General features: G+C 73.3%; 32 protein-coding genes. 19 read left to right on the top strand and 13 right to left on the bottom strand.

Annotated elements, in window-relative coordinates:
* Window positions 1–240: 240 nt before the first annotated feature.
* From ACFVGO_RS19155 to ACFVGO_RS19140, 4 genes are all read right to left on the bottom strand, one after another.
* Window positions 241–1,140 carry a Gfo/Idh/MocA family oxidoreductase gene (locus ACFVGO_RS19155; RefSeq protein ID WP_359901043.1) on the bottom strand — a complete coding sequence of 300 codons (900 nt, stop codon included), beginning with the start codon at window positions 1,138–1,140 and terminating at the stop codon, window positions 241–243.
* 248 nt (window positions 1,141–1,388) lie between these two features.
* On the bottom strand, window positions 1,389–2,060 hold the full coding sequence (locus ACFVGO_RS19150) for an O-methyltransferase (protein ID WP_359901040.1): 672 nt from the start codon (window positions 2,058–2,060) through the stop codon (window positions 1,389–1,391).
* A gap of 159 nt (window positions 2,061–2,219) precedes the next feature.
* Window positions 2,220–2,885, bottom strand: coding sequence for a DedA family protein (locus ACFVGO_RS19145; protein ID WP_380544087.1), 666 nt, complete (start codon window positions 2,883–2,885; stop codon window positions 2,220–2,222).
* A gap of 208 nt (window positions 2,886–3,093) precedes the next feature.
* On the bottom strand, window positions 3,094–3,900 hold the full coding sequence (locus tag ACFVGO_RS19140; protein WP_380633017.1) for a class I SAM-dependent methyltransferase: 807 nt from the start codon (window positions 3,898–3,900) through the stop codon (window positions 3,094–3,096).
* 478 nt (window positions 3,901–4,378) lie between these two features.
* Here ACFVGO_RS19140 and ACFVGO_RS19135 point away from each other — a divergent pair, with 478 nt between their 5' ends.
* The 13 genes from ACFVGO_RS19135 (at window position 4,379) to ACFVGO_RS19075 (ending at window position 33,436) form a co-directional block, all read left to right on the top strand.
* Window positions 4,379–6,190 carry a glycoside hydrolase family 15 protein gene (locus tag ACFVGO_RS19135; RefSeq protein ID WP_380633015.1) on the top strand — a complete coding sequence of 604 codons (1,812 nt, stop codon included), beginning with the start codon at window positions 4,379–4,381 and terminating at the stop codon, window positions 6,188–6,190.
* On the top strand, window positions 6,187–6,651 hold the full coding sequence (locus ACFVGO_RS19130) for a HEAT repeat domain-containing protein (protein ID WP_380633013.1): 465 nt from the start codon (window positions 6,187–6,189) through the stop codon (window positions 6,649–6,651). Before ACFVGO_RS19135 ends, ACFVGO_RS19130 begins: the two co-directional genes overlap by 4 nt.
* A 271-nt stretch (window positions 6,652–6,922) precedes the next feature.
* Window positions 6,923–8,008: a response regulator gene (locus ACFVGO_RS19125; RefSeq protein WP_359901025.1), complete on the top strand. Its 1,086-nt coding sequence runs from the start codon at window positions 6,923–6,925 to the stop codon at window positions 8,006–8,008.
* 341 nt (window positions 8,009–8,349) lie between these two features.
* On the top strand, window positions 8,350–8,586 hold the full coding sequence (locus ACFVGO_RS19120; protein ID WP_359901022.1) for a DUF5988 family protein: 237 nt from the start codon (window positions 8,350–8,352) through the stop codon (window positions 8,584–8,586).
* 134 nt (window positions 8,587–8,720) lie between these two features.
* Window positions 8,721–21,941, top strand: a complete 13,221-nt coding sequence (locus ACFVGO_RS19115; protein ID WP_380633010.1) for a type I polyketide synthase — start codon at window positions 8,721–8,723, stop codon at window positions 21,939–21,941.
* Complete coding sequence (locus ACFVGO_RS19110; protein WP_380633008.1) at window positions 21,938–24,247, top strand: zinc-binding dehydrogenase; 2,310 nt, start codon at window positions 21,938–21,940, stop codon at window positions 24,245–24,247. Before ACFVGO_RS19115 ends, ACFVGO_RS19110 begins: the two co-directional genes overlap by 4 nt.
* Before the next feature lie 123 nt (window positions 24,248–24,370).
* Window positions 24,371–27,241: a type I polyketide synthase gene (locus tag ACFVGO_RS19105; protein WP_380633006.1), complete on the top strand. Its 2,871-nt coding sequence runs from the start codon at window positions 24,371–24,373 to the stop codon at window positions 27,239–27,241.
* Window positions 27,242–27,246: 5 nt separating this feature from the next.
* A complete protein-coding gene (locus ACFVGO_RS19100) occupies window positions 27,247–28,365 on the top strand; it encodes a phosphopantetheine-binding protein (protein WP_380633004.1) in 1,119 nt (372 codons plus the stop codon).
* 30 nt (window positions 28,366–28,395) lie between these two features.
* Window positions 28,396–28,839: a nuclear transport factor 2 family protein gene (locus ACFVGO_RS19095; RefSeq protein WP_380633002.1), complete on the top strand. Its 444-nt coding sequence runs from the start codon at window positions 28,396–28,398 to the stop codon at window positions 28,837–28,839.
* Window positions 28,836–29,381: a heme NO-binding domain-containing protein gene (locus tag ACFVGO_RS19090; RefSeq protein WP_359901007.1), complete on the top strand. Its 546-nt coding sequence runs from the start codon at window positions 28,836–28,838 to the stop codon at window positions 29,379–29,381. Before ACFVGO_RS19095 ends, ACFVGO_RS19090 begins: the two co-directional genes overlap by 4 nt.
* 34 nt (window positions 29,382–29,415) lie before the next feature.
* Window positions 29,416–32,019 carry a response regulator gene (locus tag ACFVGO_RS19085; protein ID WP_380633000.1) on the top strand — a complete coding sequence of 868 codons (2,604 nt, stop codon included), beginning with the start codon at window positions 29,416–29,418 and terminating at the stop codon, window positions 32,017–32,019.
* A 558-nt stretch (window positions 32,020–32,577) separates the two neighbouring features.
* Window positions 32,578–32,784 (top strand): cold-shock protein, encoded by a 207-nt coding sequence (locus tag ACFVGO_RS19080; protein ID WP_380633041.1) that lies wholly within the window; start codon window positions 32,578–32,580, stop codon window positions 32,782–32,784.
* Between the two features lie 70 nt (window positions 32,785–32,854).
* The gene (locus ACFVGO_RS19075) at window positions 32,855–33,436 is read left to right on the top strand and encodes a hypothetical protein (RefSeq protein ID WP_380632998.1); all 582 of its coding nucleotides are present in this window, start codon (window positions 32,855–32,857) and stop codon (window positions 33,434–33,436) included.
* Window positions 33,437–33,561: 125 nt separating this feature from the next.
* Here the strand turns inward: ACFVGO_RS19075 and ACFVGO_RS19070 are convergent, their stop codons facing one another.
* Window positions 33,562–34,044: an SRPBCC family protein gene (locus ACFVGO_RS19070; RefSeq protein ID WP_359900998.1), complete on the bottom strand. Its 483-nt coding sequence runs from the start codon at window positions 34,042–34,044 to the stop codon at window positions 33,562–33,564.
* Window positions 34,045–34,109: 65 nt separating this feature from the next.
* On the opposite strand from ACFVGO_RS19070, the gene ACFVGO_RS19065 reads away from it, so the two are divergent.
* From ACFVGO_RS19065 to ACFVGO_RS19050, 4 genes are all read left to right on the top strand, one after another.
* Window positions 34,110–34,763 carry a TetR/AcrR family transcriptional regulator gene (locus tag ACFVGO_RS19065; RefSeq protein WP_380632995.1) on the top strand — a complete coding sequence of 218 codons (654 nt, stop codon included), beginning with the start codon at window positions 34,110–34,112 and terminating at the stop codon, window positions 34,761–34,763.
* Window positions 34,764–34,848: 85 nt separating this feature from the next.
* Window positions 34,849–35,523, top strand: a complete 675-nt coding sequence (locus ACFVGO_RS19060) for a hypothetical protein (protein WP_380632993.1) — start codon at window positions 34,849–34,851, stop codon at window positions 35,521–35,523.
* 68 nt (window positions 35,524–35,591) lie between these two features.
* Entirely contained in the window at window positions 35,592–36,821 is a 1,230-nt protein-coding gene (locus ACFVGO_RS19055; protein ID WP_359901060.1) for a hypothetical protein, read from the top strand.
* The gene (locus ACFVGO_RS19050) at window positions 36,805–37,575 is read left to right on the top strand and encodes a hypothetical protein (protein ID WP_359900990.1); all 771 of its coding nucleotides are present in this window, start codon (window positions 36,805–36,807) and stop codon (window positions 37,573–37,575) included. Before ACFVGO_RS19055 ends, ACFVGO_RS19050 begins: the two co-directional genes overlap by 17 nt.
* 27 nt (window positions 37,576–37,602) lie before the next feature.
* Here the strand turns inward: ACFVGO_RS19050 and ACFVGO_RS19045 are convergent, their stop codons facing one another.
* The 4 genes from ACFVGO_RS19045 to ACFVGO_RS19030 form a co-directional block, all read right to left on the bottom strand.
* Window positions 37,603–38,151, bottom strand: coding sequence for a hypothetical protein (locus tag ACFVGO_RS19045; protein ID WP_380632991.1), 549 nt, complete (start codon window positions 38,149–38,151; stop codon window positions 37,603–37,605).
* 94 nt (window positions 38,152–38,245) lie between these two features.
* On the bottom strand, window positions 38,246–39,040 hold the full coding sequence (locus ACFVGO_RS19040) for a fused MFS/spermidine synthase (protein WP_359901057.1): 795 nt from the start codon (window positions 39,038–39,040) through the stop codon (window positions 38,246–38,248).
* A 98-nt stretch (window positions 39,041–39,138) separates the two neighbouring features.
* Window positions 39,139–40,110 (bottom strand): alpha/beta hydrolase, encoded by a 972-nt coding sequence (locus tag ACFVGO_RS19035; protein WP_380632989.1) that lies wholly within the window; start codon window positions 40,108–40,110, stop codon window positions 39,139–39,141.
* Between the two features lie 18 nt (window positions 40,111–40,128).
* Window positions 40,129–42,441 (bottom strand): tetratricopeptide repeat protein, encoded by a 2,313-nt coding sequence (locus ACFVGO_RS19030; protein ID WP_380632987.1) that lies wholly within the window; start codon window positions 42,439–42,441, stop codon window positions 40,129–40,131.
* A gap of 109 nt (window positions 42,442–42,550) precedes the next feature.
* On the opposite strand from ACFVGO_RS19030, the gene ACFVGO_RS19025 reads away from it, so the two are divergent.
* Window positions 42,551–43,954 carry a selenium-binding protein SBP56-related protein gene (locus ACFVGO_RS19025; RefSeq protein ID WP_380632985.1) on the top strand — a complete coding sequence of 468 codons (1,404 nt, stop codon included), beginning with the start codon at window positions 42,551–42,553 and terminating at the stop codon, window positions 43,952–43,954.
* A gap of 49 nt (window positions 43,955–44,003) precedes the next feature.
* On the opposite strand, the gene ACFVGO_RS19020 is transcribed toward ACFVGO_RS19025, so the two are convergent.
* From ACFVGO_RS19020 to ACFVGO_RS19005, 4 genes are all read right to left on the bottom strand, one after another.
* The gene (locus ACFVGO_RS19020; protein ID WP_380632983.1) at window positions 44,004–45,245 is read right to left on the bottom strand and encodes a globin domain-containing protein; all 1,242 of its coding nucleotides are present in this window, start codon (window positions 45,243–45,245) and stop codon (window positions 44,004–44,006) included.
* 344 nt (window positions 45,246–45,589) lie between these two features.
* Window positions 45,590–46,120 carry a DUF6114 domain-containing protein gene (locus ACFVGO_RS19015; RefSeq protein WP_380352297.1) on the bottom strand — a complete coding sequence of 177 codons (531 nt, stop codon included), beginning with the start codon at window positions 46,118–46,120 and terminating at the stop codon, window positions 45,590–45,592.
* 2 nt (window positions 46,121–46,122) lie between these two features.
* A complete protein-coding gene (locus ACFVGO_RS19010; RefSeq protein WP_359900974.1) occupies window positions 46,123–46,779 on the bottom strand; it encodes a DUF6230 family protein in 657 nt (218 codons plus the stop codon).
* Between the two features lie 189 nt (window positions 46,780–46,968).
* The gene (locus tag ACFVGO_RS19005) at window positions 46,969–47,697 is read right to left on the bottom strand and encodes a TetR/AcrR family transcriptional regulator (RefSeq protein WP_359900973.1); all 729 of its coding nucleotides are present in this window, start codon (window positions 47,695–47,697) and stop codon (window positions 46,969–46,971) included.
* Window positions 47,698–48,283: 586 nt separating this feature from the next.
* Between ACFVGO_RS19005 and ACFVGO_RS19000 the strand changes: the two genes are divergently transcribed.
* The gene (locus ACFVGO_RS19000; protein ID WP_359900971.1) at window positions 48,284–48,952 is read left to right on the top strand and encodes a Tat pathway signal sequence domain protein; all 669 of its coding nucleotides are present in this window, start codon (window positions 48,284–48,286) and stop codon (window positions 48,950–48,952) included.
* The last annotated feature ends 101 nt before the right edge of the window (window positions 48,953–49,053 follow it).

Below are 49,053 nucleotides of genomic sequence, written 5' to 3'. Positions count from 1 at the left end.
TCACGGACGGGGCACGGATGGCCCCCCCCCGGAACACAAACCACCCTCTGCCAGGGGGCACCTTCCGCGACCCCGCTCTGTTTGGCATCGGAGGGAGGGCGCCGGGGGGGGCACCCACGTCCCCCCCCCGGCGCCCTTTCGAACCATCGGTCCGTACCCGACGTCCGTCCGAACCGCCGGGCCCTACCCGGCGTCCTTCCGAACCGCCGGTCCCCGCCCGGGCCCGGCCGCGTCGACCGCTCAGACCTCCACCGGGCCGCCGCTCGCCAGCGAACGCTCGGCGCCGACCAGGATCTCCACCACCCGCAGCCCGAAGTCCGCCCCGCAGGGGTGCGGCTCGCCGGAGGCGGCCGAGGCCCGCAGCGCGTCCAGCGCCCGGTGCAGCGCCGCGACCGGGCCCTCGCCGCGCGGGGGCAGCTGCACCACGCCGTGCTCACCGCGCAGCTCCATGCCCGTCCCGCCCGCCGCGAGCGGCGCGGTCAGGCTGAGCGCGAGCGTGCTGGACGCGCCGCCGGCGTGCCGCACCACCAGGTGCACGGTGTCCAGCGGGCCGGCCGCCGCCGTCACCTGGGTCGCGTCGCCCAGCACCGGCAGCAGCACGGACAGCGCGTGCGGGCCGACGTCCCACAGCGCGCCCTTCTCCACCCGCCACGGCGAGGCCGCGTACGGGCTGGTGCTGCCGGGCGCGAACACCGAGCCGAGCCAGTCCGAGCGGCCGGTGAACCAGCCGCCCAGCTCCGCCTGCCGCTCGATCCACGGGATCTGCTCGCCGCCGAAGCGCACGGTGAAGAAGACCACCGAGGCGACCTTGTGCTCGCGCACCGCCTCGGCCACGGCCCGGGCGTCCGGCACGGTCAGCGCGACCGGCTTGTCCAGCAGCAGGTGGCAGCCGGCCTCGGCGGCCCGTACCGCGAGACCCGCCTGCACGGTCGGGGGCAGCGCGATGGAGACCGCGTCCACTTCGGCCAGCAGCCGGTCGAGGTCCGCGTACCCGGGCACGCCGTGGGCGGCGCCCAGTGCCTCGGCCGCCTCCGGTCGGCGGCCCCAGACGCCGGTGAACTCCAGCCCGGGGTGCTCGGCCAGGACGGGCGCGTGCACCCGCTCCGCCCAGGGGCCGGTTCCCAGCAGTCCGATCCGCACGATGTCTCCGTTCTCCGGTCAGCGCGGGTGAGCGCGCGTGGTACAGGTGGGTGTGAGTGGTACAGGTGGGTGTGAGTGGTACAGGTGGGTGTGAGTGGTACAGGTGGGCGCGAACGGGCGCCGGTGGTACGGGTGGGCCCGCGGACGCCCTGGCGGCGCGGGTCTCGGCCCTGGACTTTCGGCCCCGGACGTTCGGCCCCGGACGTTCAGCGCTGGACGTTCGGCCCCGGACTTTCAGCCCTGGATTTTCAGCCCTGGACGCGGGCCAGGGTGAAGCCGTCGTAGCCCTTGCTGCCGACCGTCTGCACCGAGGTCGCGGTGACGCTCGGCTCGGCCGCGATCAGGTCGTGCAGCGCCCGGGTGCCGACCACCGCCGGGTCGGTGCCGGCCGGGTCGGCGACCGCGCCGCCGCGCACCACGTTGTCGACGATGATCAGCGAGCCCGGTCGGGTCAGTTGGAGCGCCCGGCGGAAGTACTCCGGGTTGCTCGGCTTGTCGGCGTCGATGAAGACCAGGTCGAAGGGGTCCGCGCCCTGCTCCACCAGTTCGGCCAGCGAGTCCGCGGCCCGGCCCACCCGCACCTCGGCGACCCCGGCCAGCCCGGCGGCCGCCAGGTTCCCCCGGGCGACCTCGGCGTGCCGGGGGTCGAGCTCCAGGGTGATCAGGGTGCCGTCCGCGGGCAGCGCCCGGGCCAGCCAGATGGCGCTGTAGCCGCCGAGCGTGCCGACCTCCAGGATCCGCTTCGCGCCCAGGGTCAGCGCCAGCAGGTGCAGCAGCTTGCCCTGGTTGGGGGCCACCGCGATGTTCGGCAGTCCGGCCGCGCGGGCGGCGGCCGTGGCCTGCTCCAGCACCGGGTCGTGTCCGACCAGCCGCTCGGAGAAGTAGGCGTCCACGGCGTCCCAGGTCGGCTGCGAAGACATCGGGCCCTCCGGAGTGCAAGATCGGCAGTACCCGACCGATGCTACTCCGAGGGCCCGAGGGCACCACGACGGTGGTGGTGGACGACCGGTCCGGGACCGGTCGGACGATCGACCGGGACCCTGCCGGGGGGCCGACCGGGGGGCCGGTCGGCGGGGTGGTCAGTCGGCGACCGGCTCCTTCGCCGCGGCGGCGGCCTTGGCCGCCTCCTCCGCCTCGATCCTGGCGTGCGTCTTGGCGGCGCGGCGCTTCATGATCCAGGCCGACAGCAGGCCGATCACCAGCGCCGCCCCCAGGCCCGCCCACGAGAACCGGGCCAGCCAGGGCTCGATGCTCTTGCCGACCTTGTAGACCAGCAGCGTCGTACCGCCGGCCCAGACCACGCCGCCCAGCACGTTGGCGATCAGGAACTTCCAGTACGGCATCTTCAGCGCGCCCGCGAGCGGACCGGCGAAGATGCGCAGCAGGGCGATGAAGCGGCCGAAGAAGACCGCCCACATGCCCCACTTCTGGAACGAGCGCTCGGCGGTGGCCAGGTGGGAGGGCCCGAAGTGCTTGGGGAACTTGCGTCCCAGCTTCTCGAAGAGCGGCTTGCCCCCCTTGCGCCCGATCGAGTAGCCGATCGAGTCGCCGATGATCGCGCCGGCGATCGCGCAGATGGCGACGCCCCACGGGCTCACCACACCCTTGACCGCCATGAGGGACGCCGTGACCAGGGCGATCTCGCCGGGCAGCGGAATGCCCAGCGACTCCAGCCCGATGATCAGACCGACAACGGCGTACACCGCCGTCGGCGGAATCCCCTCGATCCAGGCGTCGATGTGCAAGGCCAGTCCCTCCGTGGCAGGACGGGACCGGCCGCCCTCCCCCTGGAGCAGCGTGCCCGTCCCGGCAAATTCGTCCGATGGCGGCACCCAGGCCGCTCCCCCAGAGCGAGCCTAACGTGCCGGGCGGCCTGTCCCCCCGGCCGATCACCCGTGGTTACGACGTACGCCCCGACACCATGGTTCCAGGTTGACCAGCGTTTCTTCAAGATTAGGCAAAACGCAGCGCGACCACGGACGGACGCTGCTTGATCCGGCGCACGAGCGGCAGCAGGGTGCTCAGCGGCGGGCGCCCGCCCTCCGGGTACACCTCCCGCACGTCGACGACCCCCGGGTGCGCGGTGGCCAGCAGGCCGCACTCGTCCGCGTCCATCCCGAACGGCATCGGCGGCGCCTGGTAGTACCGGTCCCGCAGCTTGCCCTCGACGGCCCGCCGGCTGAACCAGCGCGGCACCGCGTCCAGCACCATGGCCCCGCCGGGGAAGCGCTCGGCGCAGGCCGCGATCAGGCCGCGGACCTCCTGCGGCCGCAGGTACATCAGCACCCCCTCGGCGCTGATCAGCACCCCGTTCGCCGGGTCCACCGCGTCCATCCAGCCCGGGTCGGTGGCCGAGTGGGCGACGATCCGGTGCCGCTCGTCCGGCGGCAGCAGCTGCCGACGCAGCGCGGCGGTCTCCGCCAGGTCCACCGACAGCCAGTTCGCCCGGCCGTTGTCGACCCGCCAGGCCTGGGTCTCCAGGCCGTCCCCGAGCCCGACCACGGTGCCGCGCGGGCAGCGGGTCAGGAAGTCGGACACCTCCCGGTCGAAGCAGGCCGCCCGCAGCGCCTGGAGCTGGCTCACCAAGGCGTTCTCCCCGAACCGCGTCGCGAACGGGTAGTCGATCCGGCCCACCAGCTCGACCGCCTTCGGGTCCGGCAGCACGGTGTCCGGCCGCCGCGCCTCCACCGCCCGGTGCCACAGCGTCCACAGCGCCGTCTCCGACACCTGTCCCAGCTCCGGCCGCACCCCGCCACTCATCGCTCGCTCCTTCGGACCTGGTCCCGTCGCGTCTCCGCCGTGGTCCCGCCGCGTTCCGGCCGGTGTTCCGGCCGCGTTCCCGTCATGGGCATGAACCCGCCGATTCTGACACCCCGTCCGTCCCTCCCGTCCCGTCGACGCGCCGACGCAACGGCGCAACGGACCGGGACGGGACGGTCGAGGCCCGGGTACGGTCCGCCTCCGTGCTCAACCTCGTCGGCCCGGGCGAACAGCCGGGAGCGGGCGCCGGAGCGACCGGCGGCGGCGCGGGCAGGGCGGGCGGTCCACGGCCGGGCTGGGCGGTCCGCGGGATCGCCCCGGGCAGCCACCGGCCCACCGTGGAGGCCGAGTTGTTCCACGCGGGGTACAGGCCGCGGAGCGGGCCCGGCCGCCGAAGAGGCGGCCGTACGGCTGGCAGCCGAGGTCCCGGCAGAGCATGATTGAATCATGTTCAGCTCGAAGCCAAACAGGAACCGGCATGAGCTACAAACCGATTGAGAGTTACGGGCTGATCGGGGACATGCACACGGCGGCCCTGGTCGGTACGGACGGTTCCATCGACTGGTGCTGCCTTCCCAGATTCGATTCACCGAGCGTGTTCGCCCGCCTGGTCGACGACCGGCGGGGAGGATATTTCAAAATATCGCCGACACTGCCGGGGCGTCGCCAGCAGATGTACATGCCCGACACCGCCGTCCTGATCACGCGTTTCCTGAGCACGGAAGGCGTGGGCGAATTGGTCGACTTCATGCCGGTCAAACGCTCGGATTCCGACGTGAAGTCTCATCAGATCGTCCGCATAGCCAAGGCGGTGCGCGGCAGCATTTCCTTCCGCCTCGATTGCCTGCCTGCCTTCGATTTCGCCCGAAAGGGACATGAAATCACCCAGGAGGGACGCGGAGCCGTTTTCCACGGCGGCGATTTCTCCATCGCCCTCACCAGCAGGTTCCCGCTCGCCACCGTGGACGACGGGGTCTGCGTCGAGTTCACCCTGCACGAGGGCGAGGAGGCCACCTTCCTCCTGCGCCAGGTGGAGGGCGCCGGCGGTGCGGGCGACCTGCTCGAAGCGCGGCTGACGGGGCAGGACCTCCTGCACCGCACCATCGACTACTGGAAGGCCTGGCTCGGCCAGTGCACCTACACCGGCCGGTGGCGGGAGATGGTGTGGCGCTCCGCCCTCACCTTGAAGCTCCTGACCCACGACCCGACCGGCGCGATCGTCGCGGCCCCGACCACCAGCATTCCCGAGGAGGTGGGAGGGGACCGGAACTGGGACTACCGCTTCACCTGGATACGGGACGCGGCCCTGACCCTCTCGGCGTTCATGCAACTCGGGTTCACCGAGGAGACCATCCGTTTCATGGGGTGGCTGGAGGAACGCGCGAAGGAGACCGGGGAGGGAAGTCCGCTGAAACTCATGTACCGGGTCGACGGGAGTTCCCGGCTCGACGAAATCGTCCTCGACCACCTTCAGGGATACCGGGATTCGCGGCCGGTGCGCATCGGGAACGGGGCGTCGCAGCAGCTCCAGCTGGACATCTACGGCGAGTTGCTCACGGCGATCGAGATCTTCGACGCACGCGTCTGCCACATCTCCTACGATCTGTGGCGGCACCTGGAACGCATGGCCGAGTGGGTCGCGTCCAACTGGCACCGGCCTGACGAAGGAATATGGGAGATCCGGGGCCGGAAGCAGCACTTCGTCCATTCGAAGCTGCAGTGCTGGGTGGCCCTGGACCGGACCTTGCGGATTTCCACGCGCCGCGGCTTCCCGCTGGACAGCGGTCGCATGACGGCCGCTCGCGACGAGATCTTCAGGACGATCATGCGGGAGGGCTACGACGCCGAACGCGGCACCTTCGTGCAGTGCTTCGGGGCGAGCGCCCTGGACGCCAGCATCCTCACCATGCCGATGGTCGGCTTCATTTCACCGAAGGACCCGAGAATGCTGGGCACCCTGAGCAGCATCGTGGAGGACCTCTCGTCGGACAGCCTGGTGTACCGGTACGAGGTGAGCACGGCCGCGGGTGACGGCCTTCAGGGGAACGAAGGGACGTTCAACATCTGCACGTTCTGGCTCGTCGAAGCGATGGCTCTCGCCGGCCAGGTCGAACAGGCGAGGTTCCTGTTCGAGAAGATGCTCACCCACGCCAATCACCTCGGCCTCTTCGCGGAGGAGACCTCGGAAACCGGAGAGGGCGCCGGCAACTATCCACAGGCACTCACCCACCTGAGCCTGATCAGCGCCGCCTGCACCCTCGACCGGGCCCTGGGCGGAGGCACGGTATGAACGGGGACGAGCGTTCGGGGAGCGGCGAGTACCTGGGCCGGCCGACCGCCTCCTGGGCGGCCCTCGCCCGGAGCGACGATCCGACCGAACGTCGGCTGGGCGCGTACGCGTTGGGAGAGACCGGTTCGGCCGACGCGGTGCCCCTGCTGGAGGCGGCACTGGGCGACCCGCTCAGCTTCGTCCGGGTGTGGGCGGCGGCGGCTCTCGCGCGGGCGGATCCCGAACGGGAGGAGGACGTCGTCCGCGCCCTTTCGGCGGAGAGCTCCGACCCCGCCGGCTTCGTTCGCAGCCTGGTGGCCTGGTCCCTGGGCCGCCTCGACTATCAGCGGGCGGACAGCTCGGCAGCCGTTCGGACCCTTCGGCTCCTGCTCGACGATCCGGATGCCAGCGTCCGCGCCGAGGCCGAGCTCGCCCTGCACCATCTCGTCCGAAGTGCCGGCCGAGCGGATTCGGCCGACTGACGGCCGTCCGTCCCCCTCGCCCCGGGAACACCGAACCGGCCCGAACCGGCCAGGCCCACCGGCTCTGGCTTTGCGGAGGATTTCCGCAACAATGGTGATGGCAGGTTCATTTCGCACGAAGACGAAACGGAACCGCCATCCGGCACCCGAGCCGCGCGGCGGATCGCAGGGCCTGCGATTCAGCGAAACGAGCACGGTGGCGGGCTATTGACCGGGCACTCGTACGCCCGGATCCTGCGGGGTGCCGAAATCCTTGCAGGGAGGCTTCGACATGAAATTTGACCAGCCATGCGTCCTGGTGGTGGACGACGATCCCGTCAACCGGATGCTCCTCACCAGGCTCGTCGAAATGGAAGGGTATCTGGCGATCACCGCGGAGGACGGCCAAGCGGCCTGCGACCTCCTGTCGACGAAAGACGTGGATGCCGTTCTGCTGGACATCGAAATGCCCGGGATGGACGGTTTCAGTGTGCTGGAGCACGTCCAGAAGGACGTCGCGACGCGCGATATTCCGGTCATCATGATTTCGGGGGTCGAAGACATGGACAGCATCGTCAAGGCGATCAGCCTCGGTGCGGCCGACTACATTCCGAAACCGGCCAACAAGGTCCTTCTCCGAGCGCGCATCGACGCGAGCCTCAACCGGAAGCGGCTGCACGACCTGGAGCAGGACCGGATCCGCGGGATGTTCGCCCGGTTCATCCCCCCGCCCATCGTCGACAAGGTCCTCCTGCAGGTCGACGAGGACCTCAGGCTGAAGGGGGAGAAGCGCACCGCGACGATCATGTTCGCCGACCTCCGCGGCTTCACCTCCTGGGCCGAGGACAGCGCTCCGGACCTGGTCATCAGCACCCTCAACCAGTACCTCGGCTCGATGAGCGACGTCATTCTCGACCACGGCGGAACCCTGGTGTCCTATCTGGGCGACGGGATCATGGCCGCCTTCGGGGCACCGATCGAGCAGGAGTTCCACGCCGACCTCGCCCTGGCGGCGGCCAGGACGATGGACCGGGACGCCCTGCCCGCCTTCAACGCGTGGCTGCGGCAGGAAGGACTGGGCACGGGGTTCCGCATCGGGATCGGCCTGAACAGCGGGCCGGTGATGTCCGGCACGGTCGGATCCGCCCGCCGCCTGGAGTACGCGGCGGTCGGCGACACCACGAACACGGCCTCGCGTCTCGAACAGATGACGAAGGATGCCTCGCACGCGATTCTGCTGTCCGGCGAGACCTACTCGATGCTGAGCAGCCCTCCGGACGACCTCGTCTTCGTCGGGGACCTGCCGCTCCGCGGGAAGCGGTCGACCGTCGGGGTCTGGGGCTGCCGCCGGAAAGAGGATTTCGGCCAGGACTCCTGAGGCACAGCGCCCCAGAACGGCCGCCGGATGACAGAAGGAGAACACCTCCCCCCCCTGGCCCGCCGCGAGCAACCCCGAATGATCGTGTATTTTTCATCCATAAAACTTTCCATCAACCCCGGGCCCGGAACTTCTTGCACCGACAGATCAGGCGTGCTGTACTTGTGACATATCGAGCAGTTTCCGAAGATTTGGTGCGTCAGCAGAACGCAAAATCATGACCGAGGGTATCCACCGAGCCCGACCGGGCCCGGGAAACCCGGTCGGAGAACCTGGAGCGATAACTCTTCGCAATCACTCGCCCTTGTCGGTCCAACATCCAGGGTGGCCACAGAATGTCCATGCGAATTCATGTCACAGATTCCGGCGGAGCCGAGCGCGACGTCGTCCTGGAAGGGCGGCCGGAGATCCTGCCCAACGCCTCGTCGGATCATTCGACGGCCATGTCCGGCGCCCAGGTGGTCGTGACCCGTTACGGGCAGCACCACCACTTCGAGCAGAACGGCGGAACCGAGTACGTCGACGGCCGGCTGCTGCCGGTGTTCAGCTGGACCTACAGCACGTCGATAGCCGAGTAGCACACCGACCGTCACACCGCGGCCGCGCGCCCGGGATCGACCCGTGCGGCATCCGTCGACCGCGGCACCCGTCGGCCCGATCCGGTGCGCCCCGGTGCGACCCGATGCGCCGCGGGTGGAGGAGCGTGATGTCCGTGGACGACAGAATCGCCGTCGTCGGGATGAGCTGCCGTTTCCCCTCGGCACCCGATGTCCGGTCCTACTGGTCCCTCCTGACCGTTGGCGCCAGTGCGATCTCCGCACCGCCCGACGATTCCCGGGCGCGGCTCCCGAACCGCCCCCGCTCCGGTGGATTCATCGAGAATCCGGCGGAGTTCGATGCCGACTTCTTCGGGATCTCGCCGAAGGAGGCGGCCGCGCTCGATCCGCAGCAGCGGCTGGCCCTCGAAGTGGCCTGGGAGAGCATCGAGGACGCCGGAATCCGGCCGTCCGCACTGAGCGGGCTCGACACCGGCGTCTACTTCGGGGCCATGCGCGACGACTACGCCGTGATCACACGGCGTCAGGGCGCGGGCGGCTACGGTCTGCACACCTTCGCGGGGCTCCAGCGCAGCATGATCGCCAACCGGGTGTCCTACGCGCTGCGGCTCGGCGGTCCGAGCATGACGGTGGACACCGGGCAGTCGTCGTCCCTGGTGGCCCTTCACCTGGCCTGCGAGTCCCTCCTGAACGGAGACTCCGAAGCCGCCCTGGCGGGCGGCGTCAGTCTGCTGCTCGATCAGGACGGGGCAGCGGGAGCCGGGCAGTTCGGCGCCCTCTCACCCGACGGCCGCTGCCGGCCGTTGGACAAGGATGCCAACGGCTTCGTGCCCGGCGAGGGCGCGGGGGTCGTCCTGCTCAAACCCCTGTCCGCGGCACTGGCGGACGGAGACCGGATCTACTGCGTCGTCCGGGGCAGCGGCGTCAACAACGACGGCGGCGGGCCGGGTCTGACGCACCCCAGCGTCGAGGCGCAGCAGGAGCTGCTGCGCCGGGTGAACGACCGCGCCGGGACCCTCGACTCGGTGCAGTTCGTGGAACTCCACGCCACCGGGACGCCGACCGGCGACGTGGTGGAGGCGAGGTCCGTGGGCGGCACGCTGGGCGCCGCCCACGACAGCGGACACCCGGTGGCGGTCGGCTCGGTCAAGGCCGCCATCGGTCACCTGGAGGCCGCGGCGGGGATCGCGGGCTTCATCAAGGCCGCTCTCTCGGTCTGGCACCGGGCGATCGTCCCGCAGCCGAACTACCGGGAGCCGTCCCGGCTCATCCGGCTGGGGGACCTGAACCTGCGGGTTCCGCTCGCCCTGGAGGACTGGTCGCCCCGGCGGGTGCCGCTGGTCGCCGCCGTCGACTCCTTCGGGCTCGGCGGCACCAACTGCCACGTGGTGGTGTCCGAGGCCCCGGGGACGGACGGAACGGAGCCGCGGGCGGACCGGGTGCGCTCGGAGCACGTCCATGTGCTGTCCGGGCGGACGCGGGAGGCCCTGCAGGCCCAGGCCCGCACGCTGCTCGGCCAGTTGACCTCGGCGGTCCGGGCCACCGAGGGCGTCGAGGCCACCGACGGCGTCAAGGGCGTCGAGGATCCGGCCCCGGCTGCTCCGGGCGCCCTGTGGGGCACGCCGCCGGAATCGCTCGACGTCGCGTACTCGCTGGCGACGACCCGGACCCACTTCGACTGGCGCGCGGCCGTCGTCGCCGATGGGCAGGACGCGCTGCGGGAGGGACTGTCCCACGTCGCCGCGGGGAGCCCCTCACCCCTCGTCCGCACCGGCGAGACGTGCGGTCGGCAGGGCGTCGCCTTCGTCTTCACGGGACAGGGCAGCCAGCGTCCCGCGATGGGCCGCGGACTGCACCGGCACCAGCCGGTGTTCGCGGCGGCCTTCGACGAGGTGGCCGCGGCGTTGGACGCTCACCTCCCCCGCCCGCTGGCGTCCGTGGTGTTCGCCGACCCGGGTGGCGACGAGGCGGCGCTGCTGGACGACACCGCCTACACCCAGCCGGCGCTCTTCGCGTTCGAGGTCGCGCTCCACCGGCTGCTGACCAGCTGGGGGATCCACCCGGACGTCCTGCTCGGCCACTCGATCGGGGAGCTGTCCGCGGCGTTCGTCGCGGGCGTGTTCTCCCTGCCGGACGCGGCGTTGCTGGTGGCGCAGCGCGGTCGGTTGATGAGCGCGCTCCCGGAGGGGGCGATGGCGGCGATCGAGGCCACCGAGGAGGAGATCGCCCCGCTGCTGGACGAGTGGAGCGGTCGGGTTTCGCTCGCCGCCGTGAACGGCCCCCGGGCCGTCGTCGTGTCGGGGGAGGCGAGCGGTGTGCGCGCGACGGCCGAGGCGTTCGGGCGCCGCGGAGCGCGCACCAGGATCCTCCGGGTGGCCAAGGGCTTCCACTCGCCCCAGGTCGACGAGGTGCTGGACGAGTTCGCGGAGGTCGTCGCGTCGATCCGGTTCCGGCCGCCGGAGGTGCCGGTGGTCTCCTCGCTGACCGGCGCCCCGGCGCGCGGGGAGGACCTGTGCACGGCCGGGTACTGGGTCGATCAACTGCGGGGAACCGTACGGTTCTGCGACGCCGTCCGCGCCGCCGCCCGGAGCGGGGCCGCCCACTTCCTGGAGCTCGGACCCGACGCCACCCTGACCACGATGGCGGGGCGCTGCCTGGAGGCGGAGGGAGCGGACCACCGCGGCACGATCGCGCTGCTCAGCGACACGGTCCCGGAACCGGCCGCGCTGTCGGGGGCGTTGGCGGACCTGTACGTCCACGGGGTCCCGGTCGACTGGTCCGCGGTCTTCGGGCGCCTGCCCGCACGGCGGATCGCGTTGCCGACGTACGCCTTCCAGCGCAGGGAGCACTGGCTGACGCCCGAGGGGGCCGCGGACGCCGCCGTTCCCGCGGAGACCGGCCGCCCGCCCGCCGCAGCACCGACCGCACCGACCGCACCGACCGAGCCTGCGGCCTCGCCCACGGACCCGACGCACCTGTCACCGGGCCTCGCCGCCCTCGCCGGCCCGGATCCCGAACGGGCCGTCCTGGACCTGCTCCTGAGCCGCACCGGCGCCCTGCTCGGCTACCCGGCCGGCGAACGGATCGATCCGCGCCGCTCGTTCGCGGACCTCGGGATGAACTCCCTCACCGCCGTGCAGCTTTCCGTGGAACTCGGTACGGCCGTCGGGCGGACGCTGCCGGACACCCTGACGTACGACCACCCGACCCCGCGCGCCGCGGCGACCGAGGTGGTCCGGCTGCTGGCCGCCGGGGACGGGCGGACCTCCCGGGCCGAGGATCCGTCCGCCGGTCTCCCGGAGCAGGGCCGTGATCCGGTGGCCGTCGTCGCGCTCGGCTGCCGGCTGCCCGGCGGCGTCGGGTCCCCGCAGGAGCTGTGGGGCCTGGTGCGCGAGGGCCGGGACGCCGTCGCGGACTTCCCCCGTGACCGGGGCTGGGACCTCGACGGGCTGTTCTCCGATGACCCCGACGCGTCCGGGAGGACGTACGTGCGCCAGGGCTGCTTCCTGTACGACGCCGCGCAGTTCGACGCCGGCCTGTTCGGCATCTCCCCGCGCGAGGCGCTGGCGATGGACCCCCAGCAGCGCCTGCTGCTGGAGACCGCCTGGGAGACGTTCGAGCGCGCCGGCATCCCCGCCGATTCGCTGCGGGGCAGCGACACCGGCGTGTTCATCGGTGCGACCGCCCAGGAGTACGGCCCGCGGATGCAGCAGGCGTCCGGCGAGGGCGCCGGCTACGCCCTGACCGGGACCACCACCAGCGTGGCCTCCGGTCGGCTGGCGTACGCCTTCGGTCTCCACGGGCCCGCGCTGACCGTCGACACCGCGTGCTCCTCCTCGCTCGCGGCCGTCCACCTGGCCTGCCGGTCGCTGCGCTCCGGCGAGTGCGGGCTGGCGCTGGCCGGTGGGGTGGCCGTGCTCTCCTCGCCGGGCATGTGGATCGAGTTCTCCCGCCAACGCGGGCTGGCGCCCGACGGCCGGTGCAAACCGTTCGCCGACGCGGCCGACGGCACGGCGTGGAGCGAGGGCGCGGCCCTGGTCCTGCTGGAACGGCTCTCCGACGCGCGCCGCCAGGGCCATCCGGTCCTGGGGGTCCTGCTCGGCAGCGCCGTCAACCAGGACGGTGCGAGCAGCGGTCTCAGTGCTCCCAGCGGGCCCGCGCAGGAGCGGGTCGTCCGGCGCGCGCTCGCGCAGGCGGGTGTGGGTCCCGCCTCCGTGGACGCGGTCGAGGCCCACGGCACCGGGACGACGCTCGGCGACCCGATCGAGGCCCAGGCGCTGGGCCGGGCCTACGGCGAGGGCCGGGACGCCGGCCGCCCCCTGCTGCTGGGCTCGCTCAAGTCGAACATCGGCCATGCGCAGGCCGCCGCCGGAGTCGCCGGTCTGGTGAAGATGGTGCTCGCGCTCCAGCACGAGGAGTTGCCCGCCAGCCTGCACATCGACGCGCCCTCGACCCGCGTCGACTGGGAGGCGGCGCGGGTGCGGCTGCTGACCGAGCGCGTCCGCTGGCCGCGGGGGCCGGTCCCCCGGCGGGCGGGCGTCTCCTCCTTCGGGATCAGCGGCACCAACGTCCACGTCGTCCTCGAAGAGGCTCCGGACGGCGTTCCGGCGGCACCCGACGACCGCTCCGACGACCACCGCCCCGACGGCCGCCCCGACAACGGCCCCGGCGACCGCCCTGGCGACCGCCCCGGCGCGAAGTGGGGCGCGTCCGCCCTCTCGTGGGCGCTCAGCGCCGCCGATCCGCGGGCGCTGCGCGCCCAGGCCGGGCGGCTGGCCGAGTTCCTGCGGGACGACCCGGGGGCGGACCCCCGGGACATCGGCTGGTCCCTGCTCACCACCCGGACCGCGCTCGACCACCGGGCGGCCGTGGTCGGCGACGACGTGCAGGCCCTGTCTGCGGCCCTGGACGCCCTGGCCCGCTCGGCCGACGCCGACGGCGCCGCCTCCCGGGAGGCCGTCGAGGCCGAGGCCCGGCCCGGTCACCGGACGGTCTTCGTCTTCCCCGGCCAGGGTTCGCAGTGGGCCGGCATGGCGCGCGGCCTGCTGGCCGCCTCGCCGGTGTTCCGCGCGCACGTCGACGCCTGCGACCGGGCCCTGTCCGCGCACTGCGACTGGTCGCTGCGGTCGGTGCTGGCACAGGAGCCGACGGCCCCGTCCCTGGAGCGCGACGACGTGGTGCAGCCCGCCCTGTTCACCGTCATGACCGGGCTCGCCGAGGTCTGGCGCGCGCACGGGGTGGCTCCGGACGCCGTGGTCGGGCACTCCCAGGGCGAGCTGGCCGCCGCCTGGGTGGCCGGTGCGCTGACCCTGGAGGACGCCGTCCTGGCCACCGTGACCCGGAGCCGGCTGGTCGGCACGCTGGCCACCGACGGGGCGATGGCCTCCCTGAGGCTGTCGGCCGCCGAGGTCGAGGAGCGGCTGCGGGACGGCTGTCCCGGCCTCGGCATCGCGGTGTACAACGGCCCCACGTCCACCGTGGTTTCCGGACCGCGCGACGAGCTGGAGCGCCTCCTCGCCCGGTGCGACGAGGAGGGCGTGCGCATCGCCCGGATCGCGGTCGACTACGCCTCGCACTGCGCCGACGTCGACGTCCTGCACGAGCCCCTGACCAGGGCCCTGGCCGCGATCGTCCCGCGGCCCGCGCGGATCCCGTTCTACTCGACCGTCACCGCGGACACGGACCCGGCCCGCCTGCTGGACGCCGCGTACTGGTTCACCAACCTGCGCAGCCCGGTCCGCTTCGAGTCCACCGTCCGGGCCCTGCTCGCCGCGGGGCACGACACCTTCGTCGAGATGAGTCCGCACCCCCTGCTGGCGGTCGGCGTCCAGGAGACCGCCGACAGCGCCGAGCCGCCGCCGGACGTCACCGTGCTCCCCTCGCTGCACCGGGACGCCGGGGAACCCGCCGACCTGCTGCTGGCCCTCGCACGGGCCTGGTGCCACGGCCTGCCGGTGGACTGGACGCCGGTGCTCGGCGGGGCCCGGCGGGTCGCGCTGCCCACCTACGCCTTCCAGCGGGAGCGCTACTGGCTGCCCGCCGTGCCGGAGGCCCCCGACGGCGCCCGGCCGGACGGGGACGGGGAGGAACGGTCGCTGTGGGAGGCCGTGGAGCGCCGGGACACCACCGCGGTGGCCGCCCTGCTGGGGCTGGCCGACGAGGCCCCGGTCCACGACGTCCTCCCGGCGCTCGCCGCCTGGCACGGCTCCCGGAACTCCCGGGCCCGCCTGGGCGATTCGTGCTTCACCGGCTCCTGGGTGCCGATGGCCGCCCAGCCCGCGTCGACCGCCCGGGGCGACTGGCTGCTGGTCACCCCGGGCCCGGACGCGGGGCCCTGGCCGCGGGCCCTGGCCACCGCCCTGGCCTCCGACGGCGCCGACGTCCGCACCGTGGTGCTGCCGCCGGGCACCGACCGCGCCGGGGCGGCCCGCCTGCTGGACGGCGGGGCGGACGCCCCGCGGCCGGGCACCGTCGTCTCGTTCCTCTCCCACCGGCCGCCCGAACAGTCGCGACCGAGCCGTCTGCTGGCCGACACCGCCGCCCTGCTCCAGGCCCTGGACGACCTGGGCGCGGAAGCCCCCGTGTGGTGCGCCACCCGCGAGGCCGTCCGCGTCGACGAGTGCGACCGCGTGGTCGACCCCGCCCAGGCGGCGCTCTGGGGGTTCGGCCGCGCCGCCGCCCAGGAGTATCCCGACCGCTGGGCCGGCCTGCTGGACCTCCCGCTCGGACCGGATCCGGAGAGCCTGCGCCGGGCCTGCGCCGTCCTGGCCGTGGCGGGCCCGGAGGACCAGGTCGCGGTCCGGTCCCGGGGCGGCTGCGTCTGGCGGCTGCGGCAGGCCGCACTCCCGCCGGGCCCCGGCTGGCAGCCCCGGGGAACGGTCCTCATCACCGGTGGGACGGGCTTCCTCGGCTCCCACGCGGCCCGGGCCCTGGCCGCCGCCGGCGCCCCGTACCTGCTGCTGCTCAGCCGGCACGGCGCGGACGCCGCGGGCGCGGGCGAGCTCACGGCCGAACTGACCGCCCTGGGAAGCCGGGTGAGCGTGACCGCCTGCGACGTCCGCGACCGGGACGCGCTCGCCGCCGTCCTCGACGCCGTCCCACCGGACGAGCCGTTGACGGGCGTCGTGCACACCTCGGGCGTGCTGTCGACCGCCATGATCGACCAACTGACGCAGGATCACCTGGAACAGGTGCTGGCCGTCAAGGCCCAGGGGGCGCAGCACCTGCACGACCTCACCGAAGGCCTCGACCTCGATGCCTTCGTCCTCTACTCCTCGGTCCTCGGCACCGTCGGCATGGGCGGCCACAGCGGGTACGGCGCGGCCAACGCGTACCTCGACGCGCTCGCCGAGGCCCGTCGGGCCCAGGGCCTGGCGGCCACCTCCATCGCCTGGGGCTACGCCCCCGGCGGCCTCGGTGCCGGACACGGCGACTGGATGACCGAGCGCGGGCTGCTCTCGCTCACCCCCGAGTCGACCGCCGCCGAGCTGACCGCCCTGGCCGCCGGACGCGAACCACGGATCACCCTGGCCCGCTTCGACTGGCCGGTGTTCCTGGCCGCCCGGGCGGCCGACCGTCCCAACCCGTTCCTGGACGACCTCGCACCCGTCCAGCGGGCCCGGCAGGAGCGGAGCGAGGACTCCGGCCGCGCCGCCGCGGGGCTGCCCGCCGACTATCCGCAGCTGCCGTCCGCCCGTCAGCGGCAGGTGCTGGCCGACCTCGTGCGCTCCACCACCGCGGCCGTCCTCGGCCACCGCACGCCCGACTCGATCGCCCCGAACCGGCCGTTCAAGGAGCTCGGCCTGGACTCCCTGGCCGCCGTCCAGCTGCGCAACCGCCTGGCCCGCTCGACCGGCCTGCGCCTGCCGACCGGCCTGGCGTTCAGCCATCCGACGCCCGCCGCCCTGGCCTCCCACCTGCACGCCCGGCTGGACGGCGGCGAGGCACCGGGGAAGGCCGCGGACCGGACGGCCCGGCAGGTCCCGGCGGCGGTCACCGAGCCCCGCTCCGCCGTCGAGCCGATCGCCGTCATCGGCATGGCCTGCCGGCTGCCCGGCGGGGTCGACACCCCGCAGGAGCTGTGGACGCTGCTGGAGGCCGGCACCGACGCCATCTCCTCGTTCCCCGACGACCGCGGCTGGGACCTCGCCGGACTGTACGACGCCGACCCCGCCGCGCACGGCAAGAGCTACGTCACCACGGGCGGGTTCCTCACCGGCGCGGCCGACTTCGACGCCGAGTTCTTCGGCGTTTCGCCCCGCGAGGCCCTCTCCATGGACCCCCAGCAGCGGCTGCTGCTCGAAACGTCCTGGGAGGCGCTGGAGCGGGCCGGGATCGATCCCTGGTCGCTGCGCGGAAGCTCCACCGGGGTGTTCGCCGGCGCCGTCTACCAGGACTACGGCTCCCGCTCGCACGAGGCGCCCAAGGAGATGCAGGGCTACCTCACCACCGGCAAACCGCTGAGCGTGATCTCGGGGCGGGTCGCCTACGTCCTCGGGCTCGAAGGGCCCGCCGTCTCGGTCGACACCGCCTGCTCCTCGTCCCTGGTGGCCGTGCACCTGGCCTGCCAGTCGCTGCTCCTGGGCGACAGCGCCCTGGCCCTGGCCGGCGGGGTCACCGTGATCGCCTCGCCCGGGCTGTTCATCGAGTTCTCCCGGCAGCGGGCGCTGTCCCCCGACGGTCGCTGCCGCTCCTTCGCGGCCGAGGCCGACGGCACCGGGTTCGCCGAGGGCGCGGGAACGGTCGTCCTGGAACGGCTCTCCGACGCCCGCCGCAACGGCCACCCGGTCCTGGCGGTGATCCGCGCGGGTGCCGTCAACCAGGACGGCGCCAGCAACGGCCTGACCGCGCCCAACGGGAAGTCCCAGGAGCGCGTCATCCGCCAGGCCCTGGAACGGGCCGGGCTGAGCAGCGGGGACGTCGACCTGATCGAGGCCCACGGCACCGGCACCACCCTGGGCGACCCGATCGAGGCCGAGGCCCTGCTGGCCACCTACGGTCGCGACCGCGCCGCCGACCGGCCGGCCCACCTCGGCTCCCTCAAGTCCAACGTCGGCCACACCCAGGCCGCCGCCGGCGTCGCCGGGCTGATCAAGAGCGTCCTGGCGCTGCAGCACGCCGTCCTGCCCAGGACCCTGCACGCCGCGACCCCGACCCCGCACGTCGACTGGGGCACCGGCGCCGTGCGGATCCTCTCCGAGAGCGTTCCCTGGCCGGACACCGGCCGACCGCGCCGCGCCGCCGTCTCGGCCTTCGGGGTGAGCGGCACCAACGCCCACCTGATCGTCGAACAGGCCCCGGCGGAACCGGAACCGGCCGCCGTCCCGACCGCCGCCCCGACCGTCCGGCCGCCCGTCCTGGCGCCACCCGTCTGGCTGGTCAGCGGGCACAGCGAAGCCGCCCTCAGGGCCCAGGCGGAGAAGCTGCGCCGCCACCTCGACGCCTTCCCGCCCTCCTCCGCCGAAGCCGTCGGCCACGCCCTGGCCACCGGCCGCGCCCGCCTGGCCCACCGGGCCGCGATCACCGCCCCCGACCTGGACGGCTGCCTGCGGGCGCTCGGCGCGCTCGCGAGCGGGGACACCGACCCGGACCTGGTCACCGGACGGGCCGCCGAGGGCCGGACGGTGTTCGTGTTCGCCGGCCAGGGCTCGCAGTGGCCCGGCATGGCGGCCCGGCTGATCGAGGAGAGCCCGGTCTTCGCCGACAGCATCACCCAGTGCGCCGACGCCCTGGCGCCGTACACCGACTGGTCGCTGCGGCACGCGCTCTCGCCGGGGGCCGGCGCCGAACTGCTGGACCGGGTGGACGTGGTCCAGCCCGCGCTCTTCGCCGTCCAGCTCTCCCTCGCCCGGCTCTGGCACGCCGCCGGGGTCAGGCCGAACGCCGTGGTCGGGCACTCCCAGGGCGAGATCGCCGCCGCCTGCTTCGCCGGTGTCCTCTCGCCGACCGACGCCGCCCGCGTGGTCGCCCTGCGCAGCAGCGCCCTGACCCGTCTGGAGGGCGACCACGGCCTGCTCGCCCTCCAACTCTCCCACGAGGAGGCGCTGCAGCGGCTGGAACCGTACCCCGGGCTCACCGTCGCCACGGTCAACAGCCCCCGGGCCGTGGTGGTCGCGGGCCCGGCGGACGAGCTGGAGGCCCTGCGGGAGGAGTGCGCCGCCGACCGGGTCAGGGCGCGCCGGATCCCGGTCAGCTACGCCGCCCACTCCCCCCAGGTCGACGAACTGCGCACCGAGCTGGTGGAGTTGCTGGCCCCGGTGGCCCCCGCCGCCGGGGAGCTGGACTTCTACTCCTCGGTCACCGGCGCCGCGGTGGACGCGGCCGAACTGGACGCCGCCTACTGGTACCGCAACCTCCGCGAACCGGTCCGGTTCGACCTGGCCGCCCGGGCCCTCCTCCAGGACGGCTACCGGTTCTTCGTCGAACCCAGCGCCCACCCGCTGCTGTCCAGCGCGGTGCTGGAGATCGCGGACGAGGCGGACCGGCCGGCCACGGCCCTGCCCACCCTGCACCGCGGCGAGGGCACGCTGCGCCACGTCACGGCGGCCGTCGCCCGAGCCCACGTCGAGGGGGTCGCCGTCGAGACCGCCGCGCTCAACCCGCACCACCCCGGGCAGCCGTCGGACCTGCCGACCTACGCCTTCCAGCGGCGGCGCTTCTGGGTCGACACCTCGGGCGGCGACACCCGGCAGGAACGCGCGGCCACCCTCGGCGCGGCCTCCACCGACCACCCGGTCCTGGACATCAGCCTGCCCGACCCCGAGAACGACGGCCTGGTCCTGACCGGCCGGGCCGGCCCGGGCACCCACCCCTGGCTGCGCGACCACGCCCTCCACGGCGCCCCGATCCTGCCCGGCACGGCCTTCGTCGACCTCGCCCTGCACGCGGGCCGGGAGTCCGGCTGCCCGCACCTGACCGAACTGACCCTCCTCGCCCCGCTCCACCTGGGCGAGGAGGACGGCACCCAGCTCCACCTCACCGTCGGCGGCCCGGACCCCACCGGCCGGCGGAGCGTCACCGTCCACTCCCGGCCGCACACCGCCGTCACCGGCGAACCCTGGACCCTGCACGCGCGAGGCGTCCTCGCCGCCTCCGCTTCGCCGCCCGACGCGCCGGCGCCCGAGTCCTGGCCCCCCGACCACAGCGTTCCGCTGGACGTGGACGAGTTCTACGCCGGCGTCGGCCTGCGCGGCTACGACTACGGCCCGGCCTTCCGGGCGCTGACCGGGATCTGGCGGCGCGGCCAGGACATCTTCACCGAGGCCCGGCTCCCCGACGCCCCGGCCGCCGAGGACCCCGCCTTCGCCCTGCACCCGGCCCTGCTCGACGCGGCCCTCCAGGGCCTGCTGGTCCGCCGCCCGGCCGGCGTCGAACTCCCCTTCCACTGGGGCGGTGTCCAGCTCCACCGGCCCGGCGCGCGAACACTGCGCACCCGCATCCGGCCGCTGGACGAGCGGAGCGTCACCGTCGACATCCGCGACGGGGACGGCAACCCGGTGCTGCGGATCGAACGCCTGGTCATGCGGCCGGCCGGCGCCCGGGCTCCGCGCCGACGTCTCGGCGGCGAGGGGCTGTACCGCCTCTCCTGGAAGCCCGTGGCCTCCGCCACCCCGTCCGGCCGGCAGCCGGGCGCGGTGTGGCTCGGCGCCGCTCCCGGGCCCCGGCCGGACGGCGGCTGGCCCCCGCCGCTCCACCCGGACCCGGCGGCCCTCGTGGCGGACCTCGGCTCCGCCCGGCCCGCCCCCGACCTGGTGCTGCACCCCCTGCCGACCGGCGACCCGGGGCCGGAGGGCCTCGCCCCCGCCGTCCACGCCGCCGTCCGGCGGACGCTGGAGCTGCTGCAGAGCTGGCTCGCCCAGGAGAGCCTGGCCACCGGCCGGCTGGTCGTGCTCACCCACCGGGCCGTCGCGACCGTCCCCGGTGAGACGCCCGACCCGGTCGCCGCCGCGGTCTGGGGCCTGGTCCGCTCCGCGCAGAACGAGGCTCCGGGGCAGTTCACCCTCTTCGACGTCGACGACTTCGGCCGCGTCGTCGACCCCGCGACCGGACAGCCCGACGCATCGGCGCTGGCCACGCTCCCGCTCGACACCGAGCCGCAACTCGCCCTGTGCGAAGGCGTGGTGTACGCACCCCGGCTCACCCGGGCCGCCGTCCCGCCGCCCACGCCACTGCCGTACGGCCCGGACGGCACCGTCCTGATCTCCGGCGGCACCGGCACCCTCGGCCGGCTGCTCGCCCGCCACCTGGTCGCCGAGCAGGGCGTGCGCCACCTGCTCCTGCTCAGCCGGGGCGGCGAGGCCGCCGCCGGCGCCGACACCCTGCGGGCCGAGCTCACCGACCTGGGCGCGGACTGCACCATCGCCGCGTGCGACACCGCCGACCGCGCGCAGCTGGACGCCGTCCTCGCCGCCCGTCTCGGCGACCAGCCCCTCACCGCCGTCGTACACGCCGCGGGCACCCTGAACGACAGCACCGTGGCCAAGCTGACGGACGAGCAGGTGACCGCGGTGCTGCGGCCCAAGGTCGATGGCGTGATCAACCTCCACCTGGCCACCCTGGCGCACGCCCCGGCCGCCTTCGTCCTGTTCTCCGGCGCGGCCGGGGTCTTCGGGACCCCCGGGCAGGCCCACTACGCGGCGGCCAACTCCTTCCTCGACGCGTTCGCCGAGTACCGGCGCGGCCTGCACCTGCCGGCCCTGTCCCTGCCGTGGGGCCTGTGGGCGGAGCGCAGCGCCATGACCGGCCACCTGGACGCCACCGCGCTGCGACGGCTGGAGCACCTGGGCATCGCCGAACTGCCCGCCGCCCACAACCTCGCGCTCCTCGACGAGGCACAGCGCCTCGACGAGGCCGTCCTGCTGCCCCTGCGGCTGAGCGGCGTGGCCCTGCACCACGACGGCGCCGCGTCACCGCTGTTGCGCGACCTCGTCCGGCCCCGGCAGCAGAGCACGCAGGCCGTCGAGGCCACCGAGGCCGATGAGCGGACCCTGCCCCGCCGGCTCGCCGACGCCGACCCGAAGGAGGCCGGGAGGCTCCTCACCGACCTGGTGCGCAGCGAGGTCGTCCAGGTCCTCGGCCATTCCTCGACGGACGACATCGACGCCGACGCGCCCTTCGCCGACCTGGGCTTCGACTCGCTCACCGCCGTCGAGCTGCGCAACCGGGTCAACCGGGCCACCGGGGCCGCGCTGCCGATCACGGCGGTCTTCGACCACCCCACGCCCGGGGCGCTCGCCGCCCGCCTCCTGGCGGACCTGCGGCCCGTCTCCGCCGCCGAGCCGGCGGAAGGGGCCACCGAACCGGAGCCGGCGACCCACTGGGCCGAGACCGCCGAGGACGCCGCGCTCTTCGCCGCCATCGACGGGATCCAGGAATGACTGCCACCGCCCCCCGCACCCTGCCGTTCAACGGCCTCGTCCGGGCCACTGCCGGCCGGGACGGAGCCCCGGGCCGCGACCCGTCCTTCGCGCAGATCCGCTGGGACCCCGCCCCGGCCGGCGCCGCCCCCTCCGCCTGGGCGGTGCTGTCCCCTACCGCCGGGCCCTCGGCGGCCGCCGAGGAGGTGCGCGCGGCCCACCCGGACGTCCCGCTGCTGACCCCCGGTCCGCGGGCCGGGCTGCCGACGGGGGTCCTGGTGGTACCGGCGGCTGGCGCGGCCGACCGGACGCTGGCCCTCGTCGAGGCCGCCCTCGCCCTGCCGCAGGAACGGGCGCCCCGCCTGGTCGTCCTCACCCGGGGCGCCGTCCTGGCCCGCGACACCGACCGGGTGACGGATCCGCGGCAGGGCGTCCTGCGGGAGCGCGTGCTGGCCTCGGCCGGCGCACGGCCCGGCCGGTTCGCGCTGGTCGACCTCGACGGGCACCCGGCCTCCCTCCGGGCCCTCACCGCGGCGCTCGGCTGCCCGCGCTCCCAGCTGGCGATCAGAGCCGGCGAGGTCCTCGCGCCGGAGTCCGTTCCGGCCGCGCTCCTGCCCCTCCCCCCGGGACACGTCCGGCTCGCGCTGCCCGGCCCACCGCCCTGGCGGCTGAGCCTGATCGGCAAGGGGACCCTGGACTGCCTCGCCCTCGACTCCTGCGAGGAGGTCGGCGCACCCCTCGTGGGCAGCCAGGTGCGGGTGGCGGTGCAGGCCGCCGGGATCAACTTCCGCGACGTCCTGGACGCGCTCGGCCTCTACCCCGGCGACCCGGGACCGCTGGGCGCCGAGGGGGCCGGCACGGTGCTCGACACCGGCCCGGACGTCACCCGGCTGAAGCCCGGCGACCGGGTGATGGGCCTGCTCACCGGTGCGTTCGGCCCCGTCGCCGTGACCGACGAGCCGCTGCTCGTCACGGTGCCCCCGGGCTGGCCGGCCGCCCGCGCCGCCGCCGTCCCGGTGGCCTTCGCCACCGCCTCCTACGGGCTGTTCGACCTCGGCCGGCTGACGGCCGGAGAACGCGTCCTGGTCCACTGCGCCTCCGGTGGCGTCGGCAGTGCCGCCGTCCGGCTCGCCCGCCACGCGGGCGCCGAGGTGTTCGGCACGGCGAGCCCGCCCAAGCACCCGGCCCTGCGGTGGCTGGGCCTGGACGACGACCACATCGCCTCCTCCCGGGACACCGGCTTCGAGCGGGAGTTCCTGGACGCCACCTCCGGCCGGGGCGTCGACGTCGTCCTCAACGCCCTCGCCCGCGAGGCGACCGACGCCTCCCTGCGTCTGCTGCGTCCGGGAGGCCGGTTCGTGGAGATGGGCAAGACCGACCCGCGCGACCCCGACGACATCGCCCGGGACCACCCCGGCGTCTCCTACCTGCCCTTCGACCTCCGGGAGGCGGCCGGACCGCCGCAACTCGCCGGAATCCTGCACGACCTGCGGGAGCTCTTCGCCACCGGAGTGCTCCACCCGCCCACCGTCCACGTCTTCGACGTCCAGGACGCCATCGCCGCCTTCCACCACATGAGCCGGGCGCGGCACACCGGCAAGCTGGTGCTGCGGATCCCGCCGCCCGAGGACGCGCGGGACGGCGTCCTGCTGGTCGGCCCGCTCGCCGACACCGTGCCGCTGGCCGACCACCTCGCCACCGGCCGGGGCTCCCGGCACATCTGGCTCCTCGCGCCCCACGACGAGGACGACGAGGGCCTCGCCCGGCTCCGGTCGCGGCTGGCCGGCCGGCCGGCCGAGCTCCATCCGGTGAACGCCGATCCCACCGACCCGGACGCCGTGCGGCAGGTCCTGGCCGACGCCTCGGCCGTGGCCCCGCTGACCGCCGTCGTGCACACCGCCGCCGACGACCGGACGGCGCCGGACGGCGGCGGACCGGACGGCGACGAACGGGCGAGTGGCGAACCGGCGGCTGGCGAACCGGCCGGCGCCGCCGCGATCCTGCACCGGTCGACCCTCGAACTCCCCCTGGAAACCTTCCTGTTGATCGCCACCTCGGGCCCGAACGGCCCGGCCCGCGTCCCGGACGACCCGGTACGGGGCCTCGCCGCGCTGGAATCGCTGGTCGATCACCGACACTCGCTGGGGCTCGCCGCCACGCTGGTGGTGCTGCCGTCGGCCCCCGAACCGCACCGCGCCGCCCTCCTCGCCCGCCTCTACGAGACGTCCCGCCACACGGACGCCCCCGTCCTGACCGCGGCCGAGGCCGCGCCGGACACCGGACCCGCCGAGGCCGCGCCGGACACCGGACCCGCCGAGGGCGGCTGAGCCCCTTGCCGTGCCGTCACCGCCCGTGCCGTCACCACCCGTACCGGCGGCGGGCCCGGGCTCCGGCCGGCCCGGCGCACCCCCGGCCCCTCCCCCCACCCACGCGAAAGGCAGGACCGAACCATGGCGGAACAGGAGGAGATCCGCACCTACCTCAAGCGCGCCGTCGCCGAGATCGACAGGCTCCGTGACCGCCTGAAGGCCGCCGAGGCGGGCTCCGGCGATCCGGTGGCCGTCATCGGGTGCGGGTGCCGGCTGCCCGGCGGGGTCGACTCGCCCGCCGGGCTGTGGCGGCTCGTCGACGAGGGCCGGGACGCCGTCGGCGCGTTCCCCGACGACCGGGGCTGGCCGCTGGACGAGCTGTACTCCCCGGACCCCGACCGCTCGGGCACCTCCACCACCACGCGCGGCGGGTTCCTCTCCCGCCCGCAGGACTTCGACGCCGGGTTCTTCGGCATCACCCCGCGCGAAGCCCTCGCGATGGACCCCCAGCAGCGCGTCCTGCTCGAAGTGGCCTGGGAGGCCCTCGAACGCTCCCGCATCGACCCCGCCGCACTGCGCGGCACCGACACCGGCGTCTACGCCGGGGTGTCCTGGCAGGACTACGGGGAGGCCTGGTGGGACGACAGCCGGGTCGAGGGCCACCTCGTCACCGGAAGCGCCACCAGCGTCGTCTCCGGCCGCATCGCCTACCTGCTCGGGCTGGAGGGCCCCACGCTCTCCGTCGACACCGCCTGCTCGTCCTCGCTGGTCGCGATCCACCTCGCCCGTCAGGCCCTGCGCGCGGGCGAGTGCGACCTGGCGCTCGCCGGCGGCGTCACGGTGATGGCGACACCGCGTCCCTTCATCGGGTTCTCCCGCCAGCGCGGCCTGGCCGCCGACGGCCGGTGCAAGGCGTTCGCCGACACCGCCGACGGCATGGGCATGGCCGAGGGCGCCGGCCTGCTGGTCCTGGAACGCCTCTCCGACGCCCGCCGCCACGACCACCCCGTACGCGCCGTGCTCCGGGGCAGCGCCGTCAACCAGGACGGCGCCAGCAACGGCCTCACCGCGCCCAGCGGTCCGGCCCAGCAGAAGGTCATCCGACGGGCCCTGGCGGACGCCGGGCTCACCCCCGCGGACGTCGACGTCCTGGAGGCGCACGGGACGGGCACCAGACTGGGCGACCCGATCGAGGCCCAGGCCGTACTCGCCACGTACGGCCGCGGCCGCCCGCCGGACCGGCCGCTGCTGCTCGGCTCGCTCAAGTCCAACATCGGCCACACCCAGGCCGCCGCCGGCGTCGCCTCCGTCATCAAGATGCTCCTCGCGATCCAGCACGGCACCGTCCCCCGCACCCTCCACGTCGACCGGCCGAGCAGCTACGTCGACTGGGACTCCGGCGCCGTCGAGCTCCTCACCGGCCCGCAACCGTGGCCCGACACCGGACGGCCCGCGCGCGCGGCGGTGTCCTCCTTCGGCATCAGCGGCACCAACGCCCACCTCGTCGTCGAAGCGGCTCCCCCCGCCGGGAGCCCGCCCGCCGAACCGCCCCACCGCGACGGTGCGGTCCCCTGGCTGATCTCCGCCAGGAACGCCGCCGCCCTCGAAGCCCAGGGCGCGGTCCTGGCGGCGTACACCGAGGCCCACCCGGGGCTGCACCCCGCCGACGCCGCCCACGACCTCGCCACGACCCGCGCCCGGCTGCGCCACCGGGCGGCCGTCGTCGCCGCCGACCGCACCCGGCTCCTCGACGCCCTGCGCGCGCTCGCCGAGGACCGCCCGCACCGGCACCTGGTGTCCGGCACGGCCGCCCGCAAACCCGGTGGCACGGTCTTCGTCTTCCCCGGCCAGGGCGCCCAGTCGTGGACCGCGGGACGGCAGTTGCTCCACGACTCGGCCGTCTTCCGCGAGGCGTTCGAGGCCTGCGACCGGGCCATGCGCCCGCACACCGGGCGCAGCCTGTCCGACCTGTTCGGCGACGCGGCCACCACGGCGGAGCTGGAGCGGCCGGAGCTCGTCCAGCCGCTGTTCTTCGCGACCTCGGTCGCCCTCGCGGCACTCTGGCGCCACCACGGCGTCGAACCGGATCTCGTCATCGGGCACTCCCAGGGGGAGATCGCCGCCGCCCACGTCGCCGGCGCCCTCACCCTCGACGACGCGGCCTCCCTGGTCGCCCTGCGCGACCGGGCCCTCGGCCGGATCGCGGGCACCGGGGGCATGGTGACCCTCCCGCTGTCCGCCGAGCGCGCCGCGGAACTGCTCTCGGCGCTGCACGCCGCGCTGTCCGTCGCCGCCGTCAACAGCCCCTCCTCCGTGGTGGTCGCGGGCCCCGACGACGCCCTGGAGCAGCTGCTCGACCACTGCCGGACGGAGCGGATCGCCGCGCACCGGCTGCCCATCCGCGTCGCCGCGCACACCGGGGCCGTCGAGGCCGTCCGCTCCGACCTGCTGGCCGCCACCGACCTCCGCCCCCGCAAGGGCCGCATCCCGCTGCACTCGACCGTCACCGGCGAGCTGATCGACCACCAGCTCCTGGACGCCGGCTACTGGTACGCCAACGTGCGGGAGCCGGTCCGGTTCGACGAGTGCGTCCGCTCGTTGCTGGCGGCGGGATACCGGCACTTCGTCGACCTCGGCCCGCAGCCCGTCCTGGTCCCGGCCATCACCGAGAACCACCAGGCGTACCGCGGCGGCGCGCCGTCGCCGGGCGAGGCGTCCCCGGGCGCGCCGTCGCCGGGCCAGGCGGCCACCGTCACCGTCACCGGAACGCTCGGCCTCGACGCCGACGAGCCCACCTCGTTCCTGCTTTCCCTCGCCGCCCTCTGGGTGGCCGGGGCCCCGGTCGACTGGACGCCCGCGCTCCCCGGCACGTCCGCGCTCCCGGCGGACCTCCCGACCTATCCGTTCCAGCGCCGCGGCTACTGGCTCGCTCCCGGGCCCGGGCCCGCACGCCCCTCCGCTCCCACCCCGCCGGACGGCGGCGCACCACCGTCCCCCGATCCCACCGGATGACGACCATGAACCAGGAATCCGCCACCGCTTCCCCCGCCTCCGCTCCCCCTCGGCTCGAACCGATGATCGCGCTGGTGAAGGAACACGCCGCCGCGATCTCGGACCTGCCGGTCGAGGAGATCGACGACGACCAGCTCTTCCAGGAGCTCGGCTTCGACTCACTGATGACCGTCCGACTGGTCAACGGCCTCGAAAAGGCGACCGGCCTCGAATTCGAACTCGGCGTGGTCGGCGAGAACCCCACCCCGGCCGACCTCGCCGCCTTCCTCTGCGCCTCGCTCGCCCGGCAGGACCAGGAGGCGCCGTCCACCGCCCCGCCCGCGGCCGACGGCATCGGCGACATCTTCCGCAGGACCGTCGAGGAGGGCAGAGCCGTCGAAGCACTCGACTTCCTGGCCGCCGCGGCCCGCCTGCGCCCCCGCTACAGCGGCGCCGAAGACGCCGGCCCGCCACCGCCCCCGGCCCGCCTCTCCCGCGGACCGGAGAGCAGGAAGATCATCTGCCTGGACTCGCTGGGGCCGTTCCTCGGCAACTTCACCTACAGCCGCTTCGCCAAGCGCTTCCTCGGCCTCCACGACGTCCACGCGCTGCGCTACCCCGGCTACGCCCGCCCCGACGCCGTCCCGGAGTCGCCCGCGGCCCTGGGCCGGGCCATGGCCCCCGCGGTGGAGCGCTGCGCCGACGGGGCCCCGTTCGTGCTCGTGGGGTACTGCTCCGGCGGCTGGGCCTCCCGGCTGGTGGCCGCCGAACTGGAGTCCCGCGGCGCGGGGCCGGAGGCCGTCCTGCTGATCGACACCCCCGTCCCCGAGGACCTGTCCGACGAGGTCTTCAACGGCGGCACGAAGTCCCTGCTGGAGTCCTGGCCCGACATCGTCTCGCTGGAGACCCCCGCGCTCACCGCCTTCGGCTGGCACTACAGCATGCTGCGGGGCCACCCGCTCCCCGGCACGGCCGCCCCCACCTACTCCATCCGCGCCACCGAACCGCTCCCGTACACCGACGGCGTCCGGCTGAACAACCACTGGCCCGACAGCGTCGAGAGCGCCGACCTGGCGGCCGACCACTACTCGGTCATGGTGGCCCACGCGGCCGAGGCCGCGGACATCGCCGCCCGCTGGATCTGACCACCGCCCACGAACCCGGAGGGAACCCCGATGACGGACACCAAGGTATTCGCGCGACTGATCGACGCCGTCAACCGGAAGGACGTCGACGGAGCGGCCGGCTGCTACAGCCGGGACGTGCACTACGCCGAGCCCGGCATCAACTGCGAACTCCACGGCCGCGATCAGGTCCACGAGCTGTACAAGTCCTGGATGACCAACGCGGACCTGACCGCCCGCCTCGACGACGCGTTCTCCGCCGGCGACCGCGGCGCGTTCGTCTTCACCATGACCGGCACCGTCGTGAACGAGGTCGCCGGCATGTGGAACGCCGACGCCGTCGGCCGGACGTTCTCGGTGGCCATCGCGGTCATCGCCAGGCTGGACGCGGACGGACTCATGTCCGAGGCCGTCTACTACTGGGACGTCATGACGATGCTCTCCCAGCTCGGGCAGATCCAGGGCCGACCGGAGAGCGGAGGTGAGGCAGCATGAAGGGCGTCGTTTTCGACCTCCTCAACGAGGTGGTCTCCCGGCAGTACGGGCTGCTGGCCTGGGGGGAACTGATCGACGCCTCCGGCGTCGACGGAACGTACACCTCGCTCGGCAACTACCCCGACGAGGAGTTCATGAGCATCGTGGCCGCCGCGGCGCCCATGTTCGGGAAGTCGGAGACGGAGGTCGTCCGCTGGCTGGGCCGCGAAGCCCTGCCGATTTTCGCCGAACGGTACCCGATGTTCTTCGCCGGGCACAGCTCCGCCCGGACGTTCCTGCTGACCCTGGAGGACATCATCCATCCGGAGGTGCGGCGCCTGTATCCCGGAGCCGCCGTGCCCAGCTTCAGGTTCGAGACACCCGCCAGCGGTGTCCTCGTCATGAGCTACAGCTCGCAACGGCAGCTGTGCGCGTTCGGCGAAGGACTCATCGAAGGGGCGGCCGAGCACTTCGGGGAGGACGTCAGGATCGACCAGTCCAGCTGCACCGGACGAGGAGACCCGGAGTGCGTCTTCGAGGTCACCCTCACGCGACAGGGGTGAGTGCGCAGTGGAGCAGCGGGATGCGGATCGGCACGTGACCCTCCTGGAGGACCTGCTCCGGAAGGAACGCGACGCCCGGCGGCAGGCCGAGCTGATATCGGAGGAGATGATTCGCAAGCTGCACGACGCGAAGGAACAGGAGCTCAGGAAGCAGCGCGGCCTGGAGCTGCTCGAATCCGTCGCCGCGGCCTGCAACAACGCGGTCGACATGAACGGCCCGCTCCTCGCCGCCGTGAAGGGCGTCTGCGTCTTCGCGGGATTCCCGGTCGGCCACGCGCTGTCGCTCGTCCCGGACCACGGGGTGCTCGCCTCGCATCCCCAGCACTGGTGGGCGGCCGACCCCTGGCAGCTGGGCTCCCTCCGGGAGACCGGCACCCCCACCGTCCCGCCGGGACACGGGCCCGCGGGCCGCGCCCTGCTGACCCGTGACATCGCGGCGGGCGAGATCGGCGCCGGGGACGTCGGAGTCGACTACCTGGCAGCCTGCCGCGGTCTCGGCATGACCCGCTTCCTCACGCTTCCGGTGTCCGACGAATCGGACGTCCTCTTCGTGCTCGAATTCCTCTCGCCACCGGGAACGGCCGGTCAGGACGACATCCTGCCGGCCCTGCTGAGCCAGGTCGGCGCCCAGGTGTCACGGGTGGCCGCACGCCTGCGGGCGGAGCAGGAACTGCAGAACGCCCGCCTGGTCGCCGAGACCGCGGCCCGCAGCAAGACCGAGTTCCTCGCCACCATGAGCCATGAGATCAGAACCCCGATGAACGCCGTCATCGGCATGACGGAACTGCTGCTGGCCACCGCGCTGACGCCCGAGCAGCGGAACTTCGCCGAGATCATCAACTCCAGCGGCGAAGCCCTCCTCGGCATCATCAACGACGTCCTGGACTTCTCCAAGATCGACGCCGGCGGTCTGGAACTGGAGAGCAGGCAGTTCTCGCTCCGCGACACCGTCGAGTCCGCGATCGACGTCATCGCGGCCCGCGCCGCGGAGAAGGGCCTCGATCTCGCCTGCCTGGTGGCCCCCGACATTCCGGACTGCGTGGTCGGCGACGGGATGCGCCTGCGGCAGATCGTGACCAACCTCCTCTCCAACGCGGTCAAGTTCACGGAATCCGGCCATGTCGTCCTCACCGTCAAGACCGCCGAGGACCGACCGGGAGACCCGACCGTGGCGAGGCTGCACTTCGCCGTCTCGGACACCGGCATCGGGATCCCCGAGGACCGCATGGGCCGGCTCTTCAGGAACTTCAGCCAGGTCGATTCCTCCACCACGCGCAAGTACGGGGGCACCGGGCTGGGCCTGGCCATCAGCAAACGCCTCGTGGAGATGATGAACGGGAACATGGAGGTGAAGAGCGAGGTCGGGGTGGGATCGGTCTTCGGTTTCACCATCGACCTGGGCGTCGGCGCGGTCGACCGGCCGCCCTCCGTCGAAGAGCCCCTGCGGCTGAAGCGCCTGCTGATCGTCGACGACACCGACCTGAACCGCGAGGTGATCCGGCGGCACGCCGACTCCTGGAACATGACCTCCACCGAAGCGTCCGCCCCCGAGGAGTCACTGCGGATCCTCACCTCGAACGACCCGTTCGACGTCGCCGTCCTCGACATGATGATGCCGAACATGGACGGCGTGGAACTGGCCGCCCGGATCCACCGGATCCCCGGCCGTCAGCGGCTGCCGCTCATCCTGGCGACCTCGCTGGCGACCTCCCGGCACGCGATCGACGACCGGGAGTTCTCGGCGGTCCTGACCAAGCCCCTCAGGGCCTCGCAACTGCACGACACGCTCCTGTCCGTGGTCGTGGGAGAGCGGGCGGCCCGTAACGCGCCGCCCTCCCCGGTGAACGGGGAGCCGACCGATCTGCGGATCCTGCTCGCCGAGGACAACGCGGTGAACCAGCAGCTCGCCGTACTGCTGCTCAAGAAACTCGGCTACGTCGCCGAGATCGTCGAGGACGGCAGCCAGGCCGTCGACGCCGTCCGGGACGGCGACTACGACGTGGTGCTCATGGACGTCCAGATGCCCGTCATGGACGGCCTCGAAGCGTCACGGAAGATCAATCAGGTGATCGAACCCGGTCGCCGCCCCTACATCATCGCCATGACGGCGAACGCCATGCAGGGCGACCGCGAAGCCTGCCTCGCCGCGGGAATGGACGACTACCTGGCGAAGCCGATCAAGAGCGACGGCCTGGCCGCGGCCCTGGGCCGCGCACCCGCCGCCGGAGGGACGGCGGTCGCCCCCGCCGAAGCCGCCCCGCCGGCCGCCTCCGTCATTCCGGACGTCCTGGCGAGACTGTGCGACGAGATCGGCGGGACGTCATCGGTCGTGGAGCTCGCCCAGCTGTTCGTCGACGACGCCCCGGGGCTGATCTCCACCATCGCGCACGGGCTCCCGAACGAAGCCCTGCGGGCCGCCCACACGCTCAAGTCCAGTGCCCGGGCCCTGGGAGCCGGACCCCTGTCCGGCCTGGCGGAGGACATCGAGAAGAGGGCCCGCGCGGGAACCACCGAGAGCTTCGACGTGCAGGACGTCAACGACGAGTTCCTGCGGGCGAAGAGCCAGCTGTTCGGCGTCCTCGCCGACCTGGAGGGCCGGTCCGGCAGCGCGGACCGGGACACCCGGCCGGTGGAGTGACGGGAGGGCCCCGCGCACCGGCCCGCGAAGCCGGTAACGGCCCCCGCACACCGCACCGGCCCGCGAACCCGCGCACCGGCCCGCGCTCACCGCGTCGGGCAATGCCATGCCATCAGGACCGCCCAACCCCTGACCCCTTGCCGTCGTTTTCCTACCGAGCTGTCGGCGGGCGCGTGTCCCAACTGGCCGGGACCGGCATGCTCCACGCCCCGCCTCGCACGCCCTGCCGGCACACCGACTGCCCGGACGATCCTGGACCCGCCGTCACCACCGGGTTCGAGGAGGAGTCCCATGGCGCAGCGTCCCCGGCGCGGTCGAACGCATCGCCGGCGCGGGTGCGAGGACCGGCCGCGCTCCGTGTCGGCCGGCCGACGACTCGCAAGGAGGTCCCCGATGTCACCTTCCGTCCCCGTCCCCGTCCCCGTCCCCGTCCGTGGCCGTGGCCGTGTGGCGGCCCTGGTGTGCGCCCCGCTCCTCGCGCTCGGCGCGCTGCTGGCGGCCGCCGCCCCGGGGTGGGCGGCGGCTGCCGGGCCGCCGGCCGCGACCCACCGCGCCCTGATCAACTTCGGCACCGTGAAGTGGTTCAACGCCGACAAGGGGTACGGCTTCATCGTGCCGGACGTTCCCGGTCCTGACGTGTTCGTCCACTACTCGGCCATCGTCGGGACCGGGTACCGCACGTTGCGGGAGGGCGAGCGGGTCGAGTACCAGGTCGAGCAGACCCCCAAAGGCCCGCAGGCCGTCCTCGTCATCCCGCTCGACTGAGGAGTTGCCGATCCGGCGGGTGTCCGGGGCGCGCTCGACCAAGATCGCTCCGTAGCCCTGTCCTGGCGCGATGCCCGACACCACGAGCCCGACCCTGCTCTTCGTCATCGGGCCCGCCGCGGTCGGGAAGATGACCGTGGGCGAGGCCGTGGCCGCGCGCACGGGGTACAAGCTCTTCCACAACCACCTGACCATCGAACCGCTGCTGCGGCTGTTCCCCTACGGGTCGCCGCAGTTCCAGCGCCTCAACCACGACTTCCGTGAGCAGATCTCCGCCGAGGCCGCTGCCAGCGACCTGCCCGGCCTGGTGTTCACCCTGGTCTGGGACTTCGACGACCCGGACGACGCCGCACTCGTCGAGCGCTACGCGGCCCCGTTCCGCGAACGCGGCTCGCGCGTGCTGTTCCTGGAGCTGTCCGCCGACCAGAGCGTGCGGCTGGAGCGCAACGCCGGGGAGACCCGCCTGGCGGAGAAGCCGTCCAAGCGCGACCTGGACTGGTCCAACGGCAATCTGCTCGACATGGACGCCAGGTACCGGCTCAACTCGGTCGACGACTTCGCGCACGTCCCGGGTGCGCACCTGCTGATCGACAACACCCGCCTGGAGCCCGACGAGGTCGCCGAACGGGCCGTCGAGCACTTCGGACTCTGACCAGCCGGGGCCGGCTCACGGCGGCCCCGGCTCACGGCGGCCCCGGCTCACGGCGGCCCCGGCCCCGGCCCCGCGGAACTCACCTGTCCGGGCGGCGGGTTCGGCGGGCCGGCCCGGGCCGGCGATCAGCGAACGAGCGCGCGCAGCAACCGTACGTACGGGCTCCACCGCGCCGGGCGGGCCACCGTGCCCGTGCAGGCCTTCTCCGCGCGATCCAGGCTGTCCTCCAGAAGCGCGTCGTGGAGCGGCCGCCAGGCGAGCGGCCAGCCGAGTCGTGCCGGGCCGCGGGCGGTCAGGACGAGCGTGTGGCGCAGCAGGGTGTACCGCTCGTCGACGGCCGTGGCGGTGAACTCGTGGAAGCCGTGGAAGCCGCGCGGCCCGGTGAAGCCGAAGCGCACCCATGCCGCGGGGACGTACGCGTCGACGGTGTAGCGGACCGGGCCGTGCCCACCGACGGCGCCCACGGCGAGTGGACGGTCGAAGCGCATCGGGGGCCACGTGTCCTGCGGCCACAGCAGGTCGCCGGTGCCGGCCAGGGTGTCGATCAGCGCCCCCACCTCGGTCTCCTTCGCGGGCAGCAGGCGTTCGTGCACGTTGTGGACAGCCATCGGCTCACCTTCCGGGCAGTTATAGAGACTGCTCTCTAATTATTGTGGAGAGTACCCTCCAACTCATGGCGAGACCACCCCGCTTCGACTCCGACCAGCTTCTCGACGCCGCCGTCCGGCTGGCCGCCGAGTCCGGCCCGGCCGCGGTGACCATGGCCGCGGTCGCGGGAGAGGTCGGAGCCCCGAGCGGCTCGGTGTACTACCGCTTCCCGGGACGGAGCGCCCTGCTCGCCGAACTCTGGCTGCGGACCGTCGACCGGTTCCAGCAGGGCTACCTCGCGGCCTTCGGCACGGTACTCGGCAAGGACCTCGACCCCGTACCGCTCACCACGACCGCCGACGCGCGGCAGACCGCGCGGGCGGCGGCCCGCCAGGTGGTCGCATGGGCCCGGGCCCACCCGCAGGAGGCGGCCCTGCTCCTCTACGGCCCCGACGACTTCGGGCGCGCGGACTGGTCGGAGGAACACCGGCTGCGCGCGGATCTCGGCAACCGGAGCGTGCACGGCGCGCTCGCCGCCCTCGCCGCGCTGCTGGGGGCCGGGTCGCCCACCGAGGACCCCCGGTCCGTCGAACGCGTGGTGCTCGCCCTGATCGAGCTACCGCTCTCGCTGGTCCGACGCCACCTGCGGGCCGGCGCGCAACTCCCCGAACACGCCGAGGAACTCGCCGAGGAGTGCGCCGACGACCTCCTCACCCGGCTCGGCCCCCACCGTCCTTGACGCTCGGTGAGACGAACACCGCATAGACTCCCGGGGATCGAGCGGGCCGCCCGGCAACGGCCGGGCCGGGCGAGGAGGGGGCGTCATGGGGCCCGTACCGGGCGCACGGGAAGAGCTGGACCGGCTGGGCCGGGCCCTGCGGTCACAACTGGTCGAGCTGATCGACGACTTGGCCCCCGGCAGCGATCCCGGCCTGCCGCTGCTCGACACGCCACAGGTCGTCGACTGGCACGAACCGCTCCGCTACCGGTACTCGGTCAGCAGCAGCACGGGGAAGCGCCCCGCGAATGCCGGCGCCGCCGACACCGCCGCTCGCGCGGCCGCGCTGCTCCACTCCGCGGGCTGGACGGTCGCGACCTCGCAGGAGGACGCCAAGGGAACGCCCCGCATCGTGGTCACCGGCCACCGCGACGGCTGCACCATCGAGATCCGTACGGTCGACCACACGTCCACCGTGTGGTTCAGCGGGCAGACACCGGCGATGGCCCTGTACGAGCCGGAGGAGTTCCGGCGGCCCGAGCCGGTGCGCACGGCCGAGACCGTCACGGCCGGATTCGTGCTCTGCTACGAGTGCGAAGGCCTGGGCTGGTGCTACGACTGCGGGGGACGCGGCTGGCGGCCCGACGCGACCCGCGGGCGGGTCAACTGCCCCGCATGCCACCGGCACCGCGTCTGCGTGATCTGCCGGGGCGAGGCAGAGCTCGCCGTCTCCCAGCTGTCGACGTACCAGCTCGGCTACTACCCCGAATTGAATGAATGAGTGCGGGCCATGGCCAAGTCCACGGTTTTGAGAATCCACCAGGATCCGCGAATGACAGGTACCGCTTGATGCACACGACAGAGCCGACGGAAGCCCGCATCGAGGATGCGGGCAACATCCTGGTCGCACCTTCGATGTCGCAGGACAACGACGTGATCAGGGACTTCTTCGGGTCCACGATCACGCCGGAGGAGCTTGCTTCCGGCTCGCCCGACCTCGCCCGGAGGACGGTCTACCTGTGTGGCGACATATCCGGGATCAGCGGCCGTCAACTGCACGCGGCTGCGCGGGTATTCGTCGTCCGGGAGCTGTCGCACGGCTACCGCGAGGACGTCGACGAGCCCTGGACCCTCGTCGACCTCGGCCGGGTCCCCGTCCGCGTACACGGCGTCGGCGTGTACTACCGCCGCTTTTTCGGACTCGGCGACGATCATTTCGGGCGGATCCGTACGGAGCACGCGTTCCAGTCCCTGACGGAGTCCACCAAGCCCGGCGCGGCCCATCGCAGCGGAATCTATCTGACGCCCGTCACGCGCAACGGTGACGAACTGCATTTCCGCCTGCTCCGGTGCTCCACGAATCTCTCGGGACCGACCGAGAGCTTCCGCCCGACCGACACGCACATCGTCGAAGCGCTGAACCGCGAGGCCGCCGCCGTCTTCCGGAACCAGGCGCCGCTGAATCACGTCCTCGCGCAGATCTACCACAACACCCTTGCCACGGCCGAGCGCAAGCAGTCCAAGGCGAAGATCTCGGCCCATGCCGACAAGACCAAGGACATGCCCGCCAACGGCATCATGGCCTTCTGCACCTTCTACGACCGGCTCGACAAGCTGCGGCCCCTGGCCGAGGACGCCTACGACTTCGGCGTGAAGGGCGCCAGCGGGCTGACCAGGCTCCACTTCCGCCTCAAGGAGCGGACCGCGGAACTCGACGGGATCGCACTCCCCCCGCAGTTCACCGTCACCCTCCACCCCGGCTCCGTGTTCTTCATGCCGCTGTCCACCAACCGCCTCTACACCCACGAGATCCGGCCCTCGTCACTGGACGCCGAGCTGCTCCCGACCCGCCTGGGCTACGTGGTGCGCTGTTCCAACACCGAAGCCGTCCACAAGGACGGCCGCACGTTCCTCGAACGGGACGGAGAACCGGTGGAACTGGAGCCGCCCACACCGGCCGGCATGGACGAGCTGCGCAGGCTGTACGCCGAGGAGAACAGGACCTCGTCCTTCATGGACTACGGCGACGAATTCCTCTTCAGCATGAACACGGGAGACTACCTTGCCCCCCGCGTCTAGGATCTCGGACGAGATCCTCTCGTGCACACTGCCCACCGAGGAGAACCTCTTCGCGGAACTGTCCGCGTCGGCCCGTCTGGAAGACGTGGGAAAGGGCCGGCGGGGCGCCGTGCTCGCCAGGATCGACGAGTCGGGTGATGCGCCCCTCGTACGGACCACCACTCGCTACAGCAGCCCGACGCAGCGCTTCCGGGCGGTGCACGAACGGCTGGCACGGCAGGTTCAAGAACGTGCGGCGCTTTCGGTCGGCTTCAACAACGCTCTCATCGAGAGCTGCACGAACGCCTACGCGACCATGGGCAGCCACTCCGACCAGGCCCTCGATCTGGCCGACGATTCGTTCATCGCCGTCTTCTCCTGCTACCAGCATCCCGATGCGAGCCCGCCGAGAAAGCTGATCTTCGAATCGAAGGGGCCCGACGGCGAGAAGTTCGAGATCCCCCTCGCCCACCACAGTGTCGTCGCGTTTTCTGTCGGCTCGAACCGGCGACTCAGGCACAAGATCGTCCTGGACCCGCCCGCCCGCACGGCGGACAACCAATGGCTGGGCGTAACCTTCCGAACGTCAAAAACACTCGTCCGGTTTCGCGACGGACAGGCGTACCTCCCCCAGGGCGCACGCCTCGTGCCGGCCGACGAGGAGCAGAGGCACGAGTTCTACCGACTGCGGCGCCGTGAGAACACGGAAACGGACTTCGTCTACCCCCCGCTCACGTACACCATCAGCGAGAGCGACCTGACGCCGCCCGTCTGACCTCGAAGGCTCGGCTCGCTCGTGCGGTCAGCCGAGCGCGTTGGACCAGTCCGTCAGTCGGGCGAAGTCCTGGACCGTCAGGCCGACCTTCGGGTCGACGTGGTGGAGCAGTGCCTGGCCCGGGTGGTGGGCTTCCACCCAGGCCCGGTCGGCGTCCGTGATCAGGTCGTCGACCCAGGCGAACGGGCGGCCCTTCGCCCAGGCGACGATCTGCGGGGTCTTCCAGAACACCCCGCCGCCCGGCTCGGGCCGCGGCTCGGACCAGGGGATGTACGGCAGGCCGGGCAGCCCCAGCAAGGGACCGATGAAGGCATTGGCCTCCTCCTGCCACGTCGTCGCCCACGCCAAGTCGAAGGGCAGCGCCACGAGGGCCGGGCCGTGGGCCGGGTTGAGCCAGACCCGCAGGGGCTTCGGCGCCTTGTGGGGAAGGCCCCAGGCCGTGAGCCGACGGCGCTCGGCCGCCACCCAGCGCGGCGTCATCAACCGGTGGGTCTCGTAGCCCTCGGGCCGCCGGTAGGGCTTCGCCACGCACGGGTTCAACGGTCCGTCGACGTCCAGCAGCAGCAACGGCCGCATCGCCTCGCCTCCTCCGGGATCGTCCCCGCACGCTACCCGGGCGGAAGGAGGAGGCCCACCGGATTTCCGGCCACCGTGCGTGCGGGGCCTGGGCTCAGCCGATGCTGAACGCGCCGTCCGGTGGGGGTGGGGAGTCGGTGGCCTCGGCGTCGGTGACCGGGGCGGTCCGGCCGACCAGGTCCGCCAGGTCGTCCCCGTCGGTGAGCCGGGCCGGGAAGATGTCGCCCGCGAGCAGCCGGGTCAGCTCGGCCACCGGCAGGGGCGCCGTCGAGCCCGCCAGCAGGATGTTGCCGTACCGGCGGCCGCGCAGCACCGGCGCCTCCGCCACCAGGCAGACGTACGGGAACACCGCCCGCACCGTCGCCGCCTGGGCCTTGGCGAAGGCCAGCGGCGGGCCGTCCGCCAGGTTCGCCGCGTAGCAGCCGCCGGGGCGCAGCGCGGCGGCGGCCAGTCGCAGGAACTCCACGGAGGTGAGGTGGGCGGGGGTGCGCGAGCCGTGGAAGACGTCGGCGATCACCAGGTCCTGCGAGCCGGCCGGGGTCTCGGCGAGGGCCTCCCGGGCGTCGCCGACGGTCGCGGTGATGTCCGCGCCGGGGCCCTGCCAGGGCAGCTGTTCGGCGACCAGTTCCAGCAGCGGTCCGTCCACCTCCGCGACCCGTTGCCGGGAGCCGGGTCGGGTGGCGGCCAGGTAGCGGGGCAGGGTGAGGGCGCCGCCGCCGAGGTGCAGCGCGTCGAGCGGCTGTCCGGCGGGGGCGAGGGCGTCGGCGAGGTGGCCGAGGCGCCGGGTGTACTCGAACTCCAGGTGGGTCGGGTCGGCGAGGTCGACGTAGGACTGGGGGGTGCCGTCCAGGGTGAGCAGCCAGCCGCCGTCCCGGTCGAGGTCGGGCATGAGCTTGGCGAAGCCCAGGTCGGTCCGCCGCCCGACGGGCACCGGCTCGCCGTGCTCGTCGTCCTCGGCCTGCTCGGCACCGTCGTGCTGCGGGAAGGTCACGCGTGCTCCCCGACGGGCTCGACGTCGAGGTAGGCGGCGAGCCAGCAGTCCAGTTCGGCGAACACCTCGGCGCGGGCCTCCGCACCGGACAGCACCAGGTCGTGCATGCCGCCCTTGATCCGCACGACGGTGACGTGCCGGCCCAGCCGCGGCCCCTGCGCGGCGATGTCGTCGGCGCGCAGCACGGCGTCGGCGTGGTGCAGCGCGTTGTGCCACTTGGTGGTGGAGATGGACCGGGTCGAGGCCATCAGCAGCACCGGCACGTCGATGCCCAGTCCCCGGTGCAGCCGCCGGTGGCCCTGGTGGATCGCCGACAGCCAGCCCGCGTACAGCGGGAAGCTCTCGGGGCGCTTGAGGGTGAGGTCGAAGTCCCACTCGCCCTGGTGGTCCTTGTGCAGGCTGTGGGTGTAGTGCGGGTTGAGCGCGGACGGCAGGACGCGGGTCGGCGCCAGCCGCCCGACCGCCGTCACGGCGGGCCCGCCGAGTGTGCGGACCGCGGGCCCGACCGGCATCGACAGGAACGGACTGTTGAGGAACAGGCCGTCCACCACCCCGCGCCCGGCCCGCCGGCCGGCCCACAGGGCCCCGATCAGCCCGCCGGTGGAGTGCCCGTTCAGCAGCAGCTGCCGGTGCCCGTCCACCTCGCGGATGATCCGGACGGCCTCGTCGATCTCCTCGTCGTACTCGGTGAGGTCGCGGACGAAGTTCGGCGACTGGTGGGGGCGCAGCGAGCGGCCGTACTTGCGCAGGTCGAGGGCGTAGAAGGAGAAGCCGAGCGCGGTGTAGTGGTCCGCGAGGTTGGTCTGGAAGAAGTAGTCGTTGTACCCGTGGATGTACAGCACGGCCCGGTCCGCCCCGGGCACCGGCCTGCGGACGAGCGTCGCGCACACCGCCCCCTCGTCGTCCGGCCTCAGCGTCAGCTCGGCGGCCTCGTAGGGGGCACCCAGGATGTCTTCACGGAACTCCATGAGGGTGACTGTACTGGCTCAGCCGTTGTCGACCCCGGCATCTCCGACCTGGCGCGATGTGATGATCGCAATGCTTTCGGAGAGCGCTGCGTGGGCGTCGTCGATGGCACGATCGGCCTGCCGACGGGCCTCCTCGGCTTCCTCGTGCCGGCCGAGGTCCTTGAACACGGCTTGGAGAGCGATCCAGGTGCTGCCCTCACCGGTGCGGTCGCCGAGTTCCTGACAGACGGCCAGGGACCGCCGGTGGGCGGCCAGGGCTTCGTCCGCCCTCCCGGCACGCCGCAGAGCGATGCCGAGGTTGCGCAGGCTCAGGCTCTCCCCCTGGCGGTCACCGGTCTCCCGCAGCAGGCGGCCGGCCCGCTCGTGGGCCCCCACCGCTTCCCCGACCCGGCCCGCACCGACGAGGGTGACGCCGAGATCGCCCAGCACCAGCGCTTCGTTGTACCGGTCACCGGCCTCCTGGCAGACGGTCCGCGCCCGCTGGTGGACCTCGATCGCCTCGTCGTAACGACCCCGGCGGCTGAGGATCTGGGCGACGCAGCCCCAGGACATCCCTTCGCCGCTCCGGTCACCGAGGTCCCGGAAGACCGTTGCCGTCCGCCGGAACGTCTCGTCGGCCTCGTCCAACCGTTCCGCGTCGATCAGCAGGATGCCGAGGTTGAACGACAGCCGGGCCTCCCACCGCGGGTCGTCCCGGCCGTGCACCAGGGTGAGGGCGTACCGGATCGCGTCGATGGCCGCCTGCCGCTGGTGCAGGCTCGCCAGGATCTCGGCGAGGTTCGCGTGGGCCGAGGCCTCCCCTTTCCGGTCGCCGACCTCCTGGAAGATCTCGCCGGCGGTCAGCAGGGCCTCCATCGCCTCCTCGAACCGGCGGGCCCGGCCCTGCGCGAAGCCGAGGTTGTGCCGTGCCGTCGCCTCCTCGGACCTGATCCCGACGGCGAGGGCGGCGGACAGCGCCGCCGTCGTCATCGCGACGGCGTCGTCGTTCCGGCACCACCGGACCAGATGGCCGACCAGCGCCGAGGACAGCGGTACGGCCACCAGGGGAAGGCCGATCGCCGCCGCCAGACGCACGGTCACGACCAGGTTGGCCCGCTCGCACTCCAGCCACCCCAGGGCCTCGCCCCGGTCGCGGAACCGACCGGGGCCCCGCCTTCCGGGAAGCGCCTCGATCTCCTCGTCGGCGGCCACGGCCGTCTCCGCGTAGTGCACCAGCAGGCGCTGCAGGGCGCTGCCGCCGGCCGCCCGGTGGCGACCGGCCTGTTCCAGCGCGTAGTCCCGGACCAGGTCGTGGAGGTACCAGCGGCCGCCCGCCGTCTGTTCGACCAGGGCGCTGCCGACGAGCCGGGCGAGCCGGGAGCGGGCCTCGCGGACCTTCGCGTCGGCCAGTGCGGCGGCGGCGTCGGTCGAGATGTCGGGGCCGGGGTTGAGGGCCAGCAGCCGGAACAGCTCCGCCTGCGGCTCGGTGAGTCTCCGGTACGAGCGGTCGAGCACGATCCGGACGCCGACCTCGCCGTCGTCCAGGAGGTCGAGCCGGGCGGCGTGATCGGCCAGGTCCGTGGCGAGCTCGTCGGAGCGAAAGTGCGGGTCCAGGACGAGCTGGGCGGCGGCGAGCCGCAGGGCGAGCGGGAGGTGGCTGCACAGTTTCGCGATGCGCCGGGCGGCTGCCGGGTCGGCCGTGACGCGCGCGTCGTCCGGGCGGGCGGCGCGGACGACGGTGTCGAGGAGGGCGACGGCCGCCTCGGGTCCGAGGACGCCGAGGCGGTGGAGGCGGGCGCCGAGGCCGGGGAGGGTCTCCCGGGAGGTGACCAGGAGGCGGTGGCGGGTGGACGGCGGCTGGAGGAGGCGGACCTGGTCGGCGGCGGAGGCGTTGTCGGCGACGACCAGGACGCCGCCGCCGTGCTGCTCCAGCCGGGCGCGGTAGAGGGCGGCCCGGGTCTCCGGGTCCGGGGGGATGTGCTCCGCCGGGACGCCGAGGGCGCGCAGCAGGGTGTCGAGGGCCTGCCCTGCCTCGACCGGGGTCCCGTCGTAGCCCCGGAGGTCGACGAGGAAGGCCGCGGAGAAGTGCTCGGCGTCCAGGAGGGCATGGCCGACGGCGGTCGCCAGCGTCGTCTTGCCGATGCCGCCGAGGCCGGTGACCGTCACCGTCGACGGGCCGTCCGTGGTCAGCAGGGCCCGGAGCTCGGCGAGGTCCTGCTCCCGTCCGGTGAAGGCGGAGGTGAGCGGCGGGAGGCCGGCGATGGTGGGCGGCCGGGGGGTGACCGTCACGTGCGCGGTGTGCGCCTGGACGACCGGGCCGTGGAAGTTGCCCCCGCGAATGCTGTTGTGCACCCGGTCAGGGTAGCCGCCCGCGCCTCCCGGCCGCTTCTCGTGCGCCTCCTGTGCGCCGGTGGTTCTGTGGAACGCTTCCCGGACAGACCAGGCGAGTTGGGGAGTTTGCATGCAGCACGGGCATACCGATCCGTCGCTCTACCGTTCGGCCGCGGAGGCGATCGCCGCTCCGCCGGAGAAGCTGGCGTACGTGGCCGGGTTCGACCGGTCGGGGCAGCAGCCGGACGCGCTGCTGAGCGTCGACACCGATCCGGACTCGGCGAGCTACGGGAGGGTTCTGAACTTCGCCGAACTGCCCACGCTCGGCGACGAGTTGCACCACTTCGGCTGGAACGCCTGCTCCAGCGCCCTCGCCCACGCCTGCCACGAGAACCCCGAGCGGCGCTACCTGCTGCTGCCCGGGCTGCGCTCCTCCCGGCTGCACGTCCTGGACACCCGGCCCGACCCGGTCCGCCCGCGCCTGGTGAAGACGATCGAGGCCGAGGAGCTGGCCGCCAAGGCCGGCTACTCGCGCCCGCACACCCTGCACTGCGGCCCCGACGGCGTCTTCCTCTCCTGCCTCGGCGGCGCCGACGGCGAGGACGGGCCGGGCGGGGTGGCGCTGCTCGACCACACCACCTTCGAGGTGCTGCGCCCCTGGGAGACCGAGCGCGGTCCGCAGCACTTCGCGTACGACGTCTGGTGGCACCTGGGCACCAACGTGGGCATCACCAGCGAGTGGGGCACCCCGTCGATGGTCGAGGACGGGGTGGTGCCGGACCTCCTGCTCGGGCGCAAGTACGGCCACGCGCTGCACTTCTGGGAGCTGGACTCCGGGCGCCACCTCCAGCGGGTGGACCTCGGCGACCAGTACCAGATGGTGCTGGAGCTGCGCCCGGCGCACGATCCGCAGGCGGAGTGGGGCTTCGTCGGCGTGGTCACCAACGTCGAGGACCTCTCCTCCTCGGTGTGGCTCTGGTACCGGGACGGGCCGGCGTTCACCGCGCGCAAGGTGATCGAGATCCCCGCCGAGCCGGCCAAGGCCGAGGACCTGCCGCCCGCGCTGCAGCCGTTCGGCGCGGTGCCGCCGCTGGTCACGGACATCAACCTGTCGGTGGACGACCGCTGGCTGTACGTCTCGGCGTGGGGCACCGGGGAGTTGTTCCAGTACGACGTCTCGGACCCGTTCCACCCCCGCCTGGCGGGCTCGGTGCGGCTCGGCGGGATCGCCGCCCGCACCCCGCACCCGGCGGAGCCCGGCCGTCCGCTGAGCGGGGCGCCGCAGATGGTGGAGATCAGCCGGGACGGCCGGCGGCTGTACCTCACCAACTCGCTCTACGGCGCCTGGGACGACCAGTTCTACCCGGAGGGCATCGAGCCCTGGATGGTCAAGCTGGACGCCGACCCGGAGGCCGGCGGGCTGAGCATCGACGAGCGCTTCTTCCCGCACGGCGCCGACTTCCGGGGCCTGCGCGTCCACCAGACCCACCTGGCGGGCGGCGACGCCTCCTCCGACTCCTACTGCTTCCGCTGACCCGCCGACGGAGCGGACGGCCGTCGGTCCGACGGCCGTCCGGCCGGCGTCACCGGTACAGCGCCTGGTCGAACCGCACCTGCGTGGACGGCAGCCCGACCGCCGCCAGCCGGGTGCGGACGGAGCCGACCATGCCGATCGGCCCGGTGACGCAGGCCAGGTGCTCGCGCCAGTCGCCGGCCGAGGCGACGGTGTCGGCGAGCTCGCCGACGGTGACCGGGGTGACGGTCAACCACGGCTTGTGCAGGCCGAGTTCGGCCAGCGAATGCCAGTCGTAGAGGTCCGCGCGCTCCCGGGCGCCGACGAACAGGTGGACCCGGCGGCCGGTCGGCCGGCGGGTGGTCTGCTGCTCGATGATCGCCTTCATCGGGGCGAGGCCGGTGCCTCCCGCGACCAGCAGCAGGTCGCGGGCGTCGTCGTCGGGCAGCAGGCTGCCGCGCGGCGGGCCGAGGCGCAGCCGGTCGCCGACGGCGATGTGCTCGACCAGGGCGGCGCTGACCCCGCCGGGGCCGGTGCGGCGGACGTGGAACTCCAGCTCGTTGTCGGCGCGCGGGGCGCAGCCCATCGAGTACTGCCGCCAGGTGTGCGGCAGCGCCGGGTGCTCGACGGTGCCGTACTGCCCGGCCCGGTACGGGTACGGCTCGCCGGTGCGCACCCGCAGCACGGCGAGGTCGGGGCGGCGGCGTTCGTGGCCGGTCACCACGGCGTGCCAGTACGGGGGTTCGGTGAGCGCGGAGTCGGCGCCGGCCACCATCGCGCCGACGGCGAAGCGCAGCATCCGCACCCAGGCGCCCTCCAGGTCGTCGGTCCAGCGCTCGCCGGCCCGGTGCCGGACGGCCGCGCACAGGGCCTCCTCGAAGGCCTCGTAGTGCACCGGTCGGACGCCCAGCTTCCGGTGGTCGCGGCCGAGTTGGCGGAGTGTCTGCTCCAGTTCGGCCGGGCGGTCGAGGTTGTCGATCAGGTGGTGGAAGATCCGTTCCAGGTGGAGCTGCTGGAACTCCATCGAGGCGGGGAAGAGCGGTCGCAGATACGGGCGATGGCTGAACATCACCGCGTAGAGGTGGTCGATCAGGTCCGCGAGCGGGGAGATCAGGTCGAGGTCGCGCCGGATCAGGTGCTGGTCGGCGGCGCCGTCGTAGCCGCCGTCCTCGCCGTACGCGCCGTACCCGAAGTCGCCGCCGCCCGAGGAGGACGGGGCGAGGAGTTGGCGTCGCAGGCGCATCGCGTGATGGCGGGCGATCAGGCGGTCGTACTCGGCGGTGGCGGTGGCGGTGGCGGTGCCAATGCTCATGCTGCTGTTGTCCATGTCCCGTCCAGTCAACTGCCGGGCCGCCGAGCGCGAGAAGGGCCGATCGCCCCGGAGGAACCCGGGACCATCGACCCCTTGCCTTGGTACGTGTGGACCGGGATGGTTCTCGGCCACCACGGACCGGACCGCCCGGAAGGGCCGGTACGGCCCCGGACGGGCGGCCCCGGACGAGCGGCCCCGGAAGGGCGGGCACGACCCCCACGGCCCCGGAAGGACGGCCGCCGAAGGACACCCGCGGCAGGGCGCCCGCGAAGGAACGGGTGCGACGGGCAGGTGCCCCACGCCCCGGGGCTCTCCCACCACCAGGACCCGGGGCACCGCCGTCGTCAGACCCCTGCCCGGTGCGTCTCCCGGCGCTCCAGCCGCCGCTGCCGGCCCTGGCGCAGCGGCTGTTCGGGCAGCCACCCGAAGGTGAGGCAGGCGCCGACCACTCCGAGCAGCATCCCGATCACGAAGCCGCCCAGGTTGGAGGTGAGCCAGCTGGCCAGCGAGGCCAGCACGGCGAGGATGGAGTAGAACAGCCGCTGCGCCGGATTGAACAGGATCAGCAGGCCGCACAGCATCATCACCGCCGGCACCAGGTACCCGGCCAGCCCCTGCATCCCGATGTGCAGGATGACGGGCAGCGGGGCCTTCAGGGTGAACAGGATCTCGGCGCCGCCGAGCGTCACCAGCAGCCCGCCCCAGAACGGTCGCTTGCCCCGCCAGTCGCGCTTGGTCGGGCGCGCGGTCGGCTCGGCGGCGGTGGCCGCCGCGGCCCGGGCGGGTGCGGCCGCCGTCCCCTCGGCGGCCACCCCCTCGGCCCGTGCCGCGGTGCCCTCGCCGGTGCCGGCCGGCTCCGGTACGGACTCCGTCATGGTCAGCAGCCCGTGGAGCTGAAGCTCAGCCGCAGGTTGGGCAGCTTGAACCCGACGGCGGTGCTCGCGTAGTTGTGCTGGTTCAGGTGGGTCAGGGTGACGTGGTCGGCCTGCTGGCCGAAGACACCGGCGCCACCCTTGCCGACCGGGCCGGCCTTGGTGTAGGTGCTGGCGTCGCCGCCGATCTCGATGTTCTTGAACTCCGCGTCGCCGGAGAGCAGGTCGGAGTCGGTGGTGAGGTCGGAGGCGGTGACGGGGGTGCCGCCGTCGCCCGCGTGGATCACCAGGTTGATGCCGCCGAGGTCGACGCTCTGGCACAGGTTGGTGATCTCGGCCTTCTTGATCGCCGACACCGCGACCAGCACCTGACCGCCGGTGGAGCCGGCGTTGGGGCTGTCGGGGATCATCGAGTCCAGCGCGCCGAACTGGGCGAAGCCCTCGCCGTCCAGCTTGTCCGCGGTGATGGTGAACGGCATTCCGGAGATGGAGAACTGGGCGGCGAGCACGCCCTGGGCGGTGAGCGCCATCAGGACGCCCCCGGCGGCGACGGCCGGGACGGCCATCAGGGCGGTGCGCTTCAGCCGGACCCGTCCTCTTCTCGGCCCGCTCGGCGTCTGCGGGGTCTCGGCCGCCGTGGCGGCGTCCTCGGACATGGCCATGTGTGTGCTCCCTGTGGGTGGATGGGTCTGCAGGCACTTGGCACGTTGTCCTGGCGCGGACAGCGTTCCCCGGGCGCGACCGGGCCGTCCGCCCCTCGGCAGCGGGGCGGGTCCGGTCAGCACGCGGTAAGTAACTGGGAAGCTACTGCCCGGTATTGGCCGGGTCAATACGGGTGCACGAAGGGATCTTCACCAATCGGCGACCCGCTTCGGCCAGTCCCGCACCCCCATCCTCTCGGCCGCTTCCGCCGGACCGAGGAACGGCGACAGGCAGAACATACTCAACACCGGTAGCAGTTCCATCAGTTGTTCGGTACGGCCGGAGTCGATCCACCGGTAGATCGCGCTGTAGACGCCGCCCACCACCGAGTCCACCATCTCCTTCGAGTCGACCCCGCCCGGCAGTTGGGGCACCTCGTCGAAGAACGCCCGGAACCTGGTCAGCAGTTGGGCCCGCTCACGTCGGCCCGCCGGGCCGACCGCCTCGACCTCGATCACCGCCATCGTGGCGAACGCCGGTGTTCCGGCGAGAAGTTGGAGCATCGCGCCGAGCGCCTTCCGGATGCCCCGGCACCAGTCGGATTCAGCCGTGAAGGCCGCCGCCATCCGCCGGATCACCACACCGGTGCCGTGCCGGTGCGCGGCCAGGAAGGCGTCCTCCTTGCCGCTGAACAGCTCGTAGAAGACCGGCCTGGTCACGCCCGCCGCGCGGCAGATGTCGCTGATCGTCGCGTGCTGGTAGCCGCGCTCGGCGACGGTCCGCACCAGGCCGTCCAGCAGCCGCTCGCGCTGGGTCGCGGCGACCACGCCGGCGGGCAGCCGGCGCGGCCCGGGCTTGATCGAGCGGGCCGGATCGCGGCCGGTCCGGGCGCCCGGCAGCAGGACCACGTCGGCTCCACGGAGGTTCTTCCGATCCATCACCAACTCCTGTGTCCTGTATTGACATTGATGGAACACCGGGTTTACAACACTGACAGGTTTCCAACCGGTGGGCCAGCAGGCCCCCACCGGCCGGACCTCCGGGGGCTCCGGGGAGCCCGGGCGAACGCCCGGGCCACGGGACCACGGCGGAGACGGGGCGCGACGGCGGCAGCCGTCGACGTGCCCCACGGCACCGCACGTCCCCGACCGAACGGCGCGGTGCCGTTGGTGTTCCACGCCGCCGTCCGTACGCACGACCGTGCCACCGCAACGCCGCACCACCACCGCACGACCGTGCCACCGCAATGCCGTACCACCGCACCGCCGTACGCCCACCCTTGCGTACGTCCGCACCGCCGTACCGAGCGGGCGGGCCCGTGGCGCCGGGCCCGCCCGCACGCCGGCCGGTGCCGAAGCCCGCGGGACGTCGCCCCGGCACCGGGCCACCGGCGCCGAACCACCGGTACGAAGCCCTCCGGTACGAAGCACTCCGGTACGCCATGCACCTCCCCCGTCGTGCACACCACCACACCCGCACGCGGGGATTCCCCCACCCGTCCGTCGGACGGAGAGAGGCACCCTCATGCGCATCAGCCGCACCCTCGCCACCGCCGCCCTCGCCGCACTCGCCCTCACCGGCGCGGCCGTCGCCCCCGCCCAGGCCGCCGGCGCGGTCCTCACCACCGGCAGCCCGACCGGCCCGGCCGTCGCCGTCGGCGACGTACTGACCGCCAACCTGGTCTCCGGCACCTCCGCGACCTTCTACAACAGCGCCACCGGGACGACCGGCGTCAAGTGTGCCGCCTCCTCCTTCTCGGCGACGGTGACCTCCAACCCGGCCGCGCCGGGCAGCGCCACCGAGCAGCTCAACACCCAGACCTTCGGCTCCTGCACCTCCAACGTCATCGGCGTCACCGGCGTCAAGAGCGTCACGGTCACCAGCCTGCCGTTCACCAACACCGTCAGCGACGGCCCCGGCAACCCGGTCAAGCTCACCCCCGGCGCGGCCGGCGTGATGGGCACCACGGTGGTGCTCAACACCATCCTGGGCAGCATCAACTGCAACTACCAGAACACCACCGGGATCAACGGCACCACCTCCAACACCGGCAACACCATCGGCTTCACCGGCCAGCCGTTCGCCCTGGCCTCCGGGCCGAGCCTGTGCTTCGCGACCGGCTACTTCAGCGCCACCTACGGCCCGGTCCTCGACACCTCGGTCGCCGGCAGCCCGGCCCTCTTCGTCAACTGACGCCCGGGCCCTCCCGGCCCGTCCCGACGGCGGCGGGGGGGAGGAACCCCCCCCCCCCCCCCCCCACCCCCCCCCCCCCCCCCCCCCCCCCCCCCCCCCCC

This window comes from Kitasatospora sp. NPDC057738, from assembly GCF_042798815.1.
In the GTDB taxonomy this organism is placed as follows: domain Bacteria; phylum Actinomycetota; class Actinomycetes; order Streptomycetales; family Streptomycetaceae; genus Kitasatospora; species Kitasatospora lactacystinica.
This window is presented reverse-complemented; position numbering and strand designations above follow the sequence as displayed.

Coding starts and splice junctions, on each gene's coding strand:
- ACFVGO_RS19105 (WP_380633006.1), top strand. CDS start 24,371: ATGGCGGAACAGGAGGAGATCCGCACCTACCTCAAGCGCGCCGTCGCC.
- ACFVGO_RS19135 (WP_380633015.1), top strand. CDS start 4,379: ATGAGCTACAAACCGATTGAGAGTTACGGGCTGATCGGGGACATGCAC.
- ACFVGO_RS19150 (WP_359901040.1), bottom strand. CDS start 2,060: ATGTCTTCGCAGCCGACCTGGGACGCCGTGGACGCCTACTTCTCCGAG.
- ACFVGO_RS19010 (WP_359900974.1), bottom strand. CDS start 46,779: ATGGCCATGTCCGAGGACGCCGCCACGGCGGCCGAGACCCCGCAGACG.
- ACFVGO_RS19020 (WP_380632983.1), bottom strand. CDS start 45,245: ATGAGCATTGGCACCGCCACCGCCACCGCCACCGCCGAGTACGACCGC.
- ACFVGO_RS19120 (WP_359901022.1), top strand. CDS start 8,350: ATGCGAATTCATGTCACAGATTCCGGCGGAGCCGAGCGCGACGTCGTC.
- ACFVGO_RS19005 (WP_359900973.1), bottom strand. CDS start 47,697: ATGGATCGGAAGAACCTCCGTGGAGCCGACGTGGTCCTGCTGCCGGGC.
- ACFVGO_RS19070 (WP_359900998.1), bottom strand. CDS start 34,044: ATGGCTGTCCACAACGTGCACGAACGCCTGCTGCCCGCGAAGGAGACC.
- ACFVGO_RS19055 (WP_359901060.1), top strand. CDS start 35,592: ATGCACACGACAGAGCCGACGGAAGCCCGCATCGAGGATGCGGGCAAC.
- ACFVGO_RS19045 (WP_380632991.1), bottom strand. CDS start 38,151: ATGCGGCCGTTGCTGCTGCTGGACGTCGACGGACCGTTGAACCCGTGC.
- ACFVGO_RS19100 (WP_380633004.1), top strand. CDS start 27,247: ATGAACCAGGAATCCGCCACCGCTTCCCCCGCCTCCGCTCCCCCTCGG.
- ACFVGO_RS19035 (WP_380632989.1), bottom strand. CDS start 40,110: ATGGAGTTCCGTGAAGACATCCTGGGTGCCCCCTACGAGGCCGCCGAG.
- ACFVGO_RS19140 (WP_380633017.1), bottom strand. CDS start 3,900: ATGAGTGGCGGGGTGCGGCCGGAGCTGGGACAGGTGTCGGAGACGGCG.
- ACFVGO_RS19110 (WP_380633008.1), top strand. CDS start 21,938: ATGACTGCCACCGCCCCCCGCACCCTGCCGTTCAACGGCCTCGTCCGG.
- ACFVGO_RS19015 (WP_380352297.1), bottom strand. CDS start 46,120: ATGACGGAGTCCGTACCGGAGCCGGCCGGCACCGGCGAGGGCACCGCG.
- ACFVGO_RS19125 (WP_359901025.1), top strand. CDS start 6,923: ATGAAATTTGACCAGCCATGCGTCCTGGTGGTGGACGACGATCCCGTC.
- ACFVGO_RS19095 (WP_380633002.1), top strand. CDS start 28,396: ATGACGGACACCAAGGTATTCGCGCGACTGATCGACGCCGTCAACCGG.
- ACFVGO_RS19025 (WP_380632985.1), top strand. CDS start 42,551: ATGCAGCACGGGCATACCGATCCGTCGCTCTACCGTTCGGCCGCGGAG.
- ACFVGO_RS19040 (WP_359901057.1), bottom strand. CDS start 39,040: ATGCCCGACCTCGACCGGGACGGCGGCTGGCTGCTCACCCTGGACGGC.
- ACFVGO_RS19130 (WP_380633013.1), top strand. CDS start 6,187: ATGAACGGGGACGAGCGTTCGGGGAGCGGCGAGTACCTGGGCCGGCCG.
- ACFVGO_RS19060 (WP_380632993.1), top strand. CDS start 34,849: ATGGGGCCCGTACCGGGCGCACGGGAAGAGCTGGACCGGCTGGGCCGG.
- ACFVGO_RS19065 (WP_380632995.1), top strand. CDS start 34,110: ATGGCGAGACCACCCCGCTTCGACTCCGACCAGCTTCTCGACGCCGCC.
- ACFVGO_RS19075 (WP_380632998.1), top strand. CDS start 32,855: ATGCCCGACACCACGAGCCCGACCCTGCTCTTCGTCATCGGGCCCGCC.
- ACFVGO_RS19090 (WP_359901007.1), top strand. CDS start 28,836: ATGAAGGGCGTCGTTTTCGACCTCCTCAACGAGGTGGTCTCCCGGCAG.
- ACFVGO_RS19000 (WP_359900971.1), top strand. CDS start 48,284: ATGCGCATCAGCCGCACCCTCGCCACCGCCGCCCTCGCCGCACTCGCC.